Origin of the sequence: Flavobacterium rakeshii, from assembly GCF_009741375.1 — a bacterium.
GTDB classification, from domain to species: domain Bacteria; phylum Bacteroidota; class Bacteroidia; order Flavobacteriales; family Flavobacteriaceae; genus Flavobacterium; species Flavobacterium rakeshii.
In genome coordinates this window covers 1-57,671 of the sequence record NZ_WOWP01000026.1, presented here as the reverse complement: position 1 = coordinate 57,671, position 57,671 = coordinate 1, and the positions used below count along the sequence as shown (strand labels likewise).

The following is a 57,671-nucleotide window of genomic DNA, read 5'->3' as shown; positions in this document are numbered from 1 at the left end:
AGTCCAGAGCCGAATCTCCACCTCCGGCGATTACAACATTTTTACCGGTGTAATCTTCAGGATTTTTTACAAAATAGTTTACACCTTTTTCTTCAAAACTACTTATTTCGTCAATTAAAGGTTTTTTAGGTTCAAAACTTCCTAAACCACCGGCAATAACTATTGCTTTTGCTCTATGAACAGTACCTTTGTTTGTGGTGACTTCAAAAAGATTCTCTTCAATCTTAGTAAGGTTTATAGCATACTCGTTAAGAGTAAATCCAGGTTTAAACTGCTTGATTTGTTCATATAGATTATCAATTAGCCCACCAGCTAAAACACTTGGGAAGCCAGGTATATCGAATATTGGTTTTTTGGGGTATAATTCTGATAACTGTCCGCCTATTTGTGGGAGAGCGTCTATAATATGACAGCGCATTTTAAGAAGTCCGGCCTCAAACACAGTAAAAAGTCCTGCTGGCCCTGCGCCAATAATTAAAATATCTGTTTCAATCATGATTTTAATTTAGTAAGAATATATTTTTTATACATGAGCGCTTTTATACGGGTAGGGATAAAAGAGGTATTGACAGGCCTGAAGCCATCACTCGGGTTTTGCTACGATGTACTAACGCTTCCCAAAAACCATATTGCCTGGGCATCATTATTAATATATCTGCCTGTATGTTTTGTATTTCTTTTTTTATGGTTTCAATTACAGTATTGGAGCGAACATTTTTATAATAGTAATTAATACCTTCCAGATAGGTGTCGGTATTATTGAACGATTCATTAGGGGTAGTATTAGCTTCCAGCTCGTTAAGTTCTTCTTCGATGCTTAAAATCTCCACCTCGGCACCTAAATTCTGAGCTGTTTTTTTAATGCGTTTTAAAATTGAAGGAGGAACAAGAAGAGGTGTATCACAGGCAAAAAGTATTTTTTTTACTTCGTTAAATTCAACTCCTCCGGGTACAGCAAATACAGGTATCTTTATATTTTTTATTACTGACGAGGTGGTGTTGCCTAATAAGTCCTGTTCAAGACTTTTACGAGCCATTCCCATTACCAGTAACGTAGCACGATATTTTTTTATTAAAAAGGCCAACTGGTCCTCAAAACCTGAGAAAGAACATTCTGCCACAACTTCTATATCATGTAGCTTACTAAGTGACTGAGCCCTTTTTTCTAATTTGTGATAGGTGTTATTTATAAGCTTTTCGAATGATGTAACGGGTAAAATAGTATTAGAGACATGTAGGGGTAGGGTGTACGAATGGTATAGGATAAGTTTACTGCCGGTAATTTTGGCTATTATCCCTGCGTAATTAACCGAATTTTCTGCAATTTCAGAAAAATCAGTACAGGCAACTATGGTCATAAGATTTTAATTTAGGTGATATTTCACCAGAAGTTTGGGGGGTATTGCTAATCACGATAGCTTGTTAACCAACGGATTTGAGGCTACCGTTTTAGTAGCTGCAATTTGAACCAAAAGATCCAGTTTATTTTTATAGGTTTGTGATATTTGATATGAATTACCTTCGGTAAAAAGTAAATTTCGGGTTATGGGAACATTAAACGGAAGCGGCCATGCACGTAATGATTTAGCGATTGCATCCATGGTATTTATTCCCTGCATCGCCTGTACACCATCGGCCCAACATATTAAGCCTATGGTTTTATCTGTCAAGTATGGAGGATTACTTTTTGAGCTAATTTCCAGCCAGTCAATACAGTTTTTCATTACACCCGGTATACTACCGTGATATAAAGGAGCTAGCCAAAAATGTATATCGGCCTCTCTAAAAAGGCTGTTCATTATCTCAGCTCCTTTAGGAGTTCGTGTTAAAGTGATATCAAACAAGGGTATCCCACTTTCATCAAGATTAAATACAGTGCTTTCTATACCATATTCTTTTAGTTTTTCTTCAAGATATAAGGAAATTGTACCCGACGTTGATTGTGATCTCCTTTCCAGAGCTCCGTTAAATATAAGTGCTTTCATTGATACTGTTTTTATATAAAAGATTGCTTATTGTTGTTTGTAAATTACTTTAGGCATACCTATTTCACCATACATTAGGGTTTTAACAATAGGTTTTAATAAAGAAGCGGCAGCCATGTATAAAGCTGGTGGTACTTCCTCCCGGGCTCTTACAACAACTTTTTGATTGTTATATGAGGAAAGATCTGTCTTACTGAGATTTTCTTTCCATAAATCAACAATGATTGACTCTTTGTCCTTAAAGTCGATATAAGTAGCTACCCCATCAAACTTTTCTGCTAACGACATATAAACCCATTGAGGAATAATAGCATCAACAGAACATATAAAGGCAATAGCTTTACCCTGATAGTGAGTAAGGTCCATTTGAGAAAGTAAAGCCCTGAATTCCTTTTCTTTTACTATTAAGTTCATATAAAGCAAATTCTTTATATCAAACTCAGTTACGATTATGGAGGGTTTGTAATCAATCAGGTCCAGGGCTATAATACCCGATGCCTCTACTTTATTGATAAAAATATTTTTTGTCATTTATGATAGGGCTAAGGGTGAAAAACACAATTTTTATATTATTTAATTTTAGCAAGAGCTTCTTCGTAGTTTCTTTCAACAGCTTCCCAATCTAATACAGACCAAAATGCATCAAGATAATCAGCTCTTTTGTTTCTGTATTTAAGGTAATAGGCGTGCTCCCAAACATCAACCCCCAGTATTGGTAGGCCTCTGTCGGTTAATTGTGTATCCATTAAAGGATTATCCTGATTTGCAGTAGCAGTAATAGCTATTGTGCCGTTATACTTTACATATAACCATGCCCAGCCAGATCCAAATTGGGTTACCCCAGCTTTATTTATTTCTTCTTTAAGTTTGTCAAGACTGCCAAAAGTTGAATTGATTTCATCTGCCAGTTTTCCTGTTGGTTCTGTTTTAGCTGACGGAGATAATATTTTCCAAAATAATGAGTGATTATAATGTCCGCCTCCGTTATTGCGTATTGCCGGACTCAGCTTACTTACCTGTGGCATTATTTGCTCCAGTCTTTGGTTTGTTTCTATTGCCTTGTTAAGATTGTCCACATATGCCTGATGGTGACGTTGATGGTGAATTGTCATTGTCTCTTCATCAAAATGAGGCTCTAAAGCATTATATGCATATGGTAATGTAGGTAATTCAAATTTATTCATGATATATAGTATTACGTTTTGTATGAGCAAAATTATAAGATTGATTTTAATAAAACAACTAAAAAGTTGTTTTATTTTTTAATTATTTTATTCCGTAACTTTCATGTTAATGACTATATCTACATAATATAGAAGTTAATAATGATTTTGTATATTTGTAGTTTATATATATAAAACAACTTTTTGTTGCTAAATGAAAAAGACTCCGTCAGATAAAATATTGATGTTATTAAAGATGCGTGGGCAGGTAACGGCACAAAGCATTGCAGAAGAATTGAGTATTACTAAAGAAGGAGCAAGGAAACACCTTGTTAATCTTGCTGGTGATAACTTAATTAAATCTACTGCTGTGAGTGAAGGAGTAGGGCGACCTTCTACTTATTATTCATTAACAGATAAGGGATTGTCTAATTTCCCTGATACTCATGCCGAAATCACAGTACAGTTATTACAGTCTATAAAAAAGCTGCTTGGTGAAAATGCTCTCGATTTATTAATAAACGATAGGGAGGCTAATGTTTACAGTAAATATGAAAAGGCTACCCAAAAAACAAACTCTATAGAGGAAAAACTTTCTGTTGTAGTTAAAAAAAGAACAGAGGAAGGGTATATGGCAGAATGGAAGAAAGAGGGTAAAGATTATTTGCTAATTGAGAATCATTGTCCTATTTGTGCTGCTGCCACTCAATGTCAGGGTTTTTGTAAATCAGAATTAAAAAATTTCCAACAGTTATTTGGAGAAAAGTTTTCTGTTGAAAGAAAACAACATATTGTAAGTGGAGGTGACAGATGTACTTATCTGATTAAGGAAATATAGTGAAAGAGGTAGATGTAGCATGAACATTAAAAAAATTGATTTAAAAGGTTTTATTCAAAAACCATCAGATAAGAACCTTTCATTTAGGGTTTTTGAGTTTAATTCTTCTTCTTTAAAAGAGTATTCAGTACCCCATAAAAAAGATCATTTCTGTATATTTATTATAGAAAAAGGTAAAACTACTTTACATATAGAAGAAAAGGTTCACTTTTTAAAAGCTGGTAAAGTAGCAATTGTTTTCCCAGATCAGGTTCAGTATATAAGTGATACCAGTGATGACCTTGCCGGTAAAATAATACTTTTTGAAGAAGTATTGTTTTGTTCTGATATATTAAAAAATGAACTTAGTTCCTACAATGTTAATCTTTCGCAGTTGCTTAACTGTATATTACTTACTGAAGATGAGTTTAAAAGTAACCTGAATTTAATTGCACAAATTCAGGATATTTATAATTATCCAAGCCTTATTAAAAAAGAACAGGCTCGTTTTTACATCAAGATAATGCTTTTGGGGTTAATAGAGGCGGTTCATGGTCAGCAGCCATTAATGCATAATGAGGTCGATAAACAAATATATATTCGTTTTAAAAAGCTTTTAAACAGTCAATATAAAAAGCAAAGAACGGTTCAGTATTATGCTGATTCATTATCAATTACTACAAAAAAATTAAATAATATAACCAAAAAGCATTGTGGAGAAACGGCAATAAATGCTATTCATAACCGTATATTAACCGAGATAAAGCGTCAGTTGTTATTTTCAGATTATTCACATAAAGAAATTGCTTTTGATTTAGGTTTTAGCTCCCCTTCTGCATTGAATAAATTTGTGAAAGCAAAACTAAGCGAAACTCCTACTGAGCTACAACAGGGATTGGCGCAAATTTATAACGCGTAGTCCTGTTTGTATACTATGCTCTTATAGCCGTAATATACCTTTGCTTCATATTTAAAAATCAATTTTATTATGAGCAAATTATTTATTGCAGGAGAGGTGTTTCATGGTGCAGGAAGTCTTTCTGAATTAAAAAACATAAAAGGTACCAAAGCTGTAATAGTTACAGGCGGACAGTCAATGAAAAAGAATGGTACTTTAGAAAAAGCAGTTGCCTTTTTAAAAGAAGCCGGAGTTGAATCAAGAATATTTGATGGTGTTGAAGAAGACCCGTCATCTGCAACCTGTTTAAAAGGTGCTGAAGTAATGAAAAAATTTCAGCCAGACTGGATTGTAGGTGTAGGAGGCTGTTCTGCTATAGATGCCGCAAAAACCATGTGGATATTTTATGAATATCCAAATATTGAATTTGACAGTCTTATCAAACCATTTAGTGTACCAACATTAAGAAATAAAGCTAAGTTTATCGCTATACCATCTACAAGCGGTACAGGTACAGAAACTACCGGGCTTGCTGTAATAACTGATAGGGATAAAGGTGTTAAGTATCCTATAGTATCTTATGAGCTTACTCCGGATATTGCTATAGTAGACGGTGAAATTTGCGCTTCTATGCCGGCACATGTTACTTCAAACACCGGTTTAGATGCTTTAACAAACTGCGTGGAGGCATTTGTATCTAATATAGATGATAATTATGCAGATGTACTTGCAAAAGGCGGACTTGAAATAGTATTTAATAACCTTGAAGAAGCGGTTAATAACCCCGATAATATTAAAGCACGTCAAAACATGCACGATGCATCTTTTATGGCCGGATTAGCATTTAATAATGCATGGTTAGGAATTGTACACTCTTTATCTCACCAGGTAGGGGCATTGTATGGTATACCTCATGGTTGTGCTAATGCTATTTTCCTTCCAAACGTTATTAGGTTTAATGCAGCTGCTACAAATAAATATCCGCTAATAGCAAAAGCTATAGGTTTAGAAACGGCTGAAGAGCTTGCACAGGCAATTGAAGGTTTAAGGAAAAATGTAAATAACATTTCATCAATAAGTGAGTTTGGTATTACAAGAGAGAATTGGGAAAAGAACTTGGATTACATTGCAAACAACGCTTTAATAGATCCTTGTACCGGCTTTAACCCTAGAGTTCCGAGTGTAGAAGATTTAAAAGAAATTTACAACGCTTGTTACGAGGGAATTGTTTATGCACAAACAGAGGTTTTAAAGTAATACTTTAATTCTTACTATTAAAAAGCCGGGCTTAGCCCGGCTTTTCTGTTTAAATCTATTTCATTTTTTGGTTATTATTACTACTAATAAACATTTCGTTTTTCTGTTCGGTTATAATTTCAATAAACCTTTCGTAATGTTTTAATACATCAGAGATTAATTCATTTTTTGTAAACAGTCTAACATCATATCCTTCACGGGCATCTCCAAAGTATGCATAAGGATAAAAGGTTTTGTTTTCATCTATATCAGGTAAGTTATCTTCATTAATAAGATATTCAGAAACACTTCTTGATTTGTTTTCTACACCATAAATAAAGTTATTTACTATATCATAGTGAATTTCAATTTCAACTCTCTTTGGATTTTCATACTCATTTATTTTGGTTTCAATCTCATTGCTGTTAAACTCCTCCTGTAGCTCAATGAACGCACGTTTTACTTTTGTTTCTATAAAATCATCGACAGTGTTTTTATCATTAAATGAGATAATTTGCTTTAGGCGCTCTTTCCAAAACTCCCCAGACCAGGAAACAGTTGATACCGAAAATTCCCGATCATAATAATTACGATCTATTGTTAGTGCTTTAGTAAGGCTTATCATAAACAATATTATAATAACCGAAAAAGGTAATGCAGTTATTAATGTCATGCTTTGTAAAGCCTTTAATCCTCCGGCATTTAGTAGGAAAAGCGATAACACTGCAAGCAGGCATCCCCATAATACAGTTTGCCATTTTGGAGAAATTTTTGCGTTTTTTGTAGCGATGCTGTTCATTACAAATATTCCCGAGTCGGCAGAGGTTACAAAGAATATGATTATAATAGCAATGACTAAAAAACTCACAATAGCAGGGAAGGGCAGGTATTCTAAAAAGCGAAACATTAATGCGTCAGGATTATCGGCAAGTCTGCTAAGAGCTCCTTTGGCATTATGTAAATCAAACCATATGGCACTGTTGCCAAAAACCGACATCCAGATAAAGTTGAATAGAGTAGGAAGGATAAGTACAGCAGAAATAAACTCCCTTATTGTTCGCCCTTTTGAAATTTTAGCAATAAATAAGCCAACATAAGGTGACCATGATATCCACCATGCCCAGTATAAAATTGTCCAATTGTAAAACCAAGGCAGTGTTTCCTCTTCATAAACATGAGTACTAAAGGTTAGATTAAAAAAGTTATTAATGTAGTTACCTATACCTTCGGTAAAGCTACCTAATAGGTATACGGTTGGTCCTAATAACAAAACAAACAGTAAAAGAATAATTACACTAATTATATTGATATTACTTAATAGTTTTACTCCTTTATTAACTCCGGCAACAGCAGAGATAATAGAAATAGTAACCAGTATACTTACAATTAGAATTTGATTGGTAAAACTATTATCTGATACTATATTTAATGTTTGCAGTCCTGAGTTAATTTGTACCACACCAAACCCTAATGTTGTAGTGATACCGAAAAAAGTACTGCATAGAGCAAAAATATCAATGGCATTACCCAGTTTTCCGTTTATCTTGTTTTTTAGTAAAGGATAAAAACAACTTCTTAGAGATAAAGGCAACCTGTACCTGTAAGCAAAATAGGAGAGCGATAAGCCAACTATTCCATATATTGCCCATGCATGTATGCCCCAATGGAAAAAAGTGTATAACTGAGCGTTTTTTGCCCTGTTAATATAATGGCTTCCTGAAAATATTTCGTTAGAATAATGTTGCATTGGCTCGGCTACACTAAAATACATTAGTCCTATCCCCATACCTGCAGCAAAAAGCATTGAAATCCAAGAGAAAAAACTATACTCAGGTTTACTGTCATTTTTTCCCAATTTAATATTACCATATTTACTGAACATTAAGTAAACAAGGAAAATTACAAATATGGTAACTGCCCAAACATATACCCAGTTAAGATTAACAAATATGAAACCTTTTATAACGTTTAAAGCATTTTCAGTTAGTTGAGGGTAAATAGCAGATAGTAGCGTTATAAAAATTATAAAAAGTAAACTGGGGAGAGTAACACCTTTATTAAATGTGGTTCTAAGCCTGGGGAGTTTTATCATGGGGTGATTCGTTTTTTTTGGAAAGAATAAATTAATAATTTTAAATGTAATAATCAAGAATAAAATTTGCTATTACTGATTGGGAACGATGCACCCCCTATGGAAGGACTAGATTAAAAACAAAAAACCTCAAAGTTAAACTTTGAGGTTTTGATTTAAGTTTCATTTGAAACTTTTGCGGAGAAAGAGGGATTCGAACCCCCGGACCTGTTACAGTCAACGGTTTTCAAGACCGCCGCATTCGACCGCTCTGCCATTTCTCCAGTATGTCGCTCTCATTCCCTGATTGCGGTGCAAATATAGAAAGCTTTTCCGGTTTTCAAAAACATTTCAGGTAAAAAAAATAAAAAAAAATCGCATTATTTTTTAAGCCTTTCATTTCCTTTGAGTTAAGAAAAAAATATTTTTCTTAATATTCAACATACTCGCTTATTTCTAAGCCATAGCCTATCATACCTACACGTTTTGTTTGTGCAGAGTTAGTTAGTAATCGTATTTTTGAGATATCAATATCATGTAAAATTTGTGCACCGATACCAAAATCCTTCACGTCCATCTTAACCTGAGGAGCTTTATTTACACCTTGTGACTGCAATTCTTTTAATTCTTTAATACGATTTAAAAGTTCAGATGGTTGGACTTCCTGGTTAATAAACAAAATAGCGCCTTTTCCTTCCTTGTTAATACGTTTAAACATATTATCAAGCTTTCTGTCGGCATCGTTTGTTAAAGTGCCTAAAATGTCGTTATTTACCTGTGTAGAGTTTATTCTTGTAAGTACAGGTTCACCTTTATTCCAACTACCTTTAGTTAAAGCTATATGTACTTGCTTATTTGTTGTTTGAAGATAGGCTCTTAATCTATAGGTTCCAAAACGGGTTTCAACCTCAAAATCCTCTTTTTTCTGGATAAGGCTATCATGCTGCATTCTGTAAGCAACAAGATCTTCAATAGAAACCAGTTTAAGGTCAAATTTTTGAGCTACTTCATATAATTCAGGCAGTCGGGCCATAGAACCGTCTTCCTTCATTATTTCGCAAATAACACCAGCCGGACTAAATCCTGCAAGCCTCGCAAAGTCAATAGCAGCCTCTGTATGACCTGTTCTCCTTAATACGCCACCTTCTTTAGCTATAAGAGGGAAAATGTGCCCGGGACGACCTAAATCATACGGTTTTGTTTCCGGCTTTATTAATGCCTCAACAGTTTTGGCTCTGTCGTGTGCAGATATACCTGTTGTAACACCATTACCTTTTAAGTCTATAGATACTGTAAAAGCAGTTTCCATACTGTCGGTATTATTAGTTACCATAGCATGAAGATTAAGCTCCTTACAGCGTTTTTCGGTTAGGGGAGTACATATAAGGCCTCTACCGTGTGTTGCCATAAAGTTTATCATTTCGGGAGTAACTTTATCGGCAGCAGCTAAGAAATCGCCTTCATTTTCTCTGTCTTCATCATCTACAACAATAATTACTTTACCGTTGCGAATATCTTCTATAGCTTCTTCTATAGTATTTAGTTTTATATTTTCGGCAGACATTTTATTCTTCGTTTGATTTTAACTTAAATAATTTTTGAAAAGGTTTAGTTATTTGATGGATTATAGAATCCATATTTATCATACCAATATCATTGGTAGCTCTGTAAGTAAGTAATATGGCTAGCGGAGTCAATACAAAAGATGACATCCAGGAACCTAAAAACGGAGGTATACCGTTTTCCTGAGCCAGTTTTTTACCAAATGTATTTATAAAGTGGAAAATTATAAATATGATAACGGCAAAAACAATAGGAAGACCAATTCCTCCTTTACGGATAATTGCACCAAGTGGAGCACCAATAAAAAACATTAATATACAGGCATAGGCAATAACAAACTTTTCAAAGAAAGCCAGCCAGTGGTTATTTATGTTTTTCATTCTTTCATTTTGAGCAGCTTTACTGTTTTTAATTATGGTGATGTTGCTCGTGGTATTATTTGTAGCAATATCCAGTATTCTTTGTTTTTTTGAAGTTGTAAGTAAGCTCAATAAGTTACTTTTATCTTTTTTAAGCGTATCTCTTTCTTTTTCAAGATTGCTCAAATCTCTTTCAGAAGTGCTTATTTCACGTGAAAGTGTGTTTGTAGTCCGCTTTACTATATTGTCGTGAATTGATTGTGTTTCTTTAGTATAGCTGTTTTGAAGAGAATCAAGAGTGTAATTCAGTTCACTGATATTAAGCATGCTGTTTGTTTGTGAAATTTGCTCTTCGTCCATGTTGTTTTTATTAAGCATGGAAAGATCAATATTCATTACTTGCTTGCTGAAAGTACTTTTTGCAAAAGGCATTTTTTTCTCATCCTTTATGTTTTTAGTTTTCAGTTCTTCGTAGTAATACCCGTCAAACAATTCTAATTGAAGCAGGTTAGATGATTCAGTACTTGTAAGTAAACCCCTTTCGGCTTTGATTATCGTAGCATATTCTTCGCCTTTTTTTCTTTTATGAATAGTGACGCCTGTTAACTGTTCGCCTTTTTCACCATCCTTTTTATTAACTTTAATATTAAAGTCATCGCCAATAGCATTAAACTGACCGGCAGCAATAGCCATTGCAGGTTGTCTTTGGATAATATTTTTTCTTAGGTTAACAAACTTATATTCTGCCTTTGGAATAACATTGTTAGCAAAAATAAATGCCACAATACTAAGAGAAATGATAAAAATGGTAAGTCCTCTCATGGCACGCCCTAATGAAATACCGGACGATTTCATGGCAGCAAACTCATAATTCTCGGCAAAACTACCAAAAGTCATTATACTCGCCAGCAATATGGATAGGGGGAGTACAAGCGGAATCATTTTTGGAGAATAAAACAAAAGGAATTTTATTACCAGCCAAACACCAAGATCTTTCCCGGCTAATTCGGCAATAAACAGCCAAACACCCTGTAATATAAATATAAAGAACAGGATTATAAATACAGTGGCAAATGTCGTTATAAACGATTTGAGGATATAGCGGTCTAAAATTTTCACCGGAAAAACTAGTCTAATCTATTAATATAATAATTAGGATATTTACTCTCGGTAAAGGTAAAATGATTTTTTGACAATGGCTGATTAGTTTTAAAAGAATTTATGGTAAATGTAGTTTTACCGCCATCGTCGTCTACCTCAATAAGGTTGTAAATATGTTTTGTTTGGATATCAATACCTATAAGTATCTCTTTAACATTGTCTTTTGCCTCAGTAGGTTTTAGTTTAACGTATTGTATTTTACGCCCTTTTACGTTTTGTAGTATATCCCAAGAGTATTTGTATCCTGAAGTAAAAAATGTAAGCATTTTTGACGGAGTAAGATCATCTTTTTTCTCACTATCGTAGCTTGAAATTGTTATTTCTTCATCTTCAGGAACAATGTTATATATTTTTTTACCGTCAAAAATACGGGTAATTCCCATAAAGTTTAAAATATACAAATCTCCCTGCATACAAACATTTCCTTTTGTTTCCTGGTTTAGGTTACTGTTTGGATTAGTATAACTGTACTTAAAATCAAAAACGATATTATCGTATCCTTTAATTTTAGAAGATACGTCATCCAGCAATTGTTTTGCTTTTTGAGAGTTTTGTGCGCTAAGTGAAAAGGTGATAAAAAATACTATTATTACCCTGATTAATTTGTACATTTTAAAAGTTGTTTTCTTCATTCTTAAAAAATTGCTCCAAAGCTGTTAGGTCAGGTATTAAAACATTACGGGCCTTACTGCCTTCAAACGGACCTACAATACCTGCTGCTTCCAGCTGGTCTATAAGCCTTCCGGCACGATTGTAACCCAGTTTTAATTTACGCTGAAGCAATGACGCCGAACCTTGTTGTGCTGTAACAATAACTTCGGCCGCTTCCCTGAACATTGCATCTCTTTCAGATATATCATTATCAAGATTAGTGCCACTTTCTTCGCCTACGTACTCAGGTAGAAGGTAAGCATCAGGGTAAGCTTTTTGAGAACCTATAAATTCGGTTATTTTTTCTACTTCAGGGGTATCAACAAACGCACATTGTACACGGGTTAAATCGTTACCCTGCGTGTAAAGCATATCACCGCGACCAATAAGCTGATCGGCACCCTGGCTGTCTAAAATAGTACGTGAGTCAATTTTAGAAGTTACCCTAAAGGCAATCCTTGCTGGGAAGTTTGCTTTAATGATACCTGTAATAACGTTAACCGACGGTCTTTGTGTTGCAATGATAAGGTGAATACCAATAGCACGTGCCAGCTGAGCCAAACGTGCAATAGGGGTTTCTACCTCTTTACCTGCCGTCATAATAAGATCGGCAAACTCATCAACAACCAGTACAATATAAGGCAGGAAGCGGTGTCCGTTTTCCGGATTTAGTTTACGCTGCCTAAATTTATCGTTATACTCTTTAATGTTTCTAACCATTGCATCCTTTAAGAGAGTGTAACGGTTATCCATTTCAATACATAAAGAGTTTAATGTATTGATAACTTTAGTATTATCAGTTATAATAGCGTCTTCCGTATCAGGGAGTTTTGCTAAGTAGTGTCTTTCTATTTTATTGAAAAGGGTAAGCTCAACCTTTTTAGGGTCAACCAATACAAATTTCACCTCTGCGGGATGCTTTTTGTATAGTAGCGAGGTAAGTAAAGCATTCAAACCAACCGATTTACCCTGACCCGTAGCACCAGCCATAAGTAAGTGAGGCATTTTTGCAAGGTCTACTACAAATGTTTCGTTTGAAATGGTTTTACCTAATGCTACTGGTAGTTCCATTTCGGCATTTTGGAATTTAGGAGAAGCGATAACGCTTTTCATAGATACCATAGTAGGGTTCTTATTAGGTACTTCAATACCAATAGTACCTTTACCAGGGATAGGGGCTATAATACGAATACCTAAAGCTGATAATGACAGCGCAATATCATCTTCAAGGTTTTTGATTTTTGAAATCCTGATACCTGCTTCGGGTACAATTTCATATAAGGTAACAGTAGGACCTACTGTGGCTTTTATTTGCGCTATATCAATTTTGTAGTTTTTAAGTGTATCTACAATTCGGTTCTTATTTTCTTCAAGCTCTTCCTGATTGATGGTTATACCGCCAGAGGAATATTCTTTTAATAGCTCGATAGAAGGTGATTGATAATTTGAAAGATCTAGGGTAGGGTCAAATTCTCCAAAATCGGCCACCAGTTTTGATGCCAGATTTTCTTCTACCACATCTTCCTCTGCCGATTTTTCAATAACAAAAGTATCGTCATCGGTTTTAATAGTATCGTCATCTGTAGCTTCAGGTTCTTTTTCCTTAACACTAGGATTAAGGTTGATTTCTGAAGAATGGCTGATGGTAGGTTTTAGTGATTCTTTGTCGATTTCAAAAGCCGACTTAGTCTCAGTAGTTTTTAATTGAATGTTTTCAAGTTCAGGGTCATTTTCCTCGTCATACTCAGGTTCATCCGAAACTGTACTATTATTAGTTGGGAGTGGAGCTGCAGTGAAATTGCTTTCTGCCTGTTCGGCAGCCATTTCCTGAAGTTTTCTTTCTTCTTCGGCGGCTTCTCTTTCCTGTTGTCTTTTTTCAAAGTAAGCTTTAATAGCGTCGGGTGAGATTTTAATTCTAAGAATAAGAAATACAACCAAACCAAAAATTAAAACTAGTAATGTACCGGTTTTAGCAAGATAGTCCTGCATGTAAAGGTTTATTTCATACCCTATAACTCCTCCTAATTGAGGAAGATAGCTATTGAAGAAACCGAATAAGACAGATAGTATTATTGCCAGATATAAATCCCAGAAAAGTGTTTTTTTAAGTTTGCTTACAGGTAAGTCTAATACCAGATAAGAGCCAAGTAAAAAGAAAAAGCGAATAAAAATAAACGATGCTACACCAAAGCCACGGTATAAAAATAAATCTGCAAGATAAGCACCAAACTTACCCAGCCAGTTATATACTTTTTCCTGCCTGTCACCTAAAACCGTAAGTCCGCTTTGGTCAAAATCACCATAGAGGAAATAGGAAACAAATGAAAGTAACAATGCTATGGAAAAAAGGAAAAACAGTGCTCCCAACAAAACCTTTTGGGATCTTGACAGTTGAAATTTCTTTTTTTCTGAAGCAGGTTTAGCTTCTTTTTTATCGGTATTTTTTTTGTTGCTTTTTGCCATTTATAAACTTGATCTACTTGTAAAAATAGAATAAAACCTTAAATCAGCAGAAAAATTTAGGGTAATAAATTATTATGCCTACTATAACAGCACAAAGTGCCGCAAAAAATACGGCACCGGCTGCAATGTCTTTTATGAATCCTATCTTTTCGTGATATTGCGGATGAATGAAGTCGGCTATTTTTTCGACAGCAGTGTTAAGTCCCTCTACACTTAAAACCATCCCTATAGCCATAGTTTGGAAAAGCCATTCGGTAGCAGATATTTCAAAATAAAACCCTGCTATGGTTACCAGTACACCAATAGATGCCTGTACCATTATACTATGTTCGGTGGCTATAAGTTTACAGGCACCTTTAAAAGCATAGGTAAAGCTTTTAATCCTGCCGCTAATAAACCTGTTGTCCTTCATTAAAGAGAATTATTAAAGTGCTGCAAGAGCATTTTCATAATTAGGCTCGTCTGCAATTTCAGAAACCTGTTCAGTATATTTTACGTTACCGTTTTCATCTAATACTACAACAGCACGCGAGTGTAATCCTGCAAGAGGTCCGTCTGCAATTGTAAGGCCATAGTTATTTCCAAAAGTCCCGTCTTTAAAATCAGAAAGTGTAATTACATTATCAAGACCTTCTGCACCACAAAAACGCTTTTGAGCAAATGGTAAGTCGCGTGAAATGCAAAGTACTTTTGTGTTTTCAAGAGAAGCGGCCTGCTCGTTAAATTTTCTTACAGATGTAGCACATGTTCCTGTATCAATACTAGGGAAGATGTTAAGTACTAACTTAGAACCTTTAAAGTCAGCAAGTGAAGCTGGTGAAAGGTCTGCTTTTACAAGTGTAAATTCTGGTGCAACTGTACCGTTTTGAGGCAGCTCGCCCGATGTTTTTATCGGATTTCCTCCTAAAGTTATATTAGCCATTTTAATAGATTTGATTAGCTAACAAAAGTAAGAAAATATATTATAAGAAGAAGATGTGCTTGTAGTTTTATAAATACATTAAGAGTATAAAAAAACTATTTTAAGCTAACTGTTTAAAGACTAAAGCTCGTCTATTTTTTTACGTTTGGTTTCTTTTATTGATTTGTAATGAGTAGGGGTGAAGCCTGTTATTTTTTTAAACTGGCTTGATAAGTAAGCTGCACTGCTGTACCCCATTTTATCGGCAATTTCACTAAGAGACATTTCATCATAAACCAAAAGCTCTTTTACTTTCTCTATACGTTGTGCTATATAATATTTTTCGATAGTTGTGCCTTCAATATCAGAGAACAGGTTACTAAGGTAAGTATAGTCATAATGCATTTTTTCGGCGAGCCAGAATGAAAGATTCTGATTAAGGGTTTCTCCCGAATGATGTACAAGAGCTATTATCTCATTTTTAATCTGTTCAATAAGCCTGCTTCTCTTATCATTAATTATTTCAAAACCTAAGCGCGTAAGTGACTCTTCCAGTTGTTGTAATTGTGAGGGAGATAAATCACCATCTATAGTTACTTCTCCCAGTTCTATTGATTTTACAGGAGCTTTTATGGCTTCGAGTTCAGTTCTAACCGCCATGATACAGCGGTTACAAACCATATTTTTTATATAGAGTTGCATAGTGTAGTTTAATATTTAAACAAATGTAAATAAAAAACGCTCCCTGTTTCCAGGAAGCGCTTATTTATCCAAATTATGATAAACCTAATTTTTGTCAATCGCACCGAGAACACGCGACATAAATGTGTTTAATGCCTCTTTACGATCCATACCTTCTTTAACTAATTTATTTACCTCAAGGGCTCCATACATGTTAGAGATAAGCTCTCCAATTACATCAAGTTCTTCATCCTTAAGAGAAGGAACTTCGGTTAGTGCCTCAAGTACGTCCAGGGTTTCAATTATGTAATCCTGATCGTTATCTTCTATAAATTGCGTTAAATGCTTAATTACTGGTAACTTCATTGACTAAATCGGTTAATACGTCTAACTTGTTTGTTTGTACCTGGTTTACAAGGCTTCCGTTTTTGAAAGTAGCAAATGTAGGCAGGTTGTCTACTTTAGCTAGTTTTCTTGATTCCGGGTAGTTCTCGGCATCAGCTAATACAAACGTTATATTTTCATTCTCTGAAGCCATTTTTTTGAATTTCGGCTTCATGATTCTGCAGTTACCACACCATCCTGCTGAATATTGTACTATTACAATTGGTTCAGCCGATACGATTTCTGCAAGATTGTCTTTTTCAAGTTCCTGTAACATGGCTTCGTCAAATATTTATTAGTTTACACTTAGGTAAGATGCAACACCGTTACGGTCTGCAGTCATAGCTTCTTTACCTTCTTCCCAGTTTGCAGGGCAAACCTCACCTTTAGTTTGTACGTGAGTGTAAGCATCAATTAGTCTGATGTACTCGTTTACGTTACGACCAAGAGGCATATCGTTTACGCTTTCGTGGAAAATTTTTCCTGTTTCATCGATTAGGTAAGTAGCTCTGTAAGTTACGTTAGAACCTTCAAGTAAAACTGAGTCAGTTTCTTCATTGTATCCTGCAGTTTCAACATCAAGAATACCAAGAATGCTTGAAAGGTTTCTGTTAGTATCTGCGATAAGCGGGTAAGTAACACCTTCAATACCACCGTTAGCTTTTGGAGTGTTTAACCAAGCGAAGTGAACTTCGTTAGTATCACAAGAAGCACCAATTACGATAGTGTTTCTTTTTTCAAACTCACCAAGAGCAGCCTGGAAAGCGTGAAGTTCTGTAGGGCATACAAAAGTGAAATCTTTAGGGTACCAAAATAAAAGTACTTTTTTGTTATTGTTTACAGCTTCTTCAAATACATTGATTTTAAGGTTGTCACCCATCTCTGAGATAGCATCAACTGTAATGTTTGGGAATTTTTTTCCTACTAAAGACATACTATTAATTAATTTTTATGGTTTATAAATTTTATTTGTTGCAAAAATAGATCTTAATAGCTTTTGGTTATAGCTAACATCATCATTTATCCCTATTGAAATATAGAGAATACTTATGTTGAACGCAGTTTTCCGGCTAACGTTCTGATTTTTATACCAAGAGCCGCAAAGGTAAGCGTCATTATAGGACTTAGTATATTAAAAAAGGCATATGGCAAATAGGTAAGGGTAGGTACACCAAGTACTCCCGACTGGTATGCACCACAGGTATTCCATGGTACAAGTACTGAAGTAACAGTACCCGAGTCTTCCAGTGCACGGCTAAGGTTTTCAGGAGCTAATCCTTTTTCCCTGTAGGCTTCGGCAAACATTTTACCTGGAACGACAATAGCTAAATATTGATCTGAAGCTGTAATGTTTAAGACAACGCAACTCCCTACAGTACTTGCAAAAAGCCCAAAAATACCATTGGCAACTTTTAGCATTGCATTACTTATAACTTTTAGAGCACCAATAGCTTCCATTATACCTCCAAATACCATGGCACATATAATTAGCCATATTGTAGGAAGCATTCCCACCATACCTTTAGATTCAAACAAATCCTGAAGGGTTTCATTTGAAGTTTCTACTGTGCTGCTTATGGTAATGGAATTCATTACTCCTTTATACCCTGAAATGAAATTCAATTTTTCACCACCACCAATTTTAGCAACTAGCTCAGGCTGAAATATTAAAGCAAATAGCCCGCCTAATAGTGTGCCTATTAATAAAGCGATAAGCGGTTCGGTTTTTTTGACAATGAGTGCAATTACTATTACGGGTACTACAAATAACCACGGACTGATAGTGAAACTTTCCTTAATGGCAATAAGTGTTGCCTGGGTGTTTTCAGCACTACCGTCTGCTGACTGGGTGAGTCCTAAAATAATAAACAGTATTAGTGTAATTAAATAGGTAGGCACGGTGGTATAAGCCATATATTTTATATGGGTAAACAAGTCTGTTCCTGCCATAGCAGGTGCAAGGTTAGTGGTGTCTGAAAGTGGCGACATCTTGTCACCAAAATAAGCTCCTGAGATAACAGCTCCGGCTACCATACCTGCATTAATATGCATGGTGTTTCCAATTCCTATTAAAGCAACACCAATTGTAGCTGAAGTAGTCCATGAACTACCGGTAGCTATTGATATTATAGAACAGATGATTACGCAGGCAGGAAGAAATATTTCGGGATGTAAAATTTTAAGTCCATAATAAATCATAGCAGGGACAATACCGCTAACAAGCCACGTGCCCGAAAGTGATCCTACCAGTAAAAGTATGAGTATGGCTCCGGCTGTAGATTTGATGTTTTTAGATACTTTATTAAGCATCTTTTCATAAGGTACTTTGTTGATAAACCCAACAATAGCAGCAAAAGCTCCGCCCATTAATAAAACAAACTGATTGGAACCACTAATGGCGTCACTCTCAAAAATGTAAACGTTTACTGCTAAAAAGCCGACAAGTAGTATTATTGGAATTAATGCCTGGGTAAGGCTTATTTGTTTGGTAATCTTATCCGGTATGTTATTCATGAAGTGCCTTGCGAATTAAAAGAACGCAATATAATAAAAATCTGATATTTAGTAAGGAGGGGAGTAGTACTATTTTTAACAGCTTGAGTTATTCTTCAGTACTGTTTTTTAATCGTTGAATCATCGCTTTCATCTGTTCGATTTCTTTTTGCTGAGACTCGATTATTTTTTTAGATAATTCCTGTACTTCGGGATCTTTTAAACCAGCATGCTGACTTGATAATATAGCTGAAGAATGATGTGGAATCATCGCTTCCATATATCGTACATCGTTTATATAGGTTTGTGTTCTCAGCATAACAAAAGCGGCTGTAAAAAGCAGTACACCTGTTATAATTATCACATTGTTCTTTTTACGGTTTTTATACATTCGCTGCATAAATAAAAGCATAATAAAGCCCATGGGTACTACCATTAATATTGTCATATAAAAACGGTTAAGGCTAAAATAAATATGCTCTTCACTGGCTACATTAGCATACATTATGGCATACATAACTATAAATGAAACCAGTAGCATGAGCAAAAACTTTCCGTAGTTTCCTTTTTCCATTACATTGCAATTTATAGTTTAACAAAAGTAAAATTACAAATTAACTATGGGTAACTATGTTATAGATAAGTGAAAGTATTAGCAAACAGGTTATTTCCAGACTTCAAACAAAGCAAGAAGTGTTTCTCTTGCACCTTCATAGTACTTATTGGCTTTAAAATTCGGGATTAAGTAGTTGTCTATTAATTTTTTACAGAATTCATCGCTAATAACCTGTTGGGTACCTGTGCCGGTATTTATTCTGACTTTACGTAGTGTTTTACTGAAGATAATAATGAGTCCGTTGTTTTTATCAGCTTTTCCAACACTCCATTTTTTGGATAAGTCTAATGCATATTCGTAAAAGTCAGTATAGTTTTCTATGTTATCAATAGTTATTATGGCAATTTCGTTGGTGGTTTCATTTTCAAAGTCAGTAATTAGCTTTTCAAGCTCCTCAATCTGTTCTGGAGTATACAAGCCTTCAAAATCGTTTACATAACCTATAGGGGTAGGAAAAACGGTTTGCTGTTCTTTTTCCTGAGCGCTAATAAAGCAAAAAGGGAAAATTATAAAGAATGCGAAATAAGCTATTTTCGATTTCATTTCTGTTGGGGTTTGTTGGTTGTTATAAATATAAATAAAAAAGGCTATCCCGAATAAGGATAGCCTTTTTTGCTATTTATTTAAGTTCTTATAAGTGAATCACTTCACCATAAGCATCTGCAACAGCTTCCATTACCGCTTCACTCATAGTAGGGTGAGGGTGAACTGCTTTTAGTATTTCGTGACCTGTAGTTTCAAGTTTACGTGCTACTACAGCCTCAGCAATCATATCGGTAACACCGGCACCAATCATGTGGCAACCTAACCATTCACCATACTTAGCATCAAAAATAACTTTTACAAAACCATCAGGAGTACCTGCAGCTTTTGCTTTACCTGATGCTGTGAACGGGAATTTACCTACTTTAAGTTCGTATCCTTTTTCTTTAGCCTGTTTTTCTGTAAGACCTACAGAAGCAATCTCAGGAGTAGCATAAGTACATCCAGGGATGTTTCCGTAATCAAGAGGTTCTACGTGCATGCCTGCTATTTTCTCAACACAAAGAATACCTTCTGCTGAAGCAACGTGTGCAAGCGCCTGACCAGGAACAACATCACCAATAGCGTAGTAACCTGGTATATTTGTTTGGTAGTAGCTGTTTACTAATATTTTATCTCTGTCTGTAGCGATACCAACTTCTTCAAGACCGATGTTCTCGATATTTGATTTGATACCTACTGCAGAAAGAACGATATCTGCTTCAAGAATTTCCTCTCCTTTAGCTGTTTTTACAGTAGCTTTAACTCCGTTACCGGTAGTGTCTACTTTTTCAACAGAAGAGTTAGTCATAATTTTGATGCCTGCTTTTTTAAGCGAACGCTCAAATTGTTTTGATACGTCTTCATCTTCAACAGGAACAATGTTTGGCATAAATTCAACGATAGTTACCTGAGTTCCCATCGCATTGTAAAAATGAGCAAACTCAACACCAATAGCTCCTGATCCAACAACAATCATAGATTTTGGTTGTTCCGGTAGTGTCATTGCCTGACGGTATCCTATAACTTTTTTACCATCCTGAGGAAGGTTAGGAAGTTCTCTTGAACGTGCTCCTGTAGCTATAATGATATGATCAGCACTAATTTCGCTTGTTTTACCGTCTTTATCGGTTACATCTACTTTTTTACCTGCTTTTACTTTACCGGTACCATAGATAACCTCAATTTTATTCTTTTTCATAAGGAACTGAACACCTTTGCTCATACCATCGGCAACACCACGGCTACGCTCAATTACCTTATTAAAGTCTTTATCAAACTCTTTTACTGTTAATCCGTAATCAGAAGCATGCTTAAGGTAGTTAAAAACCTGAGCACTTTTTAAAAGCGCTTTAGTAGGGATGCATCCCCAGTTAAGGCATATACCTCCAAGGTTTTCCTTTTCTACAACAGCTACTTTAAATCCTAGCTGAGAAGCCCTGATAGCGGTTACATAACCACCAGGACCGCTTCCTAAAACAATAATATCGTATTTCATCAGTATGTATTTTTCCGGTTTATTTTTACGCGTACGAAAATAAGTATTTATTTGCTTATTATAAAATGTTTGGATTTATTTCATTTTATCTAAAAATTAAATATTTAATATTTAAATTTGGTTAAAAAACAAATTAAATAACAAAATATTTAGTCATACTTAACATAGATTAACAATTTATTTGTAATTTTACTAGTGTTGAACCAAACCACGATCCAAAAAAGACTATCAATCTTTTTAATGTTTTTGTAATATTTATTTTATAACTATTTGTTACAAAAATAATGTAGTGAAGGAATCATGTAGAACAATCCTTTTCCAGTTAACCAATTTTACCCCACAAAACAAATTTAAGGATTATGAGGATTTTAAGTTTAATATTGTCAACAATCGCTTTTTTCTCTACTGCTTTTTATGCGGTAGCAGAATTTCCTGATCTTACTACAGCAGGGGGAGTGTTGTATTTCCTTATGCTGGTTATTTTACTTTTAATATTTATTACTGCCATTGTGCTGAGTTTGCCTTCAGGTATAATTAGGTTTGGTAATAAGTTTAAATAATACAACGACAAATAATCACAAAAACAAAAGGCTGCCATTTGGCAGCCTTTAATATTTTTTGAAACCTGAATATTATTTCTGGTTTTTCATTTCTTTTTCAATCATGTCGTAGAACTGATCGATTTTAGGAAGAATAAGAATTCTTGTTCTTCTGTTTCTTGCACGTCCTTCGGCAGTGTCATTAGACTCTAAAGGAACATACTCACCACGACCTGAAGCTACAAGCCTGCCCGGTTCAATACCAAAGTCCTGTTGTAGTATTCTTACGATTGAAGTAGCACGCTTAACACTTAAGTCCCAGTTATCCTGTAGTACAGGGTTTTTAATTGGCACATTATCAGTGTGGCCTTCAACCATACACTCAAAGTTTGATTTATCTTTTACAATAGCTGCAACTTTACCTAAAATTTCTTTAGCTCTGTCGCTTACCTGGTAGCTACCGCTTTTAAATAAAAGCTTATCAGCAATAGAGATGTATACAACACCTTTTTCAACATTAACTTCAATATCCGGATCATCGATACCTACAGCTCTCTTAACGCTGGTAACTAAAGCTAATGTTACAGAATCTTTACGGGTAATAGCATCCTGTAATCTTGATATTTTAAGATCTTTCTCCTTAATCATTTCAAGTGATTTCTCCACGTTAGCAGCGTCTTTAGATGATAGGGTTGCCATTGTGTTATGAAGATCGGAGTTGTTCTTTTTAAGATAGTCAACCTGATCGGTCAAAACATTTTTTTCAGCTAAACAAGAATTCAACTTGATAGTAGCTGTATTTAGCAGATCCTGGATCTCTTTGTTCTGTGCTTCTAACTCGGCAATCTTCTTTTTGGATCCACACGATGTCAGCGTCATTGCTGCCAATGATAGTAATAGAACGGTTCTTTTCATAAGATTTGAAAAATTAATATTTGAAACAAAATTATATATATTCCTGCAAATATTAACGCGTTGGACTATAAACTATTGTTAAAATTTTTCTTACCTATAATGAAATAATTGTAAACAATGCTCTTGGTTTTATAGTAGTTTTTGTATTGTTTTGATTCTCTTTTGTTTAAAAATTTAAACAGGCAGGTATAAAAATAAAAATGTGCTTTTAGTACTGCCCATAAATGAGTAAATTTCCCCTGAAAAACGAATCGAAGTCCGGCAATTCCGTCAAAACATAAACGTATAAAAAGTACCGGTATCAGTTTTCCTTTTGGTAAATTTTTAGTCATCATCCAAAGGGAGTTCCTAAAATTAAGAAAAGTCTTTTTAGGATTAGTGTTTTTTAAGGTAGCTCCGCCTACGTGGTATACATGTGAACTTCCGCAAACTTTTATTTTATGGTTTTTATTAAAGGCTCTCCAACATAAATCAATTTCTTCCTGGTGAGCAAAAAAGTCTTCGTCAAGTCCGTCCAGTTCCCAAAACACATTTTTACGGATAAAAAAACATGCCCCCGAAGCCCAAAATATCTCCGTTTCATCATTATACTGTCCGTTATCCTTTTCAAGCGTTTCAAAAATACGACCGCGACAGTAGGGGAAACCATATTTATCCAGAAAACCTCCGGCGGCACCGGCATATTCAAAAGTGTCTCTTTTGTAATAATCCAGTATTTTAGGCTGAATTATAGCTGTTTCTTGGTCTTTTTTAAATAAGTCGGCAATTGGTAGTAACCAGTTTTCGGTCACTTCAATATCAGAATTTACTAAAGCATAAATCTCTTCATCAACCTGTTTTAAGGCTTCGTTATATCCTTTAGCGTAACCGTAATTTCCGATATTCTCAATAATTTTTATTTGAGGAAAAGCCGATTTTACATATGTAACAGACTCATCTGTAGAGGCATTATCGGCTACATATATAGCAGCGTTCCCTGAATATTTAATTACAAAAGGCAGGAACTCCTCTAAAAGTTTTTTTCCGTTCCAGTTTAAAATTACTACAGCTATATTATTCATTGGTTGAGTGTAAATTCAGGTAGATTACGTAAGAACTGGTATTGTTCCTTTTCATAATTCATTTGGCAAAAGTAATGATTTAAGCCATTTGTAACCATCATGTAGTTGGCTTTTAAAACCATATTATAACGGGCAATTTGGTCAAAAACATTCTGGGTTATTTTTACTTCGGGAGCTTTACATTCCACAAGAAGAAAAATACTGCCGTCAGGATTAAAAACTACAGCATCATATCGTTTTGTAAGTCCGTTAACCTTAAGTACTTTCTCTACATTAATATACGATTTTGGGTATTTTTGCTCAAGCAGTAAATACTGTACCACATGCTGCCTTACCCATTCTTCGGGAGTAAGAAGAATGAATTTTTTACGTATTTCATCAAAAATGGCGATTTTATTTTCACTATTTTTGAATCGGAAAGTATAATTAGGAAAATTAAGCTTTTGCATAAGGCAAATGTATAGTTTTTTTAATTTTTAACTGATTAAACTATTATCCGGTGGACGAAGTAATTAAAATTGTTAACGATATTAAGCAGGGCAATATTAAGCCCATTTATTTTTTTATGGGGGAAGAGCCTTACTATATTGACAGGCTTACCGATTATATTGAAGACAATATTCTTACTGAAGAAGAAAAGGGTTTTAACCAAACGGTTTTATATGGTAAGGATGTTAGTCTGGAAGATGTTATGTCTAGCGCCCGTAGGTATCCAATGATGGCCGAAAGACAGGTGGTAATTGTAAAAGAGGCTCAGGAGCTTTCCCGTACTATAGATAAACTGGAGGCTTATGCCCAAAACCCACAGCCTACCACGGTATTAGTGTTTGCTTATAAATACAAAACGCTGGATAAACGTAAAAAGGTTACCAAAACGCTTGAAAAAGCCGGACTGGTATTTGAAAGCAAAAAACTTTATGAAAATCAGGTAGGAGAGTGGATAAAAAGAGTGCTTTCAGGGAAAGGGTATACTATTGAACCTAAAGCGGCTGCAATGCTGGTTGAGTTTTTAGGTAACGATTTGAGTAAAATAAACAATGAGCTTGAAAAACTGATTATAATACTGCCTAAAGGCACTGCTATATCTCCTAAACATGTTGAGGAAAACATAGGTATAAGTAAGGATTATAATGTTTTTGAATTACGTAAAGCAATAGGGGAGAGAGATCAGTTAAAGGCTTACAGAATTGCCGACCACTTTTCTCAAAACCCAAAAGATAACCCGCTTGTAATGACAACGGGATTGGTTTTCGGTTTCTTTTCTCAGTTACTGCAATATCACGGACTTAAAGACAAAAGCGCTGCTAATGCAGCGAGGGTGTTAAAGGTTAATCCGTACTTTATGAAAGACTATGATATCGCATTACGTAATTATCCTATGAAAAAAGTAAGTGCTATTGTAGCTGCACTAAGAGATATTGATGTGAAGAGTAAAGGAGTAGGGGCAAATGCTATATCACAGTCCGATTTGTTAAAAGAGATGCTTGTTAAGATATTTAATTGATAAAAATGCACGATATTTGCATGCTTAATCCTGTACTAAAGAATATACAAAATGGGAATGAATAAAAACACCATCTTCGGATGGGCTTCTTTTATATTGTTTTTAATTGGGGCGGCGCTTGTGTTACTGGGGGTTTTAAAATATCCTGATTATGCTATTGGTTTTTCGGTAGTTGGGATAGGTTTCTTTGCTATTTCCTGGGCTTTTAATGCTTTAAAAGGCAGGGTTTAATTTAATAGATTTTTTCCTGTAAAAATTTGTAATAAAATTAATGTTTTAACATTTTATGTTAGAATATATTTTTTATTACCTTTACTTTATTGTATCCTATTTGTTTAAGTAAAATACCCCATTGCTTTACTGATGGAAAAAAATGATTTTCCTATACCACACAACGAAAAGGAAAGGTTAGAGGCTCTTAGTAGTTATAATATACTTGATACCTTTTCTGAGAAAGAATTTGATGATATAGTTCATCTTGCTTCTTATATCTATAAAACTCCTATTGCTTTAGTTTCTTTTATTGATAAAGACCGACAATGGTATAAGGCAAGGATAGGAATGGAAGTTCCCGAAATGCCGAGACAGGACACTTTTTGCCAGCATGTAATTATGCAGGATGAATGTGTTGTGGTGCCCGATGCTACAAAACACCCTATTTTTAAGGATAATGCTAATGTGCAGGGTGAGTTTGGGGTACGTTTCTATGCAGGTGTTCCTTTAAAAACAGACGATGGATTTAATATAGGTACTATATGTGTTGTAGATACTGTAGTTAGGGAAATAGATGAAGATCAGCGTAAGGCTCTTTCTACATTGGCTCACCATGTAATGAACCAATTGGAGATACGAAAAAGAAATATAAATCTTAGGGAAGAAGTAGCCCGAATGGCTAAAAAAGAGCTTGAATCTGTCAACAGGGAACTGGAAAGCTACAAAACTGCACTTGATGAAACTTCGGGTATATTAATATTTGATAAAGAAGGTATAATTACTTTTGTTAATGAAACCACCTGTGATTATAGCGGATATACTAAAGAAGAACTGATAGGTACTCATATTAAAGAAACTAATACGGGTTATAATAAAGAGAGTATTTACACTAGTTTATGGAATACTGTTAGTGCCGGCTATGTGTGGAAAAATGAAATTGAAAGCATAACTAAAGACGGCAAACCATACTGGATGGAAGTTGTGGTTGTGCCTTTTCTTGATAAATCCGGGCATCCGTTTAAGTATGTTGAGATAGCTAATGATATTACCGAAAGAAAAGCTGTCGAAAACGAGTTAATTAAAGCAAAGGAAGTTGCCGAAAAAGCAATTTTTGTAAAAGACAGTTTTATGGCTAATATGAGTCATGAAATCCGTACCCCAATGAATGCTATTATTGGGTTTACAGATTTACTGGCCCGTACAGATCTTAGCGATAAACAACGTGAGTTTGTTACTAATGTTCAAACTGCAGGAGATAACCTTTTACTTATTATTAATGATATACTTGATCTTTCTAAAATAGAATCAGGTAAACTGGTTATAGAACACTCTAAATTCAATTTAAAGTCGGCTTTAAAGCATGTTTATGACCTGCTTAAAGTAAAAGCCGAACAATCAGGACTTGAGTTTAATCTTTTCCTTGATGCCAATATGCCGGAAACCGTAGTAGGGGATAAAGGGCGTATTAATCAGATTTTGATGAATCTTGCCGGTAATGCCATTAAATTTACCGAAGAAGGTGATGTTACCATTTCGGTTAAAAAAATAGATGAAACCGAGGTTGGCTGTAAACTTAGGTTCTCTATAAAAGATACCGGTATAGGTATAGAAAAAGATAAGCTTGAAGCCATTTTCGACCGTTTTACACAGGCTGAAGAAAGTACAACCCGTCGTTTTGGCGGTACCGGACTCGGTCTTAATATCGTAAAACAGCTTGTTGAACTAATGGATGGTGAAATAGGTGTAAACAGTAAACCGGGTAGGGGATCTGAATTCTATTTTATACTGGACTTTGAAAAAGCAGGAGTTGATGAGGAAATTAAAGAACAGGAGGCTGAGAAAAAACCTAGTGATTCTTTAGGGAAACTTTCTGTATTGTTATGTGAAGATAATTTCCTTAACCAGCATTTGGCTAAAAATATTGTAAAAGGCTTCGGTTTTGATATTGATATTGCCAATAACGGTCAGGAAGGCCTTGATATGCTGGAGAAAAAGAAATATGACCTTATCTTAATGGACCTGCAAATGCCTGTTAAAGATGGTTATCAAACTACAACCTACATAAGGAGCGAATTAAAAAGCAGTATTCCTATTATTGCTATTACAGCACATTCTTTAATCGGTGAACAGCAAAAGTGTTTTGACCTGGGTATGGATGCTTATGTTTCTAAGCCTTTCAAGCAGGAAGAGCTTCTGGATAAGATTAGGGAAGTAATCGTAAAATAACGAATTGATAAATAGCTACGCAAGTAATTTGAAATCTTTACATTTCAAACTATCTTTGTTGCTGTTAAGTACAAAATAAATTAATCTAATTACATATAATGTCAGACGATAAGAAAGTAATATTTTCAATGTCCCGAGTAAGTAAAACTTACCAGGGAGCAAACAAACAGGTATTAAAGGATATATACCTGAGCTTTTTTTACGGGGCTAAAATTGGTATCCTTGGTCTAAACGGTTCCGGTAAATCATCGTTATTAAAAATTATTGCCGGTGTAGATAAAAGTTATCAGGGAGATGTAGTTTTTGCTCCGGGATATACTGTAGGCTATTTAGAGCAGGAACCACAGTTAGATGAAAATAAAACGGTTATTGAGATTGTTCGTGAAGGTGTGGCCGAAACCGTTGCATTACTTGACGAATTCAATAAAATAAACGATATGTTCGGTTTACCTGAAGTATATGAGGATGCCGACAAAATGCAGAAGCTTATGGACCGTCAGGCTGAGCTTCAGGATAAAATTGATGCAGCAGGCGCATGGGAGCTTGACAATAAGCTTGAAGTAGCTATGGATGCACTTCGTACTCCAGATCCTGATACTCCTATAAAAGTACTTTCGGGTGGTGAGAAAAGAAGGGTAGCTTTATGTCGTTTATTGCTTCAACAGCCTGATGTACTTCTTTTAGATGAGCCTACCAACCACCTTGATGCCGAGAGTGTATTGTGGTTAGAGCAACACTTACAGCGTTATGCAGGTACTGTAATTGCAGTAACGCACGACCGTTATTTCCTTGATAATGTTGCAGGTTGGATTCTTGAGCTTGACAGAGGTGAAGGTATTCCTTGGAAAGGTAATTATTCTTCATGGTTAGATCAAAAAGCTAAAAGACTGGAGCAGGAAGAGAAAACAGCTTCTAAACGCAGAAAAACACTTGAGCGTGAGTTAGACTGGGTTAGACAGGGAGCTAAAGGTCGCCAAACAAAGCAAAAAGCCCGTTTACAAAACTACGACAGGTTATTGAATGAAGACCAAAAACAACTTGAGGAAAAGCTTGAGATATATATTCCTAACGGACCTCGTTTAGGTACTAATGTTATCGAAGCTAAAGGTGTAGCAAAAGCTTTTGGTGATAAGCTTTTATATGAAAACCTAAACTTTACTTTACCTCAGGCAGGTATTGTAGGTATTATTGGTCCAAACGGTGCCGGTAAAACCACTATCTTTAAAATGATAATGGACGAGCAAACACCAGATAAAGGAGAGTTTGAAGTAGGAGATACCGTTAAGATTGCTTATGTAGACCAGAGTCACTCAAACATTGATCCTGAGAAATCAATTTGGGAAAACTTCTGTGACGGTCAGGAATTAATTATGATGGGAGGTCGCCAGGTTAATTCAAGAGCTTACTTAAGCCGATTTAACTTTAGTGGTAGTGAACAGAATAAAAAAGTATCGGCTCTTTCGGGAGGTGAGAGAAACAGGCTTCACTTAGCTATGACGCTTAAGGAAGAAGGTAACGTACTTTTACTGGATGAGCCAACAAACGACCTTGATATTAATACACTAAGGGCTCTTGAGGAAGGTTTAGAAAATTTTGCCGGATGTGCAGTTATTATTTCTCACGACCGTTGGTTCCTTGACAGGGTTTGTACTCATATCCTTGCTTTTGAAGGGGATTCTGAAGTTTATTTCTTTGAAGGAAGCTTCTCTGAATATGAAGAAAACAGGAAAAAACGTTTAGGTACTGATTTAACGCCTACACGAATTAAGTATAAAAAACTTATCAGATAAATAAAAAAGGGAGCTTATTAAGCTCCCTTTTTTATTATAGTAGTTTTATTAAAACTACTAATACTATTATGTTTAACGGGATATACCATAGTATCCAGTTAAATTTATTTTTATTAAATATTTTGTTATTAGCAAAGCTACTCAATTTACCATAAACAACATCTGTGGCTTTTTCGTTATCACCAGAATTTATCACATCCCATGCTTCGTTTATTATGCCGGAAAAGGGTATTCGGTTAAACAGAAAAATAAGTATTTTTTTTACCAGATAGGGCAGGTTGTTTATTTTGTTTACTATTTCGGTAGCATTTACATGGGCTTTAGCCAGTTTAGTTTCATCATTATTAGCATTAGTACTTACAACATCTACGGCGATACCGCATATTTTTTTTAAAATTGGGGTTAAACCCTTAATTGCTTCTCTTGTAACGTTTATATAAATATAGTTGTAGGCTTTATAAGTATACCAGCATGTGAAAATAAGACCAAGTAACAAAACAAGAATAGGAGTGTAAGCTTTACCTTCTGCAACATTAATCAGGGAGTATAAAAAGAAAGAAATGTTGATGATAGCAATTATTATTAATACAAGTATTGATTTTAAAAGTCCTTTTCCCCCGTGCTTTATTACAGTTATGGGACTGCTTAAAAGAATTTGTGCATTTTGTAATACAACATTGTCTACTTCAAAATTGTATTCCTTTGATTTACCATTAGATGTTTCAAGCTGTAAGGTGATTTCTTCTTTCATTTATATTTGTTTTTTTGAAAGTCAAATATAAAATAATAAATAAAAAAAGTCCTCTATAATTTAAAATAGAGGACTTTTCTATATATGCTTTGATTGTTTTAGAATTTGAATCTTACACCTAATGCAATATCCGGACCGAAATCATCTTCACGGAAATCATCAGCAAAATAAAGCTCCGGTCTAAAATCTAATGATAATTGTAGTGGGATATCAAAGTTATATTCAATACCTATGTCACCAGCTAATAAAGCAAAAACACCACTGTCTTTATCACCATCATAGTAACCTGGTTTGTCGTTATCAAAACTCCAGCTACCTATACCTCCACCTACACCGGCATACCAGTTAAAACCGCCTTCAATATTCCATACCCACTGGTATAGTGCAACTAGTTTAAAAGCGTCATAGTTGCTTGAATTTCTCCATCCTAAATCAGCCTCAAGTCTGTTATTGCTGGATAAGTTCCTTTGGTAAGATATTTCCCCCCCAAAACCGTCATTATCTCCTAGTCTTAATCCAAGTGCATTTTGCCTGTCCTGTGCGTTACTGCTAATTACTAAACCAAGTAGTAAAAAAGCCGATAAAAATAGTTTCTTCATAATGTTGTTTTAGTTATTTATTTAACAAATATAGCACGTTGATTTTTGTAAGAATAGTTTCTTTTCAAATATTTAACATCTTTATTTTAGGGGCATGAGAGCTTATTGTATGTTATAAACTGACAAAGCTTCTTCCTGATGTTCTTCAAAAGATTGAGGCAAAGGAAGTTCAATTCCAAAGGTATCGGCAAGCTCATATTGCATGTCGGTTACAGTATGAATCATGCCAATTCCGTTAGCATAATACTGAGTTGAAATTAAAACATCCTGTGTAGGTAAAATAGTAAATGGAATTGGCACGTCAGGGATGGTAACGGCTACTTTTAAACTTAGTTTTACTTCTACAGCTTTTACATTATTATATGATTGTCCGTCGGGAGTTGAGTATGAGGTGTAATTATCACCTGCTTCAGCAGTAAGAGCGTAGCTAATATTTACATCAAAACCTTCTAATTCCTGTTCATTTTGTCCGTTAAATGTAGAAAGAATACTTCCGGTAACAGCGTTAGGGTCAAAAACAACAAAGTCGCTAACAGTTAAGTCTACAGGAATTTCAGGTATACCTGTGTCAATACCTCCGCTTAGTAAAATCTTACCGTCTACGTTTCTTAAAGCATTATTGTTTAAAGCTATTGAATAGAAGCCAATAGGGAAATCTTTAGTTTTGAATTTTTTATAAGTAATAGCATTTATCACAGTATCATTAGCAATATAAAGAGAGTCTCTTCCGGTAGTCCCTGCTACATTTACATCATATACCCAGTAGTTGCCTGTAGATAATGGAATGGCATTGTTTACCTGAGAGCCATTGCTGTCGTCATCATTTGAACAGGAAATAATAAATAAGCTGAGTAATAATAATAGGTAGTGATTTTTTCTCATTTTAGTTTAATTAAGTTAGTTTGTGGGCTAAGATAATTAAATTTATTAATGCGAATTATTTCCTATTAAAAAGTAAAGCAGTCATTAATTCATTTTCCAGCTTTATATCGTTGTTATATTTCTCTTCTTCAGTGTCTACCTCAATTTCATTCATGTACCTGTATAATTTCCATTCTTTATTATGATACTCCAGCGAAGTAAGATTTTCTATCCAGTCACCGGAGTTTAAATAGTTAACGCTACCTTTCTTATTTTCTTTAACTACCATTTTAGGTTCATGTATATGTCCGCAAACCACATAATCATAATTATTTTCGATTGCCAGATCAGATGCTATGGCTTCAAAATCAGAAATAAATTTTACCGCTTTTTTTACACTCGATTTTATTTTTTTTGAAAGAGAGTAGGGTTCACGTCCCATTTTTACCAAGCACCAATTAACAAAACGATTAAGTAGTATCAGGTAGTCATATCCAATTCCGCCAAGTTTAGCTATCCATTTAGCATGGTTAACGGAGTTATCAAATACATCTCCATGAAAAAACCAGGCTTTCTTGCCATCAATTTCTAAAACAACTTTATCTACTATAGAGAAGTTTCCCATGGTGGTATTGCTAAATTTTCGCAACATTTCGTCATGATTTCCGGTAATATAGTATACAGTAGTACCCTTTGCGGCAAAATCAAGTATACGTTTAACAACTTTCATATGTGATTTAGGGAAGTATGACTTTCTAAACTGCCATATGTCTATTATATCACCGTTAAGTATAAGTGTTTTTGGCTTTATTGTAGATAGATAAGCCACAAGTTCTTTAGCATGACACCCGTAGGTTCCTAAGTGTACATCTGAAAGGACAACAATGTCAACAATTCTTTTTTTCATTCAGAATGTTTTATTGCAAAATAGCCTGATTAACATAAACTGGCAGTTAATTAAACATTAACTTTAGGTTTTGTATGAAATGGGTTATAAAAAGAGATAAAAGCTTAAATTTGTGAATCAACTTAGATTATAAATAAAATGGCAGGAAATACATATGGTAATGTATATAAACTTACCACTTTTGGGGAATCTCACGGAGAAGCAATAGGAGGTGTTATTGATGGCTGTCCTCCCGGTATATCACTTGATTTTAAGGCTATACAAAAAGAACTTGCCAGAAGAAAGCCGGGGCAGTCTGCTATTGTAACACAAAGAAAGGAAGATGATGAAGTTCAGTTTCTGTCAGGAGTATTTGAAGGTAAAACAACAGGTACACCAATAGGTTTTATTATACCTAATACAAATCAGAAATCTGCCGATTATTCACATATAAAAGACATATATCGTCCGTCGCATGCTGATTATGTTTATCAACAGAAATATGGTATTAGAGACTATCGAGGCGGAGGAAGAAGTTCTGCAAGGGAAACTGCCAGTAGAGTAGTGGCAGGGGCTATTGCTAAACAAATTTTACCTGATGTAAAAATTAATGCCTTTGTGTCATCTGTTGGCGATATTTTTATAGATAAGCCATATCAGGCTTTAGATTTTACATTAACGGAAACTAACCCTGTACGTTGCCCTGATCAGGCTACTGCTGCTAAAATGGAAGAATATATTAGACAAATCAGGAAAGAAGGTGATACAGTAGGAGGTACAGTTACATGTGTAATACAAAATGTGCCTGTTGGTCTTGGTGAGCCGGTGTTTGATAAACTCCATGCAGAGCTTGGTAAAGCTATGCTTTCTATCAATGCTGTAAAAGGATTTGAATATGGTAGTGGTTTTTGTGGGGCAAAAATGAAAGGAAGTGAGCATAACGATGCTTTTAATCCCGACGGTACAACAAAATCGAATCTTTCAGGTGGCATTCAGGGAGGAATAAGTAACGGAATGGATATTTACTTTAGAGTTGCCTTTAAGCCGGTTGCTACTTTAATTCAGGAGTATGATGCTCTTGATAATTCAGGGAATATTGTAAAAATGCAGGGTAAAGGCAGGCATGACCCATGTGTTGTACCAAGAGCTGTACCTATTGTCGAATCTATGGCTGCTATGGTTATAGCCGACTTCTACTTTCTTAACAATATAATCAAATAGATATCTATTTATTAAATACTTATGATGTAAATTAAATAATAGCCCTTATTTTATTAATAAAAGTTAAAATTAAATTGTTTGTCATATTTTTTTTATTATTTTTGAAACGATAAATTATAAAACTATCATCATGAAGAAAAAATTACTTTTAGGAGCTTTTTTATTCGGCTCTTTATTAACGGTTAAAGCTCAAACGTCATCTTATGATTTTTCAGACTTAACAGTAGGTCAGGTAGCTACAGATGTTACTGGTGCAACAGCTGGTCAGGGAGGTTGGTATGTACTAGGTCAAAATGGAACTACAACTACAACTACAAACATGAATGCTGATACTTTCCAAGTAGTTGATAATGGAGGAGCTAATGGAAATGTTATCCAGGTTACTGGCCCTAACGGAAGTGCAGGAGGAGCATTTATGTGGCAGGCAGGTACTGATACTTTTTGGGCTAACAGAACTGCAGGGAATGATGTTTTTGAAGTAGAATATGATTACTATACTGGTACAGCTAGTACAAGCTTAAACAGAATTGGTGTTTATATTTATGAAGAAACTTATAACGCTGTTTTGGGAGGTATAGTTGTATCTACTAACAACCTAGAGGTTTTAGGAGTTGCTTATTCACAACCTCAGGGAGCTACATCGCCTGCTAACTACACTTATTCATTAGGTACAGAAGAAGAGCCAAATGTTATGTTACCAGAAAACACTTGGGTGACTTTAAAAATTTCTTACAACTACAATACAGGTTTAGTTCTTTGGTCTGTTGATGGTTATATTGAAGAAGGTACTGCAGGTGCTTATACTGTTACTGAAACAGTTCCTTTTGAAGTAGATTTAACTACTACCTCAGGAAGTACTGAAACAACTACAAATGCAGCTGCAGGAACAGGTTTAATTGATAATCTAAGTGTTACAGCGGTTGCTGAAGTACTTGGTGCTGATGAGTTCCTTGCATCTCAGTTTTCTGTTTATCCAAACCCTGTATCAGATGTAATCAACATTGCTAATGCTGAAAACATTCTTGTAAACGGTGTTGAGATTGTTGACCTTAACGGAAGAGTAGTTAAGTCTGCTAAATTCAACGGTGTATCTGAAGCTCAGGTTAATATCTCTGATCTTTCAGCTGGTATGTACTTAATGAATGTATCTTCTGATCAAGGTACTGTTACTAAGAAAATCGTTAAAAAATAATTATTTATATAATTATAAATAACATATAATAAAGCCTCGCAATTTGCGAGGCTTTTTCTTTTTATAACTAACTATTTAATTTTAAATTTATCGTAGCTGATATTATAAAAACTTAGCTTTCATTTCAGGAGTAGGAATCATACACTCGTCTTTTTTTCCGTACCACTTATATCTGTTTCTTGCTATATAATCATAAACAGAGTTTGATAGTGATTTAGGTAAAACACTAAATATATTCATTAAAGTGAATAGCCCTCCTAAAGCTGATGCTATTTTTATTGCAGCTTTTGCTTTATAATAATAAGCTATGCCAGGTTCGTATAGTATTATAGAATCTGTTTTAGAACGGTCTACGCCAATATGCTTTATAATTTGTTCTCCTAATTCAGATTGTAGTGCTACAAACCTGAATATATCTTTTTTATCGCGCTTAATAATAAACTGAACGGTAGAGTCACATAAATTACATACCCCGTCAAACAATATTATCTTTTTATTTAAAGGTAAATTTTCCACTTTACTTCTTTTTAATGGCTTCTACAAGCTCTAAAGAATCAAGGTCAACCTTAGAGGTGAAAATGCCGTAATTTACGGTAGCTTTATTTTTTTCAATACTATCAAGAGTACCTACAGCTTTACCGTCAATCATTCTAACTCTGTCACCAATTCGTATAATAGCCTTTGGCTTTACTACAGATTGTTCTTTTATTTTTTTCTCTTTCTTTTCTTTACGTATTTCTTCCACCTTTTCTTTTACTTCGGCAACAACCTTTTTCTGTACAACTTCTTTAGCTTTCTTTTCCTTAGTAGTAAGTTTTTTACGCTTTGAGTTTTCAATCTCTACCATTTTAAGGAATTCGCCAATAAGCTCTTTCTTGTTTTTATTGTTAAAGTATTTTTCACTAATGTCATCCAGTTTTTGCCCCATATAAATAAGGCGCTGATTGGAGTCATACAGTTCCTGGTAGCTTTCCAGCTTTTGTTGAATTTTACTGTTTATACTCTCCATTTTTTTGCTTTCCTCTCGTGCTTTTCCTTCTTCTTCTTTAAGGGTTTGTGAGGTTTTTTCAAGTTTGGAGCGTTCCTTTTGTAGGTTAGCTATTGTTTTATCAAAACGAACTTTTCCTTTTTCAATCTTCTTTTTAGCTCTGTTTATTAGTCCAAAAGGTATGCCGTTTTTCTGAGCTACCTCAAATGTAAATGAACTACCGGCTTGTCCTAGTATTAGCTTATACATAGGTTCAAGTGACTTTTCGTCAAAAAGCATGTTAGCGTTTGTAGCAAAAGGCAATTCGTTAGCCAGCATTTTAAGATTGGTATAGTGAGTGGTAATGATACCAAAGGCTTCACGGTTATAAAATTCTTCAAGGAAAGTTTCTGCCAATGCACCACCAAGTTCAGGGTCTGATCCTGTACCGAACTCATCAATAAGGAAAAGTGTTTTATCATTACATTTCCTTAAAAAGTAATTCATGTTTTTAAGGCGGTAGCTATAAGTACTTAAATGGTTCTCTATAGACTGGTTATCGCCAATGTCTGTTAGTATTCTGTCAAAAAGAAAAGTTTCACTACGCTCATGTACAGGGATTAGTAAACCACATTGTAGCATTAGTTGTAACAAACCTATTGTTTTAAGTGTGATACTCTTACCACCGGCATTTGGTCCAGATATAACTATAATCCTGTTATCAGGTGTAAGTTCAATAGTTTGCGGATAGGTTTCTTTTTTTTTCTGTTTGTTGTTAAGATAAAGAATAGGATGGAAGGCTTCCCTGAAAAACATTCTTTTTTCGGAAGTAATTTTCGGTAACAGTCCATTGATCCTTCGGGCATATTTAGCCTTACCGGAAACTACATCTATATCAGTTAAAAACTCCTGATACTCCTGCAATAGCGCAACAAAAGGACGTATTATATCACTTAACTGTTTTAAAATACGCTTAATTTCCTCTTTCTCTTCATATTCGTAGTTGTTCAATTCGCGGGAATATCTTAAAGTCGCTTCAGGCTCAATATATGTTATACTACCGGTTTTAGAGCTGCCCATAATAGTACCTTTTACCTTTCGCCTGTACATTGCTAAAACAGCAAGTACCCTGCGGTTTTCAACAACACTTTCCTTAATATCATCAAGGTAGCCTAAGCCGTTATACTGACTTAACGCCATAGCGAAACTTTGGTTAATTTTGGTTTTAACCACATTCATTTCCTTGCGTATAATCTCAAGCTCAGGAGAAGCATTATCTTTAATTTCTCCGTACTTGTCAATAACTTTATCAATACTCTTTACAATTTCCTTGGTGTATTCAACATCAAGAGCTCTTTTGTAGAGTGAAGGATAGTATTCCTCAAATTTCTCAAGGAATTTAATAAGAGTATTTGCGGTGTCTGATATATTGGAAATTTTCCTGAAAGCAGGAGCTTCAAGGTAACTGTCCTCAATCGAAAGGAATTTTATTTCGTTTGTAATAGATTCAAATCCGTGGTTAGGTAGTGCATTATTATTATCAAAAGACGAAACATACTCAGACGTCTGTTTTAAAGCCAGCATAAGCTCCGTATCATTTTTAAAGGGAGCAATATTCATAGCTTTTTCCTTGCCGTTCTCTGTAGTGCAGCTAGAGGCAACAGTCTCAAGTATGGTATTAAATTCTAAATCTTTAAGGGTTTTATCTGTAATGGTAATCATTTTATTCTTCAGCAAATTTTATACAAAAATACTACATATTTACGCTATTTATACAACTTTAAAAAGCTTTATAGAGCCTTTTATCTGTAATGGTTATATTTGTGAAAAATCCAAACTAATAATGCAGGTTAAAATACATCCTTCATGGAATGGGGTTTTATCAGATCAATTTGAAAAACCTTATTTCAATTCCTTAATAGATTTTGTAAAACAGGAATATACCCAAGCTACATGTTACCCAAAAGGTAGCCAGATATTTTCGGCATTTGACCATTGTACCTTTGATAAGGTTGAAGTGGTTATTATAGGGCAGGATCCTTACCACGGACCCGGACAGGCAAATGGGTTGTGTTTTTCGGTAAGTGACGGCATCCCAATGCCTCCGTCATTAATCAATATTTTTAAGGAAATTGAGGCCGATTTAGGTAAACCTTTTCCGCAAACAGGAAACCTGGAGCGTTGGGCTGACCAAGGTGTGCTTTTACTTAACGCAGTTTTGACGGTAAGGCAGAGTGAAGCCGGAAGCCACCAGGGTAAAGGCTGGGAAACATTTACCGATGCTGTTATTCAGAAAATATCAGATGAAAAGAAAGATGTTGTTTTTCTGCTTTGGGGCGGATTTGCTAAAAAGAAAGGTGCACGTATTGACAGGCAGAGACATTTAGTACTGGAAACAGGTCACCCGTCGCCATTAAGTGCTAACAGAGGACTTTGGTTTGGTAATAAACATTTCAGTAAAACCAATGAATTTTTAAAGGAAAAGGCTAAAAAGGAGATTAACTGGTAATTATTCAAGAGTTAATGCTCCAAGTATCTCTTCCGACATAAAAGGACCACCGGGATACATTGCCGTATAGTCTAAATTAAGCCATATCTGGCCACGTTCGTCTATATGGTAATGTATTTCCTTGCCACGACTTTCATTTACAAACAATACTTCTTTTATAAGGTAATTGGCTGTTTCTAAATCGGCTTTGTTACCTACAAGCATTTCTGGATATAAATGCCCTCCCGTGTGAATAAGGCGTGGAGTTCCGCCAATAGCTCTTATACAGGCCGCCATTAATATGGCGTGGTCATCACAATCGCCCGAAAAATGCTGTAAAGACTCTGAGGCATAAGCTATGTATTCACGCCCTTTTGGGTCGTTTACATAATTCCACTTATTTCGTATTTCCTTAAATACAGCAAAACACTGTATTAACAGTCTGTCTTTCCTATTACTTTTTACCTCGTTAAAGTATTTTCTGGTGGCAGAAAGCGCAAAATTCCTAACCTTAGGGTTATTGAAGTCTATTGCATCAAGCGTTTTAGATTTATTAGGGAAGGGGAGTAGCTTAGATACAATAACATCCTGCGGATTAGGGCTGTCTGCCATTGCATATACCATGGATCTGTAGTCTTCAAAAACGGCATTAAAACCATATTTTCCAAAAATAGAGCCATATACAAGAGCAATAAGATAAAAGAATATACAAACAATAAGAACTGTCTTTAAAAGCCTTAAAATAAGCTGAATGACTACAACCAAAACAACAAATATTAAAACCCTGTCTAAATGTAAAGGCCAGTTAGGGTCAATAAGGTTTTGGTGTAATATTATAAAAAGCGGAATGGCAATAAGTATATTCAGTACAAAAATGATAATAGAATCCCAGGGCTTCTTTACCTGAAGCTTGCTTTTAAACTTTCTAATGGATTCGGAATTTATTTTTGCCATTTCTTTTTCAACAAAACGCCGGGTTTTTATCCGGTTACTGCTTCAAACGATGTTTTGTTCTCAATAATATTCAGGCGTACTAACTGATCCTGTACTTTATCAAACGTAGTTTTATCCAGTTTCGTTTGTGACCATTCGGTTAGTTTTAACCACTCTCTTATGTCTTCAACTTTCTGGTTGTATTTATCGGCTAAAACAGTATCGATGTTTTCAATTTCCTTAAAGCTAGCAGTTTTATTATTGATTACCTCAAGAATCGTACCTATAGCATTAGGGGTATTTTGTAACACCTCATTTCTTATGGCTATTACAAAACAAGGCCATGGAGTAGGGCAGTCGCCCACACGCCTAAATATACCGTTATCTACCAAAGGTTTTGTCATAAATCGTTCCCACATAAAGTAATCGGCTTTTCCATGGGTCAATGCATCTACAGCGCCATCTATGGTATTTACGATTTCAAAATCAAGTTTTGAGGTGTCCCATCCCTGATTTTCGGCATTTACAAAAGCCATTAAATGAGAACCCGATCCATAACGGCTTATGGCTACCTTACCCTGTTTAATATCGTTAATGTTTTGATAAGCAGAATCTACAGCTACGTGTATTCCCCATATAAGCGGAGAATCTACATATACCTGAACAATTTTAGAGTCGTTCCCGGCAGCAATATCCTTAATAATACCTTCCGTTAAAATAACGGCAATATCAGTTTCACCATTGCGAAGCATCTGGCATAGCTTTCCGGTACCTTCGGGTACGTCAGTCCATTGTAAATCAATACTGTGATTAGCGAATTCGTTATTCTGGATACATAAATGCCAGGGTAGATTAAAGTGTTCCGGTACACCTGCTATTTTTAATGTGGTCATTATTACTTTTATTAAAAAGATAAAGGTAATAATAGAATAATATGCCTCAAAACTTTTACAGGCATAAAAAATCTCTAAAATGCATAAAGCCTTTTAGGGATACTGAAACAAATTGCAACATTTGGAAATTATGAATTCTCGGCTGTACAAAGCGCTTTCATGGTGCCATTATTTACATAGTTTAAATGCCATGAAAATGCTTCTTCCAGTAAATGAGGTGTATGTCCGCCACGTTCACAGGCTCTTTCATAGTAGCTTTGTATTACTTCACGGTAATCCGGGTGAACACAATTATTAATTATTTGTAAGGCTCGTTCACGAGGAGCAAGTCCGCGCAAATCTGCCAGTCCGTTTTCGGTCACTAATATATCAACATCATGCTCTGTATGGTCTACGTGAGAAACCATAGGCAAAACATGAGAGATTGCGTTATCTTGTTTTGATACTGAAGGACATACAAAAATGCTCAGGTATGCATTTCGGGCAAAGTCACCGGAACCGCCAATACCATTCATCATTTTTGAACCTGTAATATGGGTAGAATTTACGTTACCGTAAATATCAAATTCAATAGCAGTATTGATAGCTATAACTCCTAGTCGGCGGATAACTTCAGGGGCATTACTTATGTTTTGTGGTCTAAGAATAATCTTATCTTTGTAATCATCAAAATTAGCCATAAGGTGATCGTAACATGATTTTGAAACAGTTATGGAAGAAGCCGAAGCAAAATCCATAATACCCGAATCGATAAGTTCAAAAGTACTATCCTGTAACACTTCAGAGTACATTGTTAAATGCTTAAAGTTTCCTTTTGAAAAGCCGGAAAGCACCGCATTTGCTATTTTACCAATACCTGCCTGTAATGGTAATAGCGATTCAGTTAACCTGCCTGATTTGACTTCGTTTTCAAAAAATGTTATCAGATGGTTGGCTATGGCCTCAGTTTTATCGTCTGAAGATGTTTCCTGTGCCGGACTATCAGGGAGTTCTGTAAATACAATTCCGGCAACTTTTTCCGGATCTACATGTATGTACTCTTTTCCTATTCTTGTATTAACGCTGGTAATAGGCAATATATCCCTAACAGGATATTCACCGGGGATAACTATATCATGTATTCCTTTGAAATTAATAGGTATAGAGGTATTTATTTCAATTATAACTTTATTTGCCAGTTTTGCAAATGTAGCTGAGTTACCTATTGATGTAGTAGGGATTATATTACCTTGACTGTCAATTTGAGAAGCTTCAATAATAGCAATATCAAGAGGAGGGAGGTGTTTATTATTTAATAATTCGGCAGTTTCACTTAAATGTTGGTCAATAAAAAATACCGAACCGTTGTTTATTTTTTCTCTTAATACCGAATCTACCTGAAAAGGCATTCTTTTATATAAAGCATCGGCACGAGCTAAATCACTATCTGTAGTATGTCCTAATGATGCACCTGTAATCAGTGTAATCGCTATGTCTTCATTTGCAGCTCTGGTGGCAAAGGCAGGTAAAACGGCTTTACTGTCGCCTGCTTTTGTAAATCCGCTGGAACCTACAGTCATCTTATCTTTAAATAATGCGGCAGCCTGTTCGGCGGTTATAATCTTATCTTTGTAGCCCTGATATTTTATTCTGTCAATTTGCATAAACGAATTTATTTAGACGAAAAATTGATTATAATTAAATAATTATAGTGCTATAATTCTATTTTCGTAATTGTATATGGCAATTTTACGAAAACGTTTTATTGACCGTATATTTGTAAAAGACAAATATTTATTCATTTAAGACAGTATCTTTTTATGACTACAGATAAGTATTATATAACTGAAGTAGATAGGGACAATACAAGTATATATTGTCATCATGATTTAATGGGGGAGTTACTTATTCCGCCACATACGCATTTCAAGGCTCAGTTTTTATATGTTGAAGGGGGTATAGCGTATGTGAAAACCAAAAAAAACACTTACTTTTTACCTGCAAGGCATTATATGTGGATACCGCCGGGAGTAGAGCACAGCATACATCCTAACTCTGAAGATGTAATGATGCGTAACCTTTATTTCCCTGTAGAGAAAAATGATTTGGATTTTTATGATGAAGAAGGGATATATCCGGTAAACGACTTATTATTGAGTCTTTTACTGTTTACTAACAGATGGAAAGGGAATCTACAGCCTGATAACCGAAACTATGTTATAGCAAAAGCATTAAAGGTTTTATTACCGGAAGTATCGGGGACTAACCTGTCATTATCATTACCAATTGCAAAAGACAGTCGTCTTATTAAGGTTACCGATTATATAGCTAATCATTTAAGTGATAATATTACTTTTTCAGGACTGGCAAATCAATTCGGGTTAAGCACAAGAACACTACATCGCATTTTTGTAAAGGATATGGGGATGTCATTCATTCAGTTTTTTACCATATCCCGTATGCTAAAAGCGGTAGAACTATTACAGAATAAGGAAATGCAGGTAAGTGATGTGGCGCTTGCCGTGGGGTATAACAGTTTACCTACATTTAGTAATACCTTTTACAGGATATTAAGACAACGCCCGTCAGAATATGCTAACGGGCGTAATATATTAGAGTAATAGGGAAGAGGTATTATCCGCCCACCCTTTTTACTTTATAACCTTCTTTATTTAGGTACTCCATTATTTTATCCCTAAAGTTTCCCTGTATAATAATTTCTCCGTCTTTAGCTGTACCACCCACGCCACAAAGCGTTTTTAGTTTTTTCGCCAAGGTTTTAAGGTCATCATCATTACCTTCAAAGCCCTTTATAACAGTGGCAATTTTACCGCCACGGTTCTTTTTATCAAGATGGGCTTCAAGTCTTTGCTCACCATTTTCGGGAGTTTCTGTTGTTTCTTCGTTTTCAAATTCGAAATCCTTATTGGTCGAAAAAACAAATCCGCCAAGATCTTCTAAACTATTTAATTTCTTTCCCATAATCTCTTTTATTTTATAAGCCCCAGTTCTACAAGTCGTTCATGTAAAAATTCACCGGCTGTAATATCATCAAACTGCTTAGGATTATTTTCATCGATACAGTTTTCAAGACAGTTAAGCTTCATGTCAGCCACAGGGTGCATAAAAAACGGAATGGAATAACGTGAAGTACCCCATAACTCCCTTGGAGGGTTAACTACTTGGTGTATAGTCGATTTTAGTTTATTGTTAGTGTGCCTTGAAAGCATGTCGCCTACATTAATTACAAGCTCATCCGGTTGGGCTATGGCATCAATCCATTCACCATCATGGTTTTGTACCTGTAAACCACGTCCCTGAGCCCCCATAAGTAGTGTTATAAGGTTGATGTCTCCATGAGCAGCAGCCCTTACCGCATTCTTAGGTTCATCGGTTATAGGAGGGTAGTGTATCGGTCTTAATATACTATTTCCTTCAGATACGTACTTGTCAAAGTAAAACTCATCAATACCCAGATAAATGGATAATGCCCTTAAAACATAAATTCCTGTTTTTTCAAGCATTTTATATGTTTCTTTTCCGGCAGTATTAAAGTCTGCCAGTTCTTTAACATCAACATTTGGAGGGTATATTTCATTGTACTTTGAACTTGGATCCAAATACTGTCCAAAATGCCAAAACTCTTTTAAATCACCTTCTTTACGACCTTTGGCGTGTTCCTTTCCAAAGGATACATAACCACGCTGTCCGCCAATTCCCGGAATTTCATACTGTTCTTTAGTTTCTAACGGAAGATTGAAAAAATCCTTTACAGAAGCATAAAGCCTGTCTACAAGTTCCTGGTCAAGAAAATGACCTTTAAGTGCTACAAAGCCTATGTCTTCGTATGCCTTACCGATTTCATTTACAAATTTTTGCTTGCGTTCCGGGTTGTCCGAAAGGAAATCACGCAAATCTACACTGGGGATGTTTTGCATAAACTCAGTTAATTGATGTTTTATATTGTCGCTTTTCTAAGCATATAACAAAGGTAAAATAATTATTTCTGTAAAAGTTAAAAATATAAAAGCAGTAATAAACACTATGATTTTTTTGTGGTAAATAATAAAACAGTTACTAATTTTGATAACATGATACATGAAAACCTACTGCTCATCCTGGTACTGTTTTTTACCATGGCAATTTTATACCTGTTAAGCCAGAAATTAAAAATTTCATATCCTATTTTTCTTGTAATTGGTGGTCTGGCAATTAGTTTTATACCTGCCATGCCCGATATAAAAATAGAACCCGAAATGGTATTTCTGTTATTCCTGCCACCATTACTTTTTGAGGCAGCCTGGTATACCTCATGGCAACAGTTTTGGAAATGGCGACGCTCTATAATGATTATGGGATTTGGACTTGTATTGGCAACATCGCTTGGAGTAGCATTGGTATCTGTAGCTATAATTCCGTTTTTTACTCCGGCATTAGGATTTTTACTTGGCGGAATTATTTCTCCGCCCGATGCTGTTGCGGCCAATTCGGTTTTAAAAGGAATGAGTGTACCTAAAAGAGGATTGTCTATACTGGAAGGGGAGAGTTTGGTTAATGATGCGGCATCACTTACGGTATTTAGGTTTGCACTGGCAGCTGTACTAACAGGACAGTTTGTGCTTAAAGAAGCTGCTATAGATTTCTTTTCACTTGCTGTAATGGGTGTATTTGTGGGGCTGGTTATTGCGCACATACTGTATCTTATTCTACGTTACTGGGTAAAATCGTCAAGCATTACAACACCAATAACACTTATAGCTCCTTATTTGATGTATATTGTTGCCGAACAGCTTGAATGGAGTGGTGTACTTGCTGTGGTAAGTGGCGGATTATTTCTTTCGTTCAGGTCGCACGATTTTCTTAACTACCATACACGAATACAGGCTACAGAGGTTTGGGCTACAGTTGGTTTCCTGTTAAACGGATTTGTATTTATACTTATAGGATTACAGTTACCATCAATTGTAGACGGTATTAAAAATCAATATACTCTGCAAGATGCTATTTACTATTCACTTATAATTACCTTATTGGTTATTGTATTGCGAATTGTTTTGGTATACGGTTCGGCATTTATACCAAGGTTATTATCCAAAAGAATACGCCAAAAAGAAAAATCTCCCGGACTTAAATTACCTTTCATGGTAGGGTGGGCAGGGATGAGAGGCGTAGTTTCCCTAGCTTCAGCCTTAGCAATACCATTAACCTTAGATAATGGCGAACCTTTCCCTCACAGAAACCTGATATTGTTTATCACTTTTGTAGTAATACTTATTACTCTTGTTTTTCAGGGGCTAACACTACCTTTCATCATTAAGCTACTTAAATTAAAAGTAGAAGAAGTTGATGATTTTGTACCGCTGGATGATCAGATTGAAGAGATTAGATTACGACTGGCAAAGGATTCGGTAGCTTATTTGGATGACAGATATGCTGAAGAAATGGAAGAATTTGAAACTATATCAAGGGTTAAAGAACAGCTTTTACGAAGCATTGAAGCTACCGAAAGAACTATGGAAGAGGAGGAGAAAAGAGAAGCACTGTCATCGGTAAGGAAATTATATCGTAATATAATGATAGAGCTTGTTGCGTTAAGAAGAGACGGTTTACACAAACTGAAACTTGAAAAGAAATATGATGATGAAGTGTTACGTATATTAGAACACAACCTTGATTTAGAAGAAGCACGTTTAAACAGACATTGATTAAACTAAAACGATTGAAATTTTAAAATTATAACATTTAATTCTTGTATTGTTATTTTTTATACATTTGAAGAGTCAATTCAAAACCATTTATGATTACCAGCACACTACAATTCGACAGAAAAAATTTATCCGATCAAACATTACTTGATTTATATAAAAAGCTATTAAAGCCCAGAATGATAGAGGAGAAGATGCTTATTCTTATCCGTCAGGGCAAAGTATCAAAATGGTTTTCCGGTATAGGGCAGGAAGCAATTTCTGTTGGGGTAACCTCTGTACTTAATAAAGATGAATACATTCTTCCAATGCATCGTAATCTAGGTGTATTTACGGGGAGAGATATACCATTATACAGATTGTTCTCGCAATGGCAGGGTAAAGCTAATGGCTTTACTAAAGGTCGTGACAGATCGTTTCACTTTGGAACACAGGAGTATAAGATTATTGGAATGATATCCCATTTAGGTCCGCAGTTAGGTGTGGCCGATGGTATAGCACTTGCCAATAAGCTTAAAGATAACGGCAAAGTAACTGCTGTATTTACAGGGGAAGGAGCTACTAGTGAGGGAGATTTCCATGAGGCACTTAACATCGCTGCTGTATGGGACTTACCGGTACTTTTTGTTGTTGAAAATAACGGTTACGGACTATCTACACCAACCAATGAGCAGTACAGATGTGAGAATATTGCCGATAAGGGTGTTGGATATGGTATAGAATCTCATATTATAGATGGTAACAATATACTTGAAGTTTATAACAAACTAAATGAAATAGTAGATTCTGTAAGAGAAAATCCGCGTCCGGTTTTACTGGAGTTTAAAACATTCAGGATGCGCGGGCATGAAGAGGCGAGTGGTACTAAGTATGTTCCGCAGGAACTGATGGATATGTGGGCAGTTAAAGATCCGGTGGATAATTATAAAAATTACCTAAAGGAAGAAGGGTTACTTACTGATGAAGAAGATGAAGCTATAAGGGCCGAACTTAAAAAAGAAATTGATGAAAATTATCAGTTAGCATCTAACGAAGAACCTATAGAAGTATCATTAAGTGAAGAATTAGATGATGTTTACAAAGAATTTATATATCAGGAAGTTAACTCAAATAATGAAGTTGATAATGTAAGGATGATTGACGCAATTTCGCAGGGATTAAAACAGTCTTTAGAGCGTCATGATAACCTTGTGATAATGGGACAGGATATTGCCGAATATGGTGGAGCATTTAAAATTACAGACGGCTTTGTAAACGAGTTTGGTAAAGACAGAATCAGGAATACACCTATATGTGAATCGGCTATTGTTTCTGCAGGTATGGGACTTTCCATTAACGGATACAAGTCGGTTATTGAAATGCAGTTTGCCGATTTTGTTTCTACAGGATTCAACCCAATTGTAAACTATTTAGCAAAAGTTCATTACAGATGGCAGGAAAATGCCGATGTTGTAGTACGAATGCCTTGTGGAGCAGGTGTACAGGCGGGACCGTTTCACTCACAAACAAATGAGGCTTGGTTTACCAAAACACCAGGCTTAAAAGTGGTTTATCCGGCATTCCCTTATGATGCTAAAGGCTTACTGGCTACAGCCATAAACGACCCTAATCCGGTTATGTTCTTTGAACACAAAGCCTTATATAGAAGTATTTATCAGGATGTTCCTAAAGATTATTATACATTACCGTTTGGTAAAGCGTCATTACTTAAAGAAGGGAATGATGTTACGATTATATCTTTTGGTAGCGGTGTGCACTGGGCTTTGGAAGTTTTAGAAAAGAATACTGATATAAAAGCCGATTTATTGGATTTAAGAACATTACAACCATTAGATACCGAAGCTATTTATAATTCGGTTAAAAAGACGGGTAAAGCAATTATACTTCAGGAGGATACAATTTTTGGAGGAATTGCCAGTGATATATCTGCAATGATAATGGAAAACTGTTTTGAATATCTTGATGCACCGGTTAAACGTGTTGGTAGTATTGAAACAGCAATTCCGTTTACAAAAGCGCTTGAAGATCAATATTTACCAAAAAACAGATTTGAGTCTGAATTACTACAATTAGTAAATTATTAAAAATAAAAAACCTCTGCCGGTTTATTGCCCCCAAAATTCGGCAGAGGTAAAATTTAACTAATGCTAATTTTTAAATTAGTGCTACAAATTTATAATGACTTTAAATAAGTATCGTTACAATATTAGGTAACAGATTTTATAATTGTTTTATAAAGACTTTTGATATAATATTAAAGGAATGAAATAGACCATCTGTTCTATTTTTTTTAAATATTACATTTGAAATATAATATACATTATGTAAAATAAAATAATAAATAAGACTAGCCTATTAAAGGATATGTAAATAAAAAAACTCCGCCTGTATTAAGCGGAGTTTTGATAAAGTAAAAATCTTTATTATTTTACACTGATTGGAATTTCAAGATACTCCCAAGTTAAAGTTACATTGTTACTGTTAACGCTGTACTCTAAGCTTTCAGTTAGGTTTGTTTTCTTTTTAGGCTTAACTGTTACACGAAGCTGATCTTGTGAAGAATCATATTTTGAAGCAGCCATGCTTCTGTCTTTACCAAAAATGATTGTGAAGTTTCCTTCTTCAGGAATTATGTAAAAAGAATATTTACCTGCAGGAAGTTTTTTTCCTTCTACTGTAACTTCTCTGTCAACAGCAAATACTGTTGGAGCATTTGCACCTGCTCTCCATACTTGACCGTAAGGAACAAGTCCGCCCCATATTTCTCTTCCTTTTACAGACGGGCTACTGTAAATAATATTGATGTTAGCCTCATTTATTTTTCCGTATGCTGATGCTGCCGGACTTAATGGTTTTTTATCCTGAGCACTGGCTAAAACTGTAAAAAATACAGTAAACAATACGGTTGCAATTTTTTTAGAAATTTTCATGTTCACTAGTTTTGAAAGTTAATCCTGTAAATTTAATAACATTAATTAAATGATGAATTTTATTTTCACTTTATTTTAAGCTTTTTGCGTATTTTTTTAACAAACAATTGATTTATAAGATTGTAATTTCTTTGCAACGAATGTTAAAAAGTAGTATTTTTAGTTACTAAATCGCCTTTTTATGAAAAATCCTGTTGCTGAGAATGTTGCTAAATTTTTAAAGCACTTCCCCCCTTTCAGTAGTATGACTTTTGAGGAATTGTTTAGTATAGCTAATCTATCTAAAATAATTTATCTCGAAAAGAATCAGATACTATTTAAAGGTGGTGAGGAAACACATGAAAATTTTTATGTAGTTAAGAGTGGTGCTGTTGGTTTATCATTAACCTCAGACGCTGAAGAAACTTTAGTGGATAAATGCGACGAAGGCGATATATTGGGATTAAGACCGTTTTTTGCTAAAAATCATTACTTAATGACGGCAAAAGCGCGTGAAGACTCAATTATATGCTCTGTACCTATAGCAGTATTTGAGCCTTATATAACAGAAAACAAGGAGGTTTTAAAGTTTCTTCTTCAAAGTTTTGCTTCTCATACACGTAATCCTTATGATAAGGAACATAGCGGAAAACTGATTTCGGAAAACATGATATTTGCTGAACATACTACAGATATACAATATTTTCAGCCTATAAAATATACTAAAAACCCAATAACAGCTAATCTGGATGATGTTGTTATGTATATAGCTAAAACTATGTCTACCAGCTCTATAGGTAGTGTTATTATACAAAAAGACCAATTACCTATAGGTATAGTGACCGATAGAGATTTACGCTCTAAAATAGCTACAGGACTTTTCCCTATAACAATTACAGCCGATAAGATAATGACAGCTCCCGTTATAACTGTACCTGAAAATATTTCTGTAGCCGAAGCTCAAATGCTTATGCTCAAGTATAATGTTGGTCATTTATGTGTTACAAAAGACGGTACAGACAAATCTCAGGTAACAGGTATTATATCAGAACATGATGTAGTTGCTGCACAGGCCAATACTCCGGGCATGTTATTAAAACAAACCCGTCGTGCTTTTGATGCCAAAGAGCTAAAAGTTGTTCGTGACAGGATGACTGAGCTGATACAGAATTCAATAGATAAAAACATACCGGTATCTCATATAACTAATATAGTAGCCGAAATAAATATTGCAATTACCAGAAGAGCTATTGAACTTGCTATTGAAGAAATGGGAGTCCCTGCTCCTGCCCGTTTTGTTTGGTTAAACATAGGTAGCCAGGGACGTAAAGAGCAGTTGTTACTAACAGATCAGGATAACGCTCTTATTTTTGAAGACATAGATTCTAATGAATATGAAACGGTTAAGAGTTATTTTCTTGTTCTTGCCGATAAGGTTGTACGAATGCTTAATAATGTAGGTTATGAAATGTCTCCCGATGATGTTATGGCCAATAATCCTAAATGGTGTAAATCAGTAACCGACTGGATTAAACAATATAATATATGGATTAACTCTCCCGAAGAGAAAACGGTTCAGTTAAGTACGCTGTTTTTTGATATGGACTTTTTATACGGAACTCCTGAAATAGAACAGGTTATTACAGATAATATTGAGAAAAGCATACAACAGAATAAAAAGTTTTTTGCTTATCTTGCGGCTGATGCATTAAAAAATCCGGCCCCATTGGGCTTTTTTAGGCAGTTTTTGGTAGAGAATGACGGTGAACACAAGGATACTTTTGATATTAAAAACAGAGCTTTAGAACCTCTTGGCGATGCGGCCAGAGTATTAGCTCTTAGTCATAACCTTGTAGATTTTACCGGTACATACCAGCGTTTTAAAAAACTGGCTGAACTTGAACCCGAAAATGAGGAACTATATACTAATTGTGCCGATGCTTTTAATGTATTAATGCGTTTTAGGACGGAAGAAGGATTAATAAGTAATTCTGACGGTAGATACCTTAACCTAAAAGAGTTATCAAAATCTGACAGGCTTAAACTTAAAAACTGTTTTCAGCCTATAAATGAAATACATGATCTTTTAAAAAACCGTTTTTCTCTTACATATATCAACTAATATAATATGGCATTAGACTGGCTGATAGGAACTAATTTACCTCAATTTTGGAAAAACTACCTTGCTCATTTTGAGAAGGATGATAATCATGAAGTGCATAAACGTTATGTAGTTTTTGATATGGAAACCAGCGGACTAAACTGGAAAGACGATGTTATTCTTTCCATTGGTGCTATTGGTATAAATGATAATGCCATTGAGATTGGCGACTTTTTCGAGATTTTTATAAAACAGGAAAAATTCAATTCACACTCGGTAGCATTTAGTGATGTTATTAAAGATGATGATGAAAAGTTTGTAGAAGCCGAAGCTATTATTCAGTTTCTAAACTTTATAAAAGATGCCACACTAGTTAGCCATAACATCAACCTTGATTTAGAAATGATTAATCAGGCATTAAAAAGACTTGAACTGGGCCGACTTAAAAATACGTTTATGGATACCAATGCTCTTTTTCAAAGATGGCAACATCATGTACAAGATACTCAGGTAAGTCTTGATGAAGTGTGTGATGCCCTTAAAATAAAAAAGAGCGATAGGTTAACAGCATCCGGTAATGCATATACTACCGCTCTGGTATTTTTAAAGCTTAAATCTAAACTTGGGATTTAACTATCTTTTATAAAAAATATAATCGGTTACTAATGGAGTAATGCCATGCTCCTTACAATCAGTGGCTATTTGTCCCCTGTGATATGTGGAGTGGTTAACTATATGAAACAAAATGTCTTTAACGGTATTAGTATACTTATCTCCTTTTGAGTTTTTATAACTTAGTGCTTTAGAAAAGTCATATGACTCAAGAATTTCAATTGAAGTATTGTAATTGTTTTTATTAATTTGTTTAAGTTCGGTTAAATCTCTCATTGCCCAAACAGTGGTTGCACAGGGCTTCTCCTCTATTCTGTGGTTCCAAATTTCATGAGCATTAATAGTATGATTAATAAGTTTTAATGACTTTTCTGGTAAAGTAACTTCAGAAGACAAAAGAGCATTTAATACCATTTCATTAAAATGAAAAGTATATTCAAACATCTCGTTAAAAAAATCTTTCATAATCAGTTTTTACGATTGATAGAAAAATAGTTTCCAAGAAACTGAAAAGCAAGAAACCCGAAAAAGTATATTATAGCTATATTATCTGGTACTATATGATTTACAAAAGTTTGGAATACAACATAACCTCCCAGTAAGAACATTATAATATTGTAGCCAAAAAATATATTTCTGGGCTGATTGAATATTTTACCAACCGGAATCATCATGGTAAAGGTAAATATGGCGAGTATTAAAAAAGCCTGATCTTTACTTATAAAATAACCTATAACACTTAATATTGATGTTCCTAAAAAGATACCAACAAGTGAAGACGACATTTTTTCCTCCTTACTAAGCAGGTGCTTACCATAAAAATTAAGACGAAGAAATAAATTACTTACAGGTCCTATTATCCAGGTAGAAAAAGCAAATAATGCCAATAGTACTATTATAGGTATAAGGAATGGTCTTAATGTTTCGTTGTTTGCCGCTACACGTTGTAAAAATTTTGTACCAAAATAAAATCCTAAAATAACACCCCATTGGTATTTAGAGGTAAGGTTTGACATCCAGAAAGAATACTTTAAAAACAATCTGTAAAAAACAAACCTTGCTTTAAGTGCTTCAACCATACCGGCTTGAGCAAAACTGTTATCAGGATCATTTTTTAATGCTTCACTAAAATGCTCTAATGCCTTTTTCTTATCTCCTTTTTCCAGCAATCCCCATCCGTAATTTGCATGTGTGTGCGCGTTGTTAGGATTTTCGTGTAAAGCCTCTTGAATAGTTCTGAAAGACTCATCTTTATTATTTAATTTTAGCAAGGCAGTACTCCTCATGTTTAATGCAAATACATTATCGGGAGCTAAACTTAAAGCTCTGTCGGCGGCATCAAGTGCGTCCTGAAATTTCTTTTGAGCCAATAATATATTTGACAGAATAACATAATTATTCTCATCTTCAGGGAGTAAGCTTATAGCTGTATTAGCATATTTCTCTGCTTCCTTGTATTCATCTTTATAAAGATAAATCCTTGATTTTAGGTAAAAAAGGGAACTCTCATCAGGACTTAAAGCAATAGCATTATTAACTAACTCTTCTGCCTTATCATATTTTTTTTGCTGAAAGTTTGCTTCACTTAACAGCGTAAGTGTATCAATATCGTTAGGGTTTTGAGTAAGTAACTGTCCTAAAATATTTTCTGCTTCACTATACCTTCCCTGCTGTAATAATAGCGCTGCTTTTTGAATTAAACCGTCGGTTATCATTTTTTAATTTTTAAGTAAGATAAAACATCATCATACAGCCCTGATTCATTAGCATATAAAGCAAAGTTTCTGGCAGATACAAACCACTCTTTAGTACTGGCTTTATGGACTTTAATAGCCTTACTTATATCCTTATCTTTAATAGGTTCGGGGATTCCTGTTTTAAAAGACTCCTCCAGTTTACTTTCAATAGATATATCTATAACCGCCTCAATGTCTGCCCCCGAATAATCGGGAGTTGATTTTGCCAGTTTTTTATAATCAATACTTTCTTTTGGCTTATCGTTCAGTTTAATTTCAAAAATAGATTCTCTTGCTTCCTCATCCGGTGGCGGAATAAAAATTATTCTGTCAAACCTACCCGGTCTTCTAAAAGCCGGGTCTAAGTGCCAAGGTGCATTTGTAGCTCCAAGTACAAGTATACCGTCGTTATCAGACTCTATACCGTCTAATTCCTGTAAAAACTGATTAATTAAGTGCCTTGAGCCCGAGTTTTTCATATCACTCCTACTGGCTCCAAGAGCATCAATTTCATCAAAAAACAGCACACAGGGTTTATTTTGTCGGGCAACTTCAAAAATTTCATGCAGATTTTTCTCACTGTTACCAATCCACATATCTAGTATATCATTAAGCCCTACACTAATAAAATTAGCCTTAATTTCTCCGGCGGTAGCCTTTGCTATATAGGTTTTACCACATCCGGGAGGACCATATAACAAAATCCCTCCACCTGTTTTTTTACCATAAGCCTTATACAAATCGGCGTGGTTAAGCGGATGAATAATTTTAAGTTCTATTTCCTTCTTTATTTTATCCATCCCTCCTACATCCTTAAAGCTTATAGTAGGTTTAGTTAAAAATTTATGAAAGTCAGACTCATCATCAATTTCATCTTCAGTAATCTGTATGTTCCCTGCACGCAGTTCGGCATCAAGTTCTTCGTCTCTAAAAGCAGGCACAAGTTCCAGTACATGCTTATAGGTTTCTCTTGCCTGTGCATGCATGTCTTCTTTTAAAAGTGTTTTGGCATACAATACAAGTAGGTTAACGTTGTCTGGGTATAACCTTAATGAATCTTCAAGTATAACACTACAGGTAGCATATTGTTTTTGCCTGTAATAGGTTGTAGCAAGCCCTAAACGTATTACCGAATTGTCCTGCATTCCTAAAAGTTCTTTATACTCCTTTTCGGCTTCTTCAAAACGGTTAAGTGCCAAAAGGCTTTCGGCTAAATGTATTTTTAAAGGGATATTATCGGGTGAATATTTTAAGGCCTCCCTTAAATTATTTATAGTGGAATCATCCATACTCATTACTCTCTCTTTTTACTCTATTCTATATATAGCTTAAAAGTAAGCTAAAAAGAATAACACAAATCTATTATTTTAATTTAATATTGGCATCCCCGTTCTAAAACAAGAATCTTTCTCAGCTTCTCGTATTTAACAAGAACCATTTTTTCGATAGACTCACTGTCTTTAACAATATAGGTTTGCCTAAATAAACCGCTTGGTAACTCTTTACCCGATGCCCAGCAAAAATATGGAATAGTTCCGGGCGTTACATTAGGCAGATGGAAATCGGTACTTTTTTGAATTATAAAGTGCCTCTCTCCTGTTTCAGCAGCAGCTTTTTTATCTACAGTTTTTATTACATAATGCTGTAGCGTATCTTTTTTAATTATAGTATCGTTAAGCTTTTGAAAATCAAAGCTCACTACGGCATTTTTAGCCGATGTCAAATCCTGTTTCTCTGTTGAAGAACAATTAACAATAAGATCTTCCTCTTCAAAAAAACGGACTTTATCCATTTTTAAAATGGCTTTTTGTCCGGAAGCGTGCAGGAACGTTAATGTTACCTGCTTGCCTTTATCCAGTACCGAGAGTATGTAACTGTTATCTTTTGAGTTCGAAAATTCAAAAGTTTTCTCGGCATCAGCCTTTTCTGTTTTTAAGAATTGATACTCTGTATAGGTATCAAACTCGTATCGCTGCCCAAATCCGGCGAAGGATATAAGCAGCAATAGCAGTAAAAAGTGTTTGTTCATTAGTTTGGTTGGTGGTTGTTTAGTTTTTTAGTTGGATTTGTGTTATTCTATATTCTTTCGTTTTTTATTTCATCTACAATTTCAGGGTTTAACAATGTGGTGGTATCTCCAAAGTTAGAGAAGTCACCTTCGGCAATTTTTCTTAATATACGTCTCATGATCTTACCCGAACGCGTTTTAGGTAAACCTGAAACGAATTGGATTTTATCCAGTTTAGCAATTGGACCAATGTGGCTTGATATATGTTCGTTAATTTCTTTTCGCAGGTTATCCCTGTTTCTGTCTTCACCTGATTCTTTAAGGGTAATGAAACCATAAAGTGCATTACCTTTAACTTCGTGTGGGAATCCAACAATAGCCGATTCAGCCACTGCAGGGTGTTCGTTAATAGCATCTTCAATAGGTGCTGTGCCTAGATTATGACCTGATACGATTACAACATCATCTACCCTACCTGTAATTCGGTAATACCCTACTTCATCACGAAGGGCGCCATCTCCGGTAAAGTATTTACCAGGGAACGCAGTAAAGTAAGTTTCCTTAAATCGCTGGTGATCTCCCCAAATGGTTCTTGCCATACCCGGCCAAGGGAATTTGATACATAAACTACCTACTACCTGATTGTCTTCAATCTCATTACGTCTTTCATCCATAAGTACAGGCTGTACTCCCGGTAACGGTAATGTGGCATAAGTAGGCTTTGTTGGTGTTACAAATGGTATAGGCGAAATCATAATACCACCTGTTTCAGTTTGCCACCAGGTATCAACAATAGGCGATTTTTTCTTTCCTACGTGGTCATTATACCAGTGCCATGCTTCTTCGTTTATAGGTTCTCCTACAGAACCGATAATCTTAAGGGATGAAAGATCATATTTATCTACCCATTCCCAGTTTTCTTTTGCCAGTGAACGGATTGCCGTTGGCGCAGTGTAGAACTGCGTTACTTTATGCTTGTCAATAATCTCCCAAAAGCGTCCGAAATCAGGGTATGAAGGTACTCCTTCAAATATTACGGTTGTAGCCCCGTTTAATAACGGACCGTATACTATATAGGAGTGTCCGGTTATCCAGCCAATATCGGCAGTACACCAGTACACATCATTTTCTTCATAATTAAATATATTCTTAAAGGTATAAGCCGAATAAACCATATATCCTGCAGTAGTATGCATCATACCTTTAGGTTTACCGGTAGACCCCGATGTATACAGGATAAATAACGGATCTTCTGCATCCATTATTTCGGCAACATTGTTAGATGGAGCATTGTCCAGTAATGGTTGTAACCAGTAATCCCTACCCTCTTTCATGTTAACTTTACTGTTAGTACGTTTAACAACAAGAGTTTTTTCTACACAAGGGCATTTTTCTAGCGCTTCATCAATAATTCCTTTTAAATCGATGGTTTTGTTTCCTCTAAAACCACCATCAGAAGTAACTACCAGTTTACATTGTAAATCAAGTACCCTTGATGTTACAGCTGAAGCAGAAAACCCTGCAAAAATAACCGAGTGTACTGCTCCTATACGTGCACAGGCAAGTACGGTAATGGCCAGTTCAGGAATCATAGGTAAGTATATACATACCCTATCCCCTTTTTTTACGCCCTGATCACGCAGCACATTAGCCATTTTTGTAACCCTTTCATAGAGCTCATTATAGGTTATATGTTGTGCTTCCTCATCCGGATTATTAGGTTCAAATATAATAGCGGTTTTTTCCCCTCTTTTAGCTAAATGCCTGTCTATACAGTTTTTAGTGATGTTTACTTTTGCATTAAGAAACCATTTAACTTCCGCCTCCTGCATGTCAAACTCTACAACCTTATCCCATTTTTGATACCAGGTAAAGTTTTCGTCGGCAATTTTATCCCAAAATTTTCGTGGTTCTCTAATAGACTTATTATAGTGTTTAAAGTATTGTTCCAGACTTTTTATCTGATAGTAACTCATTTTTCTTGCGGTTTAGGTTAATAAGTGTCATATCGACACTAACAAAAATACAATAATAAGATTATTGCCCTATGGCTTTTTAAATATTTTCCTTCATTTTTTTGATAAAGCAAAAAATATATTTTTAAGCCGATATTTTTATAT

Annotated in this window: 56 protein-coding genes and 1 tRNA gene (1 of these 57 running past the window's edge); 16 read left to right on the top strand and 41 right to left on the bottom strand. The window is 35.1% G+C overall.

Annotated features, from left to right (window positions below; translation table 11 throughout):
- The 5 genes in view from GN157_RS08930 to GN157_RS08910 are tightly spaced (at most 51 nt apart) and all read right to left on the bottom strand, a layout consistent with a single transcriptional unit that may run on beyond the window.
- Positions 1 to 496, bottom strand: the 5' end (the start) of a protein-coding gene (locus GN157_RS08930) for an NAD(P)/FAD-dependent oxidoreductase (protein WP_157483074.1). 557 nt of this gene lie to the left of the window's left edge; only the first 496 of its 1,053 coding nucleotides appear in the window; its start codon is at positions 494 to 496; its stop codon lies off the left edge, out of view.
- 43 nt (positions 497 to 539) lie between these two features.
- A complete protein-coding gene (locus GN157_RS08925; RefSeq protein WP_157483073.1) occupies positions 540 to 1,358 on the bottom strand; it encodes a universal stress protein in 819 nt (272 codons plus the stop codon).
- A 51-nt stretch (positions 1,359 to 1,409) separates the two neighbouring features.
- Entirely contained in the window at positions 1,410 to 1,985 is a 576-nt protein-coding gene (locus tag GN157_RS08920) for an NADPH-dependent FMN reductase (protein WP_157483072.1), read from the bottom strand.
- Positions 1,986 to 2,012: 27 nt separating this feature from the next.
- The gene (locus GN157_RS08915) at positions 2,013 to 2,516 is read right to left on the bottom strand and encodes a DUF2480 family protein (protein WP_157483071.1); all 504 of its coding nucleotides are present in this window, start codon (positions 2,514 to 2,516) and stop codon (positions 2,013 to 2,015) included.
- A 38-nt stretch (positions 2,517 to 2,554) separates the two neighbouring features.
- On the bottom strand, positions 2,555 to 3,169 hold the full coding sequence (locus GN157_RS08910; RefSeq protein ID WP_157483070.1) for a superoxide dismutase: 615 nt from the start codon (positions 3,167 to 3,169) through the stop codon (positions 2,555 to 2,557).
- Between the two features lie 193 nt (positions 3,170 to 3,362).
- Between GN157_RS08910 and GN157_RS08905 the strand changes: the two genes are divergently transcribed.
- The 3 genes from GN157_RS08905 (at position 3,363) to GN157_RS08895 (ending at position 6,120) form a co-directional block, all read left to right on the top strand.
- Positions 3,363 to 3,986: a helix-turn-helix transcriptional regulator gene (locus tag GN157_RS08905; protein ID WP_157483069.1), complete on the top strand. Its 624-nt coding sequence runs from the start codon at positions 3,363 to 3,365 to the stop codon at positions 3,984 to 3,986.
- A gap of 19 nt (positions 3,987 to 4,005) precedes the next feature.
- Positions 4,006 to 4,884, top strand: a complete 879-nt coding sequence (locus GN157_RS08900; RefSeq protein WP_157483067.1) for an AraC family transcriptional regulator — start codon at positions 4,006 to 4,008, stop codon at positions 4,882 to 4,884.
- A gap of 69 nt (positions 4,885 to 4,953) precedes the next feature.
- The gene (locus GN157_RS08895; protein ID WP_157483065.1) at positions 4,954 to 6,120 is read left to right on the top strand and encodes an iron-containing alcohol dehydrogenase; all 1,167 of its coding nucleotides are present in this window, start codon (positions 4,954 to 4,956) and stop codon (positions 6,118 to 6,120) included.
- A 55-nt stretch (positions 6,121 to 6,175) separates the two neighbouring features.
- On the opposite strand, the gene GN157_RS08890 is transcribed toward GN157_RS08895, so the two are convergent.
- The 16 genes from GN157_RS08890 to lpdA form a co-directional block, all read right to left on the bottom strand.
- Entirely contained in the window at positions 6,176 to 8,191 is a 2,016-nt protein-coding gene (locus GN157_RS08890; RefSeq protein ID WP_157483063.1) for a BCCT family transporter, read from the bottom strand.
- Positions 8,192 to 8,369: 178 nt separating this feature from the next.
- A tRNA-Ser gene (locus GN157_RS08885) sits at positions 8,370 to 8,454 on the bottom strand.
- A gap of 146 nt (positions 8,455 to 8,600) precedes the next feature.
- On the bottom strand, positions 8,601 to 9,734 hold the full coding sequence (gene ribB, locus GN157_RS08880) for a 3,4-dihydroxy-2-butanone-4-phosphate synthase (protein ID WP_157483061.1): 1,134 nt from the start codon (positions 9,732 to 9,734) through the stop codon (positions 8,601 to 8,603).
- A gap of 1 nt (position 9,735) precedes the next feature.
- Positions 9,736 to 11,211 carry an LptF/LptG family permease gene (locus tag GN157_RS08875; RefSeq protein ID WP_317163531.1) on the bottom strand — a complete coding sequence of 492 codons (1,476 nt, stop codon included), beginning with the start codon at positions 11,209 to 11,211 and terminating at the stop codon, positions 9,736 to 9,738.
- An 8-nt stretch (positions 11,212 to 11,219) separates the two neighbouring features.
- Positions 11,220 to 11,864 carry a LolA family protein gene (locus tag GN157_RS08870; protein WP_231749101.1) on the bottom strand — a complete coding sequence of 215 codons (645 nt, stop codon included), beginning with the start codon at positions 11,862 to 11,864 and terminating at the stop codon, positions 11,220 to 11,222.
- A 1-nt stretch (position 11,865) separates the two neighbouring features.
- Complete coding sequence (locus tag GN157_RS08865; protein ID WP_157483058.1) at positions 11,866 to 14,367, bottom strand: DNA translocase FtsK; 2,502 nt, start codon at positions 14,365 to 14,367, stop codon at positions 11,866 to 11,868.
- Between the two features lie 43 nt (positions 14,368 to 14,410).
- Positions 14,411 to 14,779 (bottom strand): diacylglycerol kinase, encoded by a 369-nt coding sequence (locus GN157_RS08860; protein ID WP_157483056.1) that lies wholly within the window; start codon positions 14,777 to 14,779, stop codon positions 14,411 to 14,413.
- A 12-nt stretch (positions 14,780 to 14,791) separates the two neighbouring features.
- Positions 14,792 to 15,289: a thiol peroxidase gene (tpx, locus tag GN157_RS08855; protein WP_157483054.1), complete on the bottom strand. Its 498-nt coding sequence runs from the start codon at positions 15,287 to 15,289 to the stop codon at positions 14,792 to 14,794.
- Positions 15,290 to 15,409: 120 nt separating this feature from the next.
- The gene (locus GN157_RS08850; RefSeq protein ID WP_449404248.1) at positions 15,410 to 15,928 is read right to left on the bottom strand and encodes a helix-turn-helix domain-containing protein; all 519 of its coding nucleotides are present in this window, start codon (positions 15,926 to 15,928) and stop codon (positions 15,410 to 15,412) included.
- A 126-nt stretch (positions 15,929 to 16,054) separates the two neighbouring features.
- On the bottom strand, positions 16,055 to 16,315 hold the full coding sequence (locus GN157_RS08845; RefSeq protein ID WP_157483050.1) for a DUF6952 family protein: 261 nt from the start codon (positions 16,313 to 16,315) through the stop codon (positions 16,055 to 16,057).
- On the bottom strand, positions 16,296 to 16,610 hold the full coding sequence (locus tag GN157_RS08840; RefSeq protein WP_157483049.1) for a thioredoxin family protein: 315 nt from the start codon (positions 16,608 to 16,610) through the stop codon (positions 16,296 to 16,298). Before GN157_RS08840 ends, GN157_RS08845 begins: the two co-directional genes overlap by 20 nt.
- A gap of 18 nt (positions 16,611 to 16,628) precedes the next feature.
- Positions 16,629 to 17,267 (bottom strand): peroxiredoxin, encoded by a 639-nt coding sequence (locus GN157_RS08835; protein ID WP_035130936.1) that lies wholly within the window; start codon positions 17,265 to 17,267, stop codon positions 16,629 to 16,631.
- Between the two features lie 113 nt (positions 17,268 to 17,380).
- The gene (nhaC, locus tag GN157_RS08830) at positions 17,381 to 18,847 is read right to left on the bottom strand and encodes a Na+/H+ antiporter NhaC (RefSeq protein WP_157483047.1); all 1,467 of its coding nucleotides are present in this window, start codon (positions 18,845 to 18,847) and stop codon (positions 17,381 to 17,383) included.
- An 88-nt stretch (positions 18,848 to 18,935) separates the two neighbouring features.
- Entirely contained in the window at positions 18,936 to 19,400 is a 465-nt protein-coding gene (locus GN157_RS08825; RefSeq protein ID WP_157483045.1) for a DUF305 domain-containing protein, read from the bottom strand.
- 90 nt (positions 19,401 to 19,490) lie between these two features.
- The gene (locus GN157_RS08820; RefSeq protein WP_157483044.1) at positions 19,491 to 19,985 is read right to left on the bottom strand and encodes a TPM domain-containing protein; all 495 of its coding nucleotides are present in this window, start codon (positions 19,983 to 19,985) and stop codon (positions 19,491 to 19,493) included.
- A gap of 88 nt (positions 19,986 to 20,073) precedes the next feature.
- Positions 20,074 to 21,462 (bottom strand): dihydrolipoyl dehydrogenase, encoded by a 1,389-nt coding sequence (lpdA, locus tag GN157_RS08815; protein WP_157483042.1) that lies wholly within the window; start codon positions 21,460 to 21,462, stop codon positions 20,074 to 20,076.
- A gap of 359 nt (positions 21,463 to 21,821) precedes the next feature.
- On the opposite strand from lpdA, the gene GN157_RS08810 reads away from it, so the two are divergent.
- Positions 21,822 to 22,022, top strand: coding sequence for a hypothetical protein (locus GN157_RS08810; protein WP_157483040.1), 201 nt, complete (start codon positions 21,822 to 21,824; stop codon positions 22,020 to 22,022).
- Between the two features lie 72 nt (positions 22,023 to 22,094).
- On the opposite strand, the gene GN157_RS08805 is transcribed toward GN157_RS08810, so the two are convergent.
- The 3 genes from GN157_RS08805 to GN157_RS08795 form a co-directional block, all read right to left on the bottom strand.
- Positions 22,095 to 22,916 carry an OmpA/MotB family protein gene (locus GN157_RS08805; RefSeq protein ID WP_157483038.1) on the bottom strand — a complete coding sequence of 274 codons (822 nt, stop codon included), beginning with the start codon at positions 22,914 to 22,916 and terminating at the stop codon, positions 22,095 to 22,097.
- A gap of 65 nt (positions 22,917 to 22,981) precedes the next feature.
- Entirely contained in the window at positions 22,982 to 23,977 is a 996-nt protein-coding gene (locus GN157_RS08800) for a glycosyltransferase family 2 protein (protein ID WP_157483036.1), read from the bottom strand.
- Complete coding sequence (locus GN157_RS08795; RefSeq protein WP_157483034.1) at positions 23,974 to 24,426, bottom strand: type I restriction enzyme HsdR N-terminal domain-containing protein; 453 nt, start codon at positions 24,424 to 24,426, stop codon at positions 23,974 to 23,976. The genes GN157_RS08800 and GN157_RS08795 overlap by 4 nt, the downstream gene beginning before the upstream one ends.
- 50 nt (positions 24,427 to 24,476) lie before the next feature.
- Between GN157_RS08795 and holA the strand changes: the two genes are divergently transcribed.
- From holA to ettA, 4 genes are all read left to right on the top strand, one after another.
- Positions 24,477 to 25,481: a DNA polymerase III subunit delta gene (holA, locus tag GN157_RS08790; protein ID WP_317163530.1), complete on the top strand. Its 1,005-nt coding sequence runs from the start codon at positions 24,477 to 24,479 to the stop codon at positions 25,479 to 25,481.
- 51 nt (positions 25,482 to 25,532) lie between these two features.
- The gene (locus GN157_RS08785) at positions 25,533 to 25,712 is read left to right on the top strand and encodes a CAL67264 family membrane protein (protein ID WP_035130957.1); all 180 of its coding nucleotides are present in this window, start codon (positions 25,533 to 25,535) and stop codon (positions 25,710 to 25,712) included.
- A 132-nt stretch (positions 25,713 to 25,844) separates the two neighbouring features.
- Positions 25,845 to 27,920, top strand: a complete 2,076-nt coding sequence (locus tag GN157_RS08780; RefSeq protein ID WP_197429424.1) for an ATP-binding protein — start codon at positions 25,845 to 25,847, stop codon at positions 27,918 to 27,920.
- A 98-nt stretch (positions 27,921 to 28,018) separates the two neighbouring features.
- Positions 28,019 to 29,710, top strand: coding sequence for an energy-dependent translational throttle protein EttA (gene ettA / locus GN157_RS08775; RefSeq protein WP_035130959.1), 1,692 nt, complete (start codon positions 28,019 to 28,021; stop codon positions 29,708 to 29,710).
- A gap of 34 nt (positions 29,711 to 29,744) precedes the next feature.
- Here ettA and GN157_RS08770 read toward each other — a convergent pair whose 3' ends face one another.
- From GN157_RS08770 to GN157_RS08755, 4 genes are all read right to left on the bottom strand, one after another.
- Complete coding sequence (locus GN157_RS08770; RefSeq protein ID WP_157483032.1) at positions 29,745 to 30,461, bottom strand: hypothetical protein; 717 nt, start codon at positions 30,459 to 30,461, stop codon at positions 29,745 to 29,747.
- 98 nt (positions 30,462 to 30,559) lie between these two features.
- Positions 30,560 to 31,060: a hypothetical protein gene (locus GN157_RS08765; protein ID WP_157483031.1), complete on the bottom strand. Its 501-nt coding sequence runs from the start codon at positions 31,058 to 31,060 to the stop codon at positions 30,560 to 30,562.
- A 102-nt stretch (positions 31,061 to 31,162) separates the two neighbouring features.
- Entirely contained in the window at positions 31,163 to 31,942 is a 780-nt protein-coding gene (locus GN157_RS08760) for a hypothetical protein (RefSeq protein ID WP_157483029.1), read from the bottom strand.
- A 55-nt stretch (positions 31,943 to 31,997) separates the two neighbouring features.
- Complete coding sequence (locus GN157_RS08755; RefSeq protein ID WP_157483027.1) at positions 31,998 to 32,828, bottom strand: UDP-2,3-diacylglucosamine diphosphatase; 831 nt, start codon at positions 32,826 to 32,828, stop codon at positions 31,998 to 32,000.
- A 138-nt stretch (positions 32,829 to 32,966) separates the two neighbouring features.
- On the opposite strand from GN157_RS08755, the gene aroC reads away from it, so the two are divergent.
- The gene (aroC, locus tag GN157_RS08750) at positions 32,967 to 34,028 is read left to right on the top strand and encodes a chorismate synthase (protein WP_157483025.1); all 1,062 of its coding nucleotides are present in this window, start codon (positions 32,967 to 32,969) and stop codon (positions 34,026 to 34,028) included.
- Positions 34,029 to 34,158: 130 nt separating this feature from the next.
- A complete protein-coding gene (locus GN157_RS08745) occupies positions 34,159 to 35,220 on the top strand; it encodes a T9SS type A sorting domain-containing protein (RefSeq protein WP_157483023.1) in 1,062 nt (353 codons plus the stop codon).
- Between the two features lie 102 nt (positions 35,221 to 35,322).
- Here GN157_RS08745 and GN157_RS08740 read toward each other — a convergent pair whose 3' ends face one another.
- Both GN157_RS08740 and GN157_RS08735 read right to left on the bottom strand, forming a co-directional pair.
- The gene (locus tag GN157_RS08740; protein WP_317163529.1) at positions 35,323 to 35,736 is read right to left on the bottom strand and encodes a thiol-disulfide oxidoreductase DCC family protein; all 414 of its coding nucleotides are present in this window, start codon (positions 35,734 to 35,736) and stop codon (positions 35,323 to 35,325) included.
- 1 nt (position 35,737) lies between these two features.
- On the bottom strand, positions 35,738 to 37,909 hold the full coding sequence (locus GN157_RS08735) for an endonuclease MutS2 (RefSeq protein ID WP_157483084.1): 2,172 nt from the start codon (positions 37,907 to 37,909) through the stop codon (positions 35,738 to 35,740).
- Positions 37,910 to 38,030: 121 nt separating this feature from the next.
- Here GN157_RS08735 and ung point away from each other — a divergent pair, with 121 nt between their 5' ends.
- Entirely contained in the window at positions 38,031 to 38,696 is a 666-nt protein-coding gene (gene ung / locus GN157_RS08730; protein ID WP_157483021.1) for a uracil-DNA glycosylase, read from the top strand.
- Here the strand turns inward: ung and GN157_RS08725 are convergent, their stop codons facing one another.
- From GN157_RS08725 to GN157_RS08715, 3 genes are all read right to left on the bottom strand, one after another.
- The gene (locus GN157_RS08725; RefSeq protein WP_157483019.1) at positions 38,697 to 39,629 is read right to left on the bottom strand and encodes a transglutaminase domain-containing protein; all 933 of its coding nucleotides are present in this window, start codon (positions 39,627 to 39,629) and stop codon (positions 38,697 to 38,699) included.
- A 26-nt stretch (positions 39,630 to 39,655) separates the two neighbouring features.
- On the bottom strand, positions 39,656 to 40,501 hold the full coding sequence (locus GN157_RS08720) for a substrate-binding domain-containing protein (protein ID WP_157483017.1): 846 nt from the start codon (positions 40,499 to 40,501) through the stop codon (positions 39,656 to 39,658).
- Between the two features lie 128 nt (positions 40,502 to 40,629).
- Positions 40,630 to 42,144 carry a succinate CoA transferase gene (locus GN157_RS08715; RefSeq protein ID WP_157483015.1) on the bottom strand — a complete coding sequence of 505 codons (1,515 nt, stop codon included), beginning with the start codon at positions 42,142 to 42,144 and terminating at the stop codon, positions 40,630 to 40,632.
- 156 nt (positions 42,145 to 42,300) lie between these two features.
- Here GN157_RS08715 and GN157_RS08710 point away from each other — a divergent pair, with 156 nt between their 5' ends.
- A complete protein-coding gene (locus GN157_RS08710; RefSeq protein ID WP_157483013.1) occupies positions 42,301 to 43,101 on the top strand; it encodes an AraC family transcriptional regulator in 801 nt (266 codons plus the stop codon).
- A gap of 13 nt (positions 43,102 to 43,114) precedes the next feature.
- Here the strand turns inward: GN157_RS08710 and GN157_RS08705 are convergent, their stop codons facing one another.
- Entirely contained in the window at positions 43,115 to 43,462 is a 348-nt protein-coding gene (locus GN157_RS08705) for a translation initiation factor (protein ID WP_157483011.1), read from the bottom strand.
- Positions 43,463 to 43,470: 8 nt separating this feature from the next.
- Entirely contained in the window at positions 43,471 to 44,418 is a 948-nt protein-coding gene (locus tag GN157_RS08700; RefSeq protein ID WP_157483009.1) for an isopenicillin N synthase family dioxygenase, read from the bottom strand.
- Between the two features lie 153 nt (positions 44,419 to 44,571).
- On the opposite strand from GN157_RS08700, the gene GN157_RS08695 reads away from it, so the two are divergent.
- Complete coding sequence (locus tag GN157_RS08695; RefSeq protein ID WP_157483008.1) at positions 44,572 to 46,185, top strand: Na+/H+ antiporter; 1,614 nt, start codon at positions 44,572 to 44,574, stop codon at positions 46,183 to 46,185.
- 92 nt (positions 46,186 to 46,277) lie between these two features.
- Positions 46,278 to 48,269, top strand: a complete 1,992-nt coding sequence (locus tag GN157_RS08690) for an alpha-ketoacid dehydrogenase subunit alpha/beta (protein WP_157483006.1) — start codon at positions 46,278 to 46,280, stop codon at positions 48,267 to 48,269.
- 339 nt (positions 48,270 to 48,608) lie between these two features.
- Here the strand turns inward: GN157_RS08690 and GN157_RS08685 are convergent, their stop codons facing one another.
- The gene (locus GN157_RS08685; RefSeq protein ID WP_157483004.1) at positions 48,609 to 49,115 is read right to left on the bottom strand and encodes a DUF2911 domain-containing protein; all 507 of its coding nucleotides are present in this window, start codon (positions 49,113 to 49,115) and stop codon (positions 48,609 to 48,611) included.
- Between the two features lie 181 nt (positions 49,116 to 49,296).
- On the opposite strand from GN157_RS08685, the gene GN157_RS08680 reads away from it, so the two are divergent.
- Both GN157_RS08680 and GN157_RS08675 read left to right on the top strand, forming a co-directional pair.
- Positions 49,297 to 51,216: a DUF294 nucleotidyltransferase-like domain-containing protein gene (locus tag GN157_RS08680; protein WP_157483002.1), complete on the top strand. Its 1,920-nt coding sequence runs from the start codon at positions 49,297 to 49,299 to the stop codon at positions 51,214 to 51,216.
- A gap of 6 nt (positions 51,217 to 51,222) precedes the next feature.
- Positions 51,223 to 51,828 carry a 3'-5' exonuclease gene (locus GN157_RS08675; protein ID WP_157483000.1) on the top strand — a complete coding sequence of 202 codons (606 nt, stop codon included), beginning with the start codon at positions 51,223 to 51,225 and terminating at the stop codon, positions 51,826 to 51,828.
- Here the strand turns inward: GN157_RS08675 and GN157_RS08670 are convergent, their stop codons facing one another.
- The 5 genes from GN157_RS08670 to acs all read right to left on the bottom strand — a co-directional run bounded on the left by GN157_RS08670 (position 51,829) and on the right by acs (position 57,527).
- The gene (locus GN157_RS08670; protein WP_157482998.1) at positions 51,829 to 52,272 is read right to left on the bottom strand and encodes a DinB family protein; all 444 of its coding nucleotides are present in this window, start codon (positions 52,270 to 52,272) and stop codon (positions 51,829 to 51,831) included.
- Positions 52,273 to 52,274: 2 nt separating this feature from the next.
- A complete protein-coding gene (locus tag GN157_RS08665; RefSeq protein WP_157482996.1) occupies positions 52,275 to 53,522 on the bottom strand; it encodes a tetratricopeptide repeat protein in 1,248 nt (415 codons plus the stop codon).
- Positions 53,519 to 54,832, bottom strand: coding sequence for an AAA family ATPase (locus GN157_RS08660; RefSeq protein WP_157482994.1), 1,314 nt, complete (start codon positions 54,830 to 54,832; stop codon positions 53,519 to 53,521). Before GN157_RS08660 ends, GN157_RS08665 begins: the two co-directional genes overlap by 4 nt.
- A gap of 83 nt (positions 54,833 to 54,915) precedes the next feature.
- Positions 54,916 to 55,572: a hypothetical protein gene (locus tag GN157_RS08655; RefSeq protein WP_157482992.1), complete on the bottom strand. Its 657-nt coding sequence runs from the start codon at positions 55,570 to 55,572 to the stop codon at positions 54,916 to 54,918.
- 47 nt (positions 55,573 to 55,619) lie between these two features.
- Positions 55,620 to 57,527 (bottom strand): acetate--CoA ligase, encoded by a 1,908-nt coding sequence (acs, locus tag GN157_RS08650; protein WP_157482991.1) that lies wholly within the window; start codon positions 57,525 to 57,527, stop codon positions 55,620 to 55,622.
- Between the last annotated feature and the right edge of the window lie 144 nt (positions 57,528 to 57,671).

What these genes read in the sequence shown, in the direction of transcription:
- GN157_RS08925 (WP_157483073.1), bottom strand. Translation starts at nt 1,358, where the DNA reads ATGACCATAGTTGCCTGTACTGATTTTTCTGAAATTGCAGAAAATTCG.
- GN157_RS08920 (WP_157483072.1), bottom strand. Translation starts at nt 1,985, where the DNA reads ATGAAAGCACTTATATTTAACGGAGCTCTGGAAAGGAGATCACAATCA.
- GN157_RS08915 (WP_157483071.1), bottom strand. Translation starts at nt 2,516, where the DNA reads ATGACAAAAAATATTTTTATCAATAAAGTAGAGGCATCGGGTATTATA.
- GN157_RS08910 (WP_157483070.1), bottom strand. Translation starts at nt 3,169, where the DNA reads ATGAATAAATTTGAATTACCTACATTACCATATGCATATAATGCTTTA.
- GN157_RS08905 (WP_157483069.1), top strand. Translation starts at nt 3,363, where the DNA reads ATGAAAAAGACTCCGTCAGATAAAATATTGATGTTATTAAAGATGCGT.
- GN157_RS08900 (WP_157483067.1), top strand. Translation starts at nt 4,006, where the DNA reads ATGAACATTAAAAAAATTGATTTAAAAGGTTTTATTCAAAAACCATCA.
- GN157_RS08895 (WP_157483065.1), top strand. Translation starts at nt 4,954, where the DNA reads ATGAGCAAATTATTTATTGCAGGAGAGGTGTTTCATGGTGCAGGAAGT.
- GN157_RS08890 (WP_157483063.1), bottom strand. Translation starts at nt 8,191, where the DNA reads ATGATAAAACTCCCCAGGCTTAGAACCACATTTAATAAAGGTGTTACT.
- ribB (WP_157483061.1), bottom strand. Translation starts at nt 9,734, where the DNA reads ATGTCTGCCGAAAATATAAAACTAAATACTATAGAAGAAGCTATAGAA.
- GN157_RS08870 (WP_231749101.1), bottom strand. Translation starts at nt 11,864, where the DNA reads ATGTACAAATTAATCAGGGTAATAATAGTATTTTTTATCACCTTTTCA.
- GN157_RS08865 (WP_157483058.1), bottom strand. Translation starts at nt 14,367, where the DNA reads ATGGCAAAAAGCAACAAAAAAAATACCGATAAAAAAGAAGCTAAACCT.
- GN157_RS08860 (WP_157483056.1), bottom strand. Translation starts at nt 14,779, where the DNA reads ATGAAGGACAACAGGTTTATTAGCGGCAGGATTAAAAGCTTTACCTAT.
- tpx (WP_157483054.1), bottom strand. Translation starts at nt 15,289, where the DNA reads ATGGCTAATATAACTTTAGGAGGAAATCCGATAAAAACATCGGGCGAG.
- GN157_RS08850 (WP_449404248.1), bottom strand. Translation starts at nt 15,928, where the DNA reads ATGGCGGTTAGAACTGAACTCGAAGCCATAAAAGCTCCTGTAAAATCA.
- GN157_RS08845 (WP_157483050.1), bottom strand. Translation starts at nt 16,315, where the DNA reads ATGAAGTTACCAGTAATTAAGCATTTAACGCAATTTATAGAAGATAAC.
- GN157_RS08840 (WP_157483049.1), bottom strand. Translation starts at nt 16,610, where the DNA reads ATGTTACAGGAACTTGAAAAAGACAATCTTGCAGAAATCGTATCGGCT.
- GN157_RS08835 (WP_035130936.1), bottom strand. Translation starts at nt 17,267, where the DNA reads ATGTCTTTAGTAGGAAAAAAATTCCCAAACATTACAGTTGATGCTATC.
- nhaC (WP_157483047.1), bottom strand. Translation starts at nt 18,847, where the DNA reads ATGAATAACATACCGGATAAGATTACCAAACAAATAAGCCTTACCCAG.
- GN157_RS08825 (WP_157483045.1), bottom strand. Translation starts at nt 19,400, where the DNA reads ATGGAAAAAGGAAACTACGGAAAGTTTTTGCTCATGCTACTGGTTTCA.
- GN157_RS08820 (WP_157483044.1), bottom strand. Translation starts at nt 19,985, where the DNA reads ATGAAATCGAAAATAGCTTATTTCGCATTCTTTATAATTTTCCCTTTT.
- lpdA (WP_157483042.1), bottom strand. Translation starts at nt 21,462, where the DNA reads ATGAAATACGATATTATTGTTTTAGGAAGCGGTCCTGGTGGTTATGTA.
- GN157_RS08810 (WP_157483040.1), top strand. Translation starts at nt 21,822, where the DNA reads ATGAGGATTTTAAGTTTAATATTGTCAACAATCGCTTTTTTCTCTACT.
- GN157_RS08805 (WP_157483038.1), bottom strand. Translation starts at nt 22,916, where the DNA reads ATGAAAAGAACCGTTCTATTACTATCATTGGCAGCAATGACGCTGACA.
- GN157_RS08800 (WP_157483036.1), bottom strand. Translation starts at nt 23,977, where the DNA reads ATGAATAATATAGCTGTAGTAATTTTAAACTGGAACGGAAAAAAACTT.
- GN157_RS08795 (WP_157483034.1), bottom strand. Translation starts at nt 24,426, where the DNA reads ATGCAAAAGCTTAATTTTCCTAATTATACTTTCCGATTCAAAAATAGT.
- GN157_RS08785 (WP_035130957.1), top strand. Translation starts at nt 25,533, where the DNA reads ATGGGAATGAATAAAAACACCATCTTCGGATGGGCTTCTTTTATATTG.
- GN157_RS08780 (WP_197429424.1), top strand. Translation starts at nt 25,845, where the DNA reads ATGGAAAAAAATGATTTTCCTATACCACACAACGAAAAGGAAAGGTTA.
- ettA (WP_035130959.1), top strand. Translation starts at nt 28,019, where the DNA reads ATGTCAGACGATAAGAAAGTAATATTTTCAATGTCCCGAGTAAGTAAA.
- GN157_RS08770 (WP_157483032.1), bottom strand. Translation starts at nt 30,461, where the DNA reads ATGAAAGAAGAAATCACCTTACAGCTTGAAACATCTAATGGTAAATCA.
- GN157_RS08765 (WP_157483031.1), bottom strand. Translation starts at nt 31,060, where the DNA reads ATGAAGAAACTATTTTTATCGGCTTTTTTACTACTTGGTTTAGTAATT.
- GN157_RS08760 (WP_157483029.1), bottom strand. Translation starts at nt 31,942, where the DNA reads ATGAGAAAAAATCACTACCTATTATTATTACTCAGCTTATTTATTATT.
- GN157_RS08755 (WP_157483027.1), bottom strand. Translation starts at nt 32,828, where the DNA reads ATGAAAAAAAGAATTGTTGACATTGTTGTCCTTTCAGATGTACACTTA.
- aroC (WP_157483025.1), top strand. Translation starts at nt 32,967, where the DNA reads ATGGCAGGAAATACATATGGTAATGTATATAAACTTACCACTTTTGGG.
- GN157_RS08745 (WP_157483023.1), top strand. Translation starts at nt 34,159, where the DNA reads ATGAAGAAAAAATTACTTTTAGGAGCTTTTTTATTCGGCTCTTTATTA.
- GN157_RS08735 (WP_157483084.1), bottom strand. Translation starts at nt 37,909, where the DNA reads ATGATTACCATTACAGATAAAACCCTTAAAGATTTAGAATTTAATACC.
- ung (WP_157483021.1), top strand. Translation starts at nt 38,031, where the DNA reads ATGCAGGTTAAAATACATCCTTCATGGAATGGGGTTTTATCAGATCAA.
- GN157_RS08725 (WP_157483019.1), bottom strand. Translation starts at nt 39,629, where the DNA reads ATGGCAAAAATAAATTCCGAATCCATTAGAAAGTTTAAAAGCAAGCTT.
- GN157_RS08720 (WP_157483017.1), bottom strand. Translation starts at nt 40,501, where the DNA reads ATGACCACATTAAAAATAGCAGGTGTACCGGAACACTTTAATCTACCC.
- GN157_RS08715 (WP_157483015.1), bottom strand. Translation starts at nt 42,144, where the DNA reads ATGCAAATTGACAGAATAAAATATCAGGGCTACAAAGATAAGATTATA.
- GN157_RS08710 (WP_157483013.1), top strand. Translation starts at nt 42,301, where the DNA reads ATGACTACAGATAAGTATTATATAACTGAAGTAGATAGGGACAATACA.
- GN157_RS08705 (WP_157483011.1), bottom strand. Translation starts at nt 43,462, where the DNA reads ATGGGAAAGAAATTAAATAGTTTAGAAGATCTTGGCGGATTTGTTTTT.
- GN157_RS08700 (WP_157483009.1), bottom strand. Translation starts at nt 44,418, where the DNA reads ATGCAAAACATCCCCAGTGTAGATTTGCGTGATTTCCTTTCGGACAAC.
- GN157_RS08695 (WP_157483008.1), top strand. Translation starts at nt 44,572, where the DNA reads ATGATACATGAAAACCTACTGCTCATCCTGGTACTGTTTTTTACCATG.
- GN157_RS08690 (WP_157483006.1), top strand. Translation starts at nt 46,278, where the DNA reads ATGATTACCAGCACACTACAATTCGACAGAAAAAATTTATCCGATCAA.
- GN157_RS08685 (WP_157483004.1), bottom strand. Translation starts at nt 49,115, where the DNA reads ATGAAAATTTCTAAAAAAATTGCAACCGTATTGTTTACTGTATTTTTT.
- GN157_RS08680 (WP_157483002.1), top strand. Translation starts at nt 49,297, where the DNA reads ATGAAAAATCCTGTTGCTGAGAATGTTGCTAAATTTTTAAAGCACTTC.
- GN157_RS08675 (WP_157483000.1), top strand. Translation starts at nt 51,223, where the DNA reads ATGGCATTAGACTGGCTGATAGGAACTAATTTACCTCAATTTTGGAAA.
- GN157_RS08670 (WP_157482998.1), bottom strand. Translation starts at nt 52,272, where the DNA reads ATGAAAGATTTTTTTAACGAGATGTTTGAATATACTTTTCATTTTAAT.
- GN157_RS08665 (WP_157482996.1), bottom strand. Translation starts at nt 53,522, where the DNA reads ATGATAACCGACGGTTTAATTCAAAAAGCAGCGCTATTATTACAGCAG.
- GN157_RS08660 (WP_157482994.1), bottom strand. Translation starts at nt 54,832, where the DNA reads ATGGATGATTCCACTATAAATAATTTAAGGGAGGCCTTAAAATATTCA.
- GN157_RS08655 (WP_157482992.1), bottom strand. Translation starts at nt 55,572, where the DNA reads ATGAACAAACACTTTTTACTGCTATTGCTGCTTATATCCTTCGCCGGA.
- acs (WP_157482991.1), bottom strand. Translation starts at nt 57,527, where the DNA reads ATGAGTTACTATCAGATAAAAAGTCTGGAACAATACTTTAAACACTAT.